This window comes from Marinobacter sp., assembly GCF_040882185.1.
GTDB lineage: Bacteria > Pseudomonadota > Gammaproteobacteria > Pseudomonadales > Oleiphilaceae > Marinobacter.
On the sequence record NZ_JBBEBW010000002.1, the window covers coordinates 55,088 to 111,182 of the forward strand.

The 56,095-nt window shown below is 55.1% G+C and carries 57 protein-coding genes and 1 pseudogene; 26 read left to right on the forward strand and 32 right to left on the reverse strand.

Going from position 1 to position 56,095, the window contains the following annotated elements; translation table 11 throughout:
- Window positions 1-718 precede the first annotated feature (718 nt).
- Together WEB64_RS01235 and WEB64_RS01240 are read left to right on the forward strand one after the other, a co-directional pair.
- Complete coding sequence (locus WEB64_RS01235) at window positions 719-2,344, forward strand: FAD-binding oxidoreductase (RefSeq protein WP_368062199.1); 1,626 nt, start codon at window positions 719-721, stop codon at window positions 2,342-2,344.
- Between the two features lie 108 nt (window positions 2,345-2,452).
- Complete coding sequence (locus WEB64_RS01240) at window positions 2,453-3,295, forward strand: PEP-CTERM/exosortase system-associated acyltransferase (protein ID WP_368062198.1); 843 nt, start codon at window positions 2,453-2,455, stop codon at window positions 3,293-3,295.
- Window positions 3,296-3,399: 104 nt separating this feature from the next.
- Here the strand turns inward: WEB64_RS01240 and WEB64_RS01245 are convergent, their stop codons facing one another.
- Window positions 3,400-4,212, reverse strand: coding sequence for a THxN family PEP-CTERM protein (locus WEB64_RS01245; RefSeq protein WP_368062197.1), 813 nt, complete (start codon window positions 4,210-4,212; stop codon window positions 3,400-3,402).
- 813 nt (window positions 4,213-5,025) lie between these two features.
- Here WEB64_RS01245 and WEB64_RS01250 point away from each other — a divergent pair.
- Window positions 5,026-5,154, forward strand: a pseudogene (locus WEB64_RS01250) (hypothetical protein); the annotation flags it as partial.
- Between the two features lie 102 nt (window positions 5,155-5,256).
- On the opposite strand, the gene WEB64_RS01255 reads toward WEB64_RS01250, so the two are convergent.
- The 4 genes from WEB64_RS01255 to WEB64_RS01270 all read right to left on the reverse strand — a co-directional run bounded on the left by WEB64_RS01255 (window position 5,257) and on the right by WEB64_RS01270 (window position 9,469).
- A complete protein-coding gene (locus WEB64_RS01255) occupies window positions 5,257-6,633 on the reverse strand; it encodes an ATP-binding protein (RefSeq protein WP_368062196.1) in 1,377 nt (458 codons plus the stop codon).
- Window positions 6,634-6,640: 7 nt separating this feature from the next.
- Complete coding sequence (locus WEB64_RS01260) at window positions 6,641-7,309, reverse strand: response regulator (protein ID WP_368062195.1); 669 nt, start codon at window positions 7,307-7,309, stop codon at window positions 6,641-6,643.
- 67 nt (window positions 7,310-7,376) lie between these two features.
- A complete protein-coding gene (locus WEB64_RS01265; RefSeq protein ID WP_368062194.1) occupies window positions 7,377-7,568 on the reverse strand; it encodes a hypothetical protein in 192 nt (63 codons plus the stop codon).
- Between the two features lie 95 nt (window positions 7,569-7,663).
- The gene (locus WEB64_RS01270) at window positions 7,664-9,469 is read right to left on the reverse strand and encodes a response regulator (RefSeq protein WP_368062268.1); all 1,806 of its coding nucleotides are present in this window, start codon (window positions 9,467-9,469) and stop codon (window positions 7,664-7,666) included.
- A gap of 78 nt (window positions 9,470-9,547) precedes the next feature.
- Between WEB64_RS01270 and WEB64_RS01275 the strand changes: the two genes are divergently transcribed.
- From WEB64_RS01275 to WEB64_RS01310, 8 genes are all read left to right on the forward strand, one after another.
- The gene (locus WEB64_RS01275) at window positions 9,548-10,192 is read left to right on the forward strand and encodes a Bug family tripartite tricarboxylate transporter substrate binding protein (protein ID WP_368062193.1); all 645 of its coding nucleotides are present in this window, start codon (window positions 9,548-9,550) and stop codon (window positions 10,190-10,192) included.
- Window positions 10,189-10,440, forward strand: a complete 252-nt coding sequence (locus tag WEB64_RS01280; RefSeq protein ID WP_368062192.1) for a hypothetical protein — start codon at window positions 10,189-10,191, stop codon at window positions 10,438-10,440. The genes WEB64_RS01275 and WEB64_RS01280 overlap by 4 nt, the downstream gene beginning before the upstream one ends.
- Window positions 10,440-10,931, forward strand: a complete 492-nt coding sequence (locus WEB64_RS01285) for a tripartite tricarboxylate transporter permease (protein WP_368062191.1) — start codon at window positions 10,440-10,442, stop codon at window positions 10,929-10,931. The genes WEB64_RS01280 and WEB64_RS01285 overlap by 1 nt, the downstream gene beginning before the upstream one ends.
- The gene (locus tag WEB64_RS01290; protein ID WP_368065507.1) at window positions 10,895-11,578 is read left to right on the forward strand and encodes a tripartite tricarboxylate transporter permease; all 684 of its coding nucleotides are present in this window, start codon (window positions 10,895-10,897) and stop codon (window positions 11,576-11,578) included. The genes WEB64_RS01285 and WEB64_RS01290 overlap by 37 nt, the downstream gene beginning before the upstream one ends.
- Window positions 11,579-11,792: 214 nt before the next feature.
- Window positions 11,793-12,500, forward strand: a complete 708-nt coding sequence (locus WEB64_RS01295; protein ID WP_368062189.1) for a hypothetical protein — start codon at window positions 11,793-11,795, stop codon at window positions 12,498-12,500.
- Between the two features lie 274 nt (window positions 12,501-12,774).
- Window positions 12,775-12,975 (forward strand): DUF1656 domain-containing protein, encoded by a 201-nt coding sequence (locus WEB64_RS01300; RefSeq protein WP_368062188.1) that lies wholly within the window; start codon window positions 12,775-12,777, stop codon window positions 12,973-12,975.
- 9 nt (window positions 12,976-12,984) lie between these two features.
- Window positions 12,985-13,845, forward strand: a complete 861-nt coding sequence (locus tag WEB64_RS01305; RefSeq protein WP_368062187.1) for an efflux RND transporter periplasmic adaptor subunit — start codon at window positions 12,985-12,987, stop codon at window positions 13,843-13,845.
- Between the two features lie 13 nt (window positions 13,846-13,858).
- A complete protein-coding gene (locus WEB64_RS01310) occupies window positions 13,859-15,952 on the forward strand; it encodes an FUSC family protein (RefSeq protein ID WP_368062186.1) in 2,094 nt (697 codons plus the stop codon).
- A gap of 50 nt (window positions 15,953-16,002) precedes the next feature.
- Here the strand turns inward: WEB64_RS01310 and WEB64_RS01315 are convergent, their stop codons facing one another.
- Window positions 16,003-16,194, reverse strand: a complete 192-nt coding sequence (locus tag WEB64_RS01315; protein WP_368062185.1) for a CsbD family protein — start codon at window positions 16,192-16,194, stop codon at window positions 16,003-16,005.
- A 257-nt stretch (window positions 16,195-16,451) separates the two neighbouring features.
- A complete protein-coding gene (locus WEB64_RS01320; RefSeq protein WP_368062184.1) occupies window positions 16,452-16,820 on the reverse strand; it encodes a hypothetical protein in 369 nt (122 codons plus the stop codon).
- Between the two features lie 120 nt (window positions 16,821-16,940).
- Here WEB64_RS01320 and WEB64_RS01325 point away from each other — a divergent pair, with 120 nt between their 5' ends.
- Window positions 16,941-17,828 carry a LysR family transcriptional regulator gene (locus tag WEB64_RS01325; RefSeq protein WP_368062183.1) on the forward strand — a complete coding sequence of 296 codons (888 nt, stop codon included), beginning with the start codon at window positions 16,941-16,943 and terminating at the stop codon, window positions 17,826-17,828.
- A 41-nt stretch (window positions 17,829-17,869) separates the two neighbouring features.
- Here WEB64_RS01325 and WEB64_RS01330 read toward each other — a convergent pair whose 3' ends face one another.
- Together WEB64_RS01330 and WEB64_RS01335 are read right to left on the reverse strand one after the other, a co-directional pair.
- Window positions 17,870-18,553, reverse strand: coding sequence for a type 1 glutamine amidotransferase domain-containing protein (locus WEB64_RS01330; protein WP_368062182.1), 684 nt, complete (start codon window positions 18,551-18,553; stop codon window positions 17,870-17,872).
- A 114-nt stretch (window positions 18,554-18,667) separates the two neighbouring features.
- Window positions 18,668-19,294, reverse strand: coding sequence for a TetR/AcrR family transcriptional regulator (locus WEB64_RS01335; RefSeq protein WP_368062181.1), 627 nt, complete (start codon window positions 19,292-19,294; stop codon window positions 18,668-18,670).
- A gap of 232 nt (window positions 19,295-19,526) precedes the next feature.
- Here WEB64_RS01335 and WEB64_RS01340 point away from each other — a divergent pair, with 232 nt between their 5' ends.
- The 3 genes from WEB64_RS01340 (at window position 19,527) to WEB64_RS01350 (ending at window position 22,125) form a co-directional block, all read left to right on the forward strand.
- Complete coding sequence (locus tag WEB64_RS01340) at window positions 19,527-21,407, forward strand: monovalent cation:proton antiporter-2 (CPA2) family protein (RefSeq protein ID WP_368062180.1); 1,881 nt, start codon at window positions 19,527-19,529, stop codon at window positions 21,405-21,407.
- Window positions 21,389-21,553, forward strand: a complete 165-nt coding sequence (locus WEB64_RS01345; RefSeq protein WP_368062179.1) for a hypothetical protein — start codon at window positions 21,389-21,391, stop codon at window positions 21,551-21,553. Before WEB64_RS01340 ends, WEB64_RS01345 begins: the two co-directional genes overlap by 19 nt.
- A gap of 83 nt (window positions 21,554-21,636) precedes the next feature.
- Window positions 21,637-22,125 (forward strand): hypothetical protein, encoded by a 489-nt coding sequence (locus tag WEB64_RS01350; RefSeq protein WP_368062178.1) that lies wholly within the window; start codon window positions 21,637-21,639, stop codon window positions 22,123-22,125.
- A gap of 74 nt (window positions 22,126-22,199) precedes the next feature.
- Here the strand turns inward: WEB64_RS01350 and WEB64_RS01355 are convergent, their stop codons facing one another.
- Entirely contained in the window at window positions 22,200-22,829 is a 630-nt protein-coding gene (locus tag WEB64_RS01355) for a DNA-3-methyladenine glycosylase (RefSeq protein WP_368062177.1), read from the reverse strand.
- Window positions 22,830-23,039: 210 nt separating this feature from the next.
- On the opposite strand from WEB64_RS01355, the gene WEB64_RS01360 reads away from it, so the two are divergent.
- A complete protein-coding gene (locus WEB64_RS01360; protein WP_368062176.1) occupies window positions 23,040-23,426 on the forward strand; it encodes a hypothetical protein in 387 nt (128 codons plus the stop codon).
- A 426-nt stretch (window positions 23,427-23,852) separates the two neighbouring features.
- Here WEB64_RS01360 and WEB64_RS01365 read toward each other — a convergent pair whose 3' ends face one another.
- Window positions 23,853-24,092 (reverse strand): hypothetical protein, encoded by a 240-nt coding sequence (locus WEB64_RS01365; protein WP_368062175.1) that lies wholly within the window; start codon window positions 24,090-24,092, stop codon window positions 23,853-23,855.
- 163 nt (window positions 24,093-24,255) lie between these two features.
- Between WEB64_RS01365 and WEB64_RS01370 the strand changes: the two genes are divergently transcribed.
- Both WEB64_RS01370 and WEB64_RS01375 read left to right on the forward strand, forming a co-directional pair.
- Window positions 24,256-25,170, forward strand: a complete 915-nt coding sequence (locus WEB64_RS01370) for a LysR family transcriptional regulator (RefSeq protein ID WP_368065519.1) — start codon at window positions 24,256-24,258, stop codon at window positions 25,168-25,170.
- Window positions 25,171-25,260: 90 nt separating this feature from the next.
- Complete coding sequence (locus WEB64_RS01375; RefSeq protein ID WP_368062173.1) at window positions 25,261-25,692, forward strand: DUF3010 family protein; 432 nt, start codon at window positions 25,261-25,263, stop codon at window positions 25,690-25,692.
- Between the two features lie 140 nt (window positions 25,693-25,832).
- On the opposite strand, the gene WEB64_RS01380 is transcribed toward WEB64_RS01375, so the two are convergent.
- Together WEB64_RS01380 and WEB64_RS01385 are read right to left on the reverse strand one after the other, a co-directional pair.
- Window positions 25,833-26,435: a LysE family translocator gene (locus WEB64_RS01380; RefSeq protein ID WP_368062172.1), complete on the reverse strand. Its 603-nt coding sequence runs from the start codon at window positions 26,433-26,435 to the stop codon at window positions 25,833-25,835.
- A gap of 15 nt (window positions 26,436-26,450) precedes the next feature.
- Entirely contained in the window at window positions 26,451-27,281 is an 831-nt protein-coding gene (locus WEB64_RS01385) for an AraC family transcriptional regulator (protein WP_368062171.1), read from the reverse strand.
- Between the two features lie 302 nt (window positions 27,282-27,583).
- On the opposite strand from WEB64_RS01385, the gene WEB64_RS01390 reads away from it, so the two are divergent.
- Window positions 27,584-29,035, forward strand: coding sequence for a hypothetical protein (locus WEB64_RS01390; protein ID WP_368062170.1), 1,452 nt, complete (start codon window positions 27,584-27,586; stop codon window positions 29,033-29,035).
- Window positions 29,036-29,111: 76 nt separating this feature from the next.
- Here WEB64_RS01390 and WEB64_RS01395 read toward each other — a convergent pair whose 3' ends face one another.
- From WEB64_RS01395 to WEB64_RS01470, 16 genes are all read right to left on the reverse strand, one after another.
- Window positions 29,112-29,531 (reverse strand): hypothetical protein, encoded by a 420-nt coding sequence (locus WEB64_RS01395; RefSeq protein ID WP_368062169.1) that lies wholly within the window; start codon window positions 29,529-29,531, stop codon window positions 29,112-29,114.
- 120 nt (window positions 29,532-29,651) lie between these two features.
- A complete protein-coding gene (locus WEB64_RS01400) occupies window positions 29,652-30,395 on the reverse strand; it encodes an anti-sigma factor (protein ID WP_368062168.1) in 744 nt (247 codons plus the stop codon).
- Entirely contained in the window at window positions 30,392-30,991 is a 600-nt protein-coding gene (locus tag WEB64_RS01405; protein WP_368062167.1) for a sigma-70 family RNA polymerase sigma factor, read from the reverse strand. Before WEB64_RS01405 ends, WEB64_RS01400 begins: the two co-directional genes overlap by 4 nt.
- Window positions 30,992-31,210: 219 nt before the next feature.
- Window positions 31,211-32,149: a biotin-dependent carboxyltransferase family protein gene (locus WEB64_RS01410; RefSeq protein WP_368062166.1), complete on the reverse strand. Its 939-nt coding sequence runs from the start codon at window positions 32,147-32,149 to the stop codon at window positions 31,211-31,213.
- Window positions 32,146-32,859, reverse strand: coding sequence for a 5-oxoprolinase subunit PxpB (gene pxpB / locus WEB64_RS01415; RefSeq protein ID WP_368062267.1), 714 nt, complete (start codon window positions 32,857-32,859; stop codon window positions 32,146-32,148). The genes WEB64_RS01410 and pxpB overlap by 4 nt, the downstream gene beginning before the upstream one ends.
- Window positions 32,860-32,867: 8 nt before the next feature.
- On the reverse strand, window positions 32,868-33,623 hold the full coding sequence (locus WEB64_RS01420) for a 5-oxoprolinase subunit PxpA (RefSeq protein ID WP_368062165.1): 756 nt from the start codon (window positions 33,621-33,623) through the stop codon (window positions 32,868-32,870).
- A gap of 42 nt (window positions 33,624-33,665) precedes the next feature.
- A complete protein-coding gene (locus WEB64_RS01425; RefSeq protein ID WP_368062266.1) occupies window positions 33,666-34,733 on the reverse strand; it encodes an NADH:flavin oxidoreductase/NADH oxidase in 1,068 nt (355 codons plus the stop codon).
- 85 nt (window positions 34,734-34,818) lie between these two features.
- On the reverse strand, window positions 34,819-35,661 hold the full coding sequence (locus tag WEB64_RS01430) for a hypothetical protein (protein WP_368062164.1): 843 nt from the start codon (window positions 35,659-35,661) through the stop codon (window positions 34,819-34,821).
- A 5-nt stretch (window positions 35,662-35,666) separates the two neighbouring features.
- Window positions 35,667-37,037: an amidase gene (locus WEB64_RS01435; RefSeq protein WP_368062163.1), complete on the reverse strand. Its 1,371-nt coding sequence runs from the start codon at window positions 37,035-37,037 to the stop codon at window positions 35,667-35,669.
- Window positions 37,034-37,711 (reverse strand): DUF2848 domain-containing protein, encoded by a 678-nt coding sequence (locus WEB64_RS01440; RefSeq protein WP_368062162.1) that lies wholly within the window; start codon window positions 37,709-37,711, stop codon window positions 37,034-37,036. The genes WEB64_RS01435 and WEB64_RS01440 overlap by 4 nt, the downstream gene beginning before the upstream one ends.
- 62 nt (window positions 37,712-37,773) lie before the next feature.
- Window positions 37,774-39,057, reverse strand: a complete 1,284-nt coding sequence (locus WEB64_RS01445) for a TRAP transporter large permease (protein WP_368062161.1) — start codon at window positions 39,055-39,057, stop codon at window positions 37,774-37,776.
- Window positions 39,054-39,650 carry a TRAP transporter small permease subunit gene (locus tag WEB64_RS01450; protein WP_368062160.1) on the reverse strand — a complete coding sequence of 199 codons (597 nt, stop codon included), beginning with the start codon at window positions 39,648-39,650 and terminating at the stop codon, window positions 39,054-39,056. Before WEB64_RS01450 ends, WEB64_RS01445 begins: the two co-directional genes overlap by 4 nt.
- Before the next feature lie 65 nt (window positions 39,651-39,715).
- Window positions 39,716-40,780 (reverse strand): TRAP transporter substrate-binding protein, encoded by a 1,065-nt coding sequence (locus tag WEB64_RS01455; RefSeq protein ID WP_368062159.1) that lies wholly within the window; start codon window positions 40,778-40,780, stop codon window positions 39,716-39,718.
- 38 nt (window positions 40,781-40,818) lie between these two features.
- Window positions 40,819-41,622, reverse strand: coding sequence for a putative hydro-lyase (locus tag WEB64_RS01460; RefSeq protein ID WP_368062158.1), 804 nt, complete (start codon window positions 41,620-41,622; stop codon window positions 40,819-40,821).
- 118 nt (window positions 41,623-41,740) lie between these two features.
- Window positions 41,741-42,640: a LysR family transcriptional regulator gene (locus WEB64_RS01465; protein WP_368062157.1), complete on the reverse strand. Its 900-nt coding sequence runs from the start codon at window positions 42,638-42,640 to the stop codon at window positions 41,741-41,743.
- Complete coding sequence (locus WEB64_RS01470; RefSeq protein ID WP_368062156.1) at window positions 42,637-43,101, reverse strand: Lrp/AsnC ligand binding domain-containing protein; 465 nt, start codon at window positions 43,099-43,101, stop codon at window positions 42,637-42,639. Before WEB64_RS01470 ends, WEB64_RS01465 begins: the two co-directional genes overlap by 4 nt.
- 452 nt (window positions 43,102-43,553) lie before the next feature.
- On the opposite strand from WEB64_RS01470, the gene putA reads away from it, so the two are divergent.
- Window positions 43,554-47,183, forward strand: coding sequence for a bifunctional proline dehydrogenase/L-glutamate gamma-semialdehyde dehydrogenase PutA (putA, locus tag WEB64_RS01475; RefSeq protein WP_368062155.1), 3,630 nt, complete (start codon window positions 43,554-43,556; stop codon window positions 47,181-47,183).
- A gap of 111 nt (window positions 47,184-47,294) precedes the next feature.
- On the opposite strand, the gene WEB64_RS01480 is transcribed toward putA, so the two are convergent.
- A complete protein-coding gene (locus tag WEB64_RS01480; protein ID WP_368062154.1) occupies window positions 47,295-48,035 on the reverse strand; it encodes a tellurite resistance TerB family protein in 741 nt (246 codons plus the stop codon).
- Window positions 48,036-48,302: 267 nt separating this feature from the next.
- Complete coding sequence (locus WEB64_RS01485) at window positions 48,303-50,075, reverse strand: PHB depolymerase family esterase (protein WP_368062153.1); 1,773 nt, start codon at window positions 50,073-50,075, stop codon at window positions 48,303-48,305.
- 255 nt (window positions 50,076-50,330) lie between these two features.
- Here WEB64_RS01485 and WEB64_RS01490 point away from each other — a divergent pair, with 255 nt between their 5' ends.
- Window positions 50,331-51,224 (forward strand): AEC family transporter, encoded by an 894-nt coding sequence (locus WEB64_RS01490; protein WP_368062152.1) that lies wholly within the window; start codon window positions 50,331-50,333, stop codon window positions 51,222-51,224.
- Between the two features lie 98 nt (window positions 51,225-51,322).
- On the forward strand, window positions 51,323-52,237 hold the full coding sequence (rarD, locus tag WEB64_RS01495; RefSeq protein WP_368062151.1) for an EamA family transporter RarD: 915 nt from the start codon (window positions 51,323-51,325) through the stop codon (window positions 52,235-52,237).
- A 41-nt stretch (window positions 52,238-52,278) separates the two neighbouring features.
- Here rarD and WEB64_RS01500 read toward each other — a convergent pair whose 3' ends face one another.
- Window positions 52,279-52,929, reverse strand: coding sequence for a DsbA family oxidoreductase (locus WEB64_RS01500; protein WP_368062150.1), 651 nt, complete (start codon window positions 52,927-52,929; stop codon window positions 52,279-52,281).
- A gap of 129 nt (window positions 52,930-53,058) precedes the next feature.
- Here WEB64_RS01500 and WEB64_RS01505 point away from each other — a divergent pair, with 129 nt between their 5' ends.
- The 4 genes from WEB64_RS01505 (at window position 53,059) to WEB64_RS01520 (ending at window position 56,083) form a co-directional block, all read left to right on the forward strand.
- The gene (locus WEB64_RS01505; RefSeq protein WP_368062149.1) at window positions 53,059-53,940 is read left to right on the forward strand and encodes a putative RNA methyltransferase; all 882 of its coding nucleotides are present in this window, start codon (window positions 53,059-53,061) and stop codon (window positions 53,938-53,940) included.
- Between the two features lie 246 nt (window positions 53,941-54,186).
- Window positions 54,187-54,330, forward strand: a complete 144-nt coding sequence (locus WEB64_RS01510; RefSeq protein ID WP_368062148.1) for a DUF3096 domain-containing protein — start codon at window positions 54,187-54,189, stop codon at window positions 54,328-54,330.
- A gap of 11 nt (window positions 54,331-54,341) precedes the next feature.
- Window positions 54,342-54,830 (forward strand): hypothetical protein, encoded by a 489-nt coding sequence (locus WEB64_RS01515; protein WP_368062147.1) that lies wholly within the window; start codon window positions 54,342-54,344, stop codon window positions 54,828-54,830.
- Window positions 54,831-54,868: 38 nt separating this feature from the next.
- Entirely contained in the window at window positions 54,869-56,083 is a 1,215-nt protein-coding gene (locus WEB64_RS01520; protein WP_368062146.1) for a serine hydrolase domain-containing protein, read from the forward strand.
- Window positions 56,084-56,095: the final 12 nt, after the last annotated feature.

Below are 56,095 nucleotides of genomic sequence, written 5' to 3' on the forward strand. Positions count from 1 at the left end.
CGATGCCTCCGGATTACGCTGCCTACAATTACCACGCTAACCGCTCTATTTATATTGAGAAGGTTCTGTCGCTACAGCGAAGGCGAGATGGCAAGAGGTAGCTCGCAGCTAGTGTCCCGTCTGGTTAATTCGTTGACCTACTGCGTGACGCTGGGGTTTCTGGCCAAGGCGCCTGTCCGAAGGTATGGTGGTTCCATATCAAGGGCAGGCAACACCGGCCAGAAACCCCAGCGTCGCGCCCTTCGGGAGCCACTGAGGGCATTGAAAGCCGCGTTGCAGCGTCTCGATTTGGAACCACCAAACCTTCGCCACTGCGCCTAGCTTTCAATGCCCTCAGTGGCTCAGTAGGTTAACGAATTAACCAGACGGGACACTAGTACCTGGATATGTGGAGCGATGAATTTCAAAAGCGCTATTTTTCAGCTATTTATGTGTCAGTAGCCCCAACCAAGCCTCTAATTACACTTTGTTAATATTCTGTTTCTTAACATAGGTTAAGTTGTTTTAATAAATAAATTGTCAGTATTTTGTTACAGTTTCACTGTAGATAATTGTAATTAAAGTAAAAATACTGGGATCCTCATTTTCAAAGCCGTAATGCTTTAATGTGTCGCACACGTTTTATCTCGCCTATAATCACCATGCCATTTATGAACAACCCGTCAGATAAAGTTAACGAAGCATTCATAAAAGTCATCGATATGCCGTGGATATGCCAATGAACAGTACCTCTACCGAATCTGCCATAGCCGAATGGACCACTATTCTGGGTGAGTCCGGAGTGGTTGTGGCTCGTGTAGCGGATTTTGGCGTCTCCACAACAGGAGCTAAACGCTCTATTCCAGCTGTGCTCCGTCCCCAGGCTCGAGAGCAAGTTGCAGCGGTTTTACAAGTCGCACAGCGGTGGCAAGTCGCCATCTATCCAGTGAGCACGGGCAACAACTGGGGATATGGCAGTGCCAACCCGGTTGAAGACGACTGCGCCATTCTTGATTTGAGTGGGCTTGATCGTATTTCCAATTTTGATCCCGAAATGGGCGTTGTCACTGTGGAGCCTGGCGTAACCCAAGGGGCTCTGAGGGAGTTCCTTGATCGGCATGAGGGCAATTACCTCGTTCCGGTGACGGGCGCTGGGCCCACCTGCAGTATTCTTGGTAACGCACTTGACCGGGGTTACGGCATCACGCCGGTTACGGACCATTTTGCTGCAGTGACAAAGTTAGAGGCGATCTTGCCAGACGGTAGCCTTTACCAGACGCCACTCAGTGAGCTTGGTGGCGGGGAAGTAGACGGACTTTTCAAATGGGGCGTTGGTCCTTATCTCGACGGCCTGTTCAGCCAAGGTAATTTCGGTGTGGTTGTGAATATGACCATCGTCCTTGCACCAACTCCTGATACCGTGACTGCATTTTTCTTTTCCACAAAAGACGACGCCAAGCTGGAAGCACTGATCCCCACTGTAAGGGCTGTGCTACGAGCGCTTGGTGGTTCGGTTGTCGCGATTAACCTGCTTAACAGCCAACGTATGCTCTCGATGATGACGCCTTTTCCTGAGGACAAGGCCGTCAACGGCATTCTGCCAGCTCACGAGGTTGAGAGCCTTGCCAATAGCCATGGCGTTCCGGCGTGGAGTGGCGTTGGCGCGATTTATGCTTCAAAAGAGGTGGCCCGGGCGGCCCGAGGTACGCTACGGCGGCTTCTCGGTCCAGTGACCGACCGCCTGGTGTTTATCAATAGGCGAAAAGTTGACGCGGTTCGAAGTATAGCCCGCTTAATGCCTGGTAGGCTAGCTATGCGGGTTAAAGGTATGGCGGATACGCTTTCAGGCGCTCTGGAAATTATGCATGGCACCCCCAACGATGTGGCGTTGGCGCTGGCATATTGGCGCTCGGGTGATCTGCCTGGGCCCGGGCAAGCGAAAAACCCCGCGCGGGATGGCTGTGGGCTGATTTGGTTCGCGCCGCTGGTTCCCATAAGGGGGGCAGACGTTCGCCGCTATATCGATATGATTGAAAGGATTTGTCCGCAGTATGGCGTCAACCCACTTATTACATTGACGACGGTAAATGATCGCTGCTTCGACTCTACCGTGCCGCTGCTGTTCGATCGCAGTGACGCCGATGCGACAGCACGGGCCAATGACTGTTATCGCGCCCTGTTCGAGGCGGGACAAAAAGAAGGCTTCCTGCCTTACCGCCTCAACATTGATGCGATGGGCATTCTGAACTCCGGTGGCTCTGCTTTCTTGAGGCTGGCTAGTCAATTGAAAGCTGCAGTCGACCCTAATTCCATCCTGGCGCCCGGACGTTATGTGCCCAGGATCAAGCGTTCCGAGGTCTTATGAGCTGTTACCTCGATGTACCCGTAGTACGCCGTCAGTTGAAGTTTCGTCGGTGCTTTTCACCCTATCGAATTAACAGCTCTCTGAGCGGGAAAGAATGAGGACATAGAAATGCACACAGGGTTTGCTCTTCAGCAAGAATCAGAAAATACAAATAGCCAACAATCTGAGGAAGAAGACGTCAGCACGATTTTTAATTCGGTCTTCAATGTCCAGCTAGCAACGTCCAAAGAAGCGATCAACGAAGTCTTCGAGGTTCGCTATCAGGTTTATTGCATCGATAGGCCATTCGAGGATCCCGATTGCTTTGTTGATAAACGTGAGCACGATGCCTACGACCCACGATCGGCCCACGCTCTGATCCGGCACCGAATAACGGGAGACAGTGTCGCGGCAGTTCGTCTCGTTATGTCGGGGAATGAAGCGGGGCAGGCCGATTTTCCCATGGAAGCTCATTGTGTCCACCAGATGAGCAGAGATGCTAAAAGCGCGATTGCAGGAACGCCCCGAAACAAGATCGCAGAAATATCCCGAATGGCGGTCAGCCGAGAATTCCGTCGGCGTCTCAATGAAGATGAAACACCCTCCGGTATCAGTGATTTCGTGAGTTACAGCGATTCGGAAAATGGCAAGCGCGCCATGCCCTATATTAGCCTGGGGCTTTTCGCCGCTATTCTTCAGATGTCCGTAAAGCACGGGATAACCCACTGGATGGCGGTCATGGAGCCAGCACTGCTGCGTAGGTTAAAACAATTTGGCGTTGAATTTGACCACGTTGGACCCGTGGTGGAATATCATGGCCGTCGCCGTCCTGCATTCACCGAAGCCGCGTCGCTGCTTGAAGGAATAAGGAAGCGTCGTCCCGATGTATGGTCTTTGATTACTGACGCTGGACGATACCTGCCAGCGCAACCGGATACTGATTTTATCGCAAAACGGAAAGAAGTTGCCTGAACGATTTGCGATAGGCTTAGTTTTTTTGGTTTGGCGCAAACCGCACACAAAAAAGCCCCCGCTATTTGGCGGGGGCTTTTTCGTACAGCGTTGTCATCTAAACATTATGACTTCGCTGCTTTCCTGCGACGTGACAGACCAAGTCCGGCAAGGCCCATGCCCAGAAGTGCAAGGGTGCCTGGCTCAGGAACCTGAGCGGTTGTGATGCGGAACCGGGTGTCAAAGCCAGTAGTCGTGCCTTCTTCAGTAATAAGGCCTACACAGCCAGCTGACGCTCCTGCTTCTGAACAGGCGGCATCTGAAAGGGTTCCCAGACCAAGCAGCTCTAGATACACGGTATAAGTGTAGTCTTCCAGAGTGAATTGTGAAGCGAACTCGAAGCCTGACTCAGTCGCTACGCCACCCAGCTCGTCAACATTGTCAAGAGTGAAAATGTCATCGCAAACGGAGACTGAGCCTGCGAAGCAAGGTGCACTGTTCGCGGTTTCATTAAAGAAGCCTTCGAATGTGAGCGATTGCGGCGTCAGAGGGTCGCCCGCCGGAGTAGACGGAGTCAAGGTCAGCGTGGATGACAGGTCGAAGCTTGTCAGCGCTGTGCCTCTTACAGGTAGCGGGTTGTTAGTGTGGGTGAATGTTCCACCGTCTACGGATGGTCCGTTAGTGATAAGACCACTATCTTCGCTTACTTCAGTAATCGAGATAGACGATTGTGGTACATCGCCAACGCCCCATGACAGGGTGCCGTCGTCGTTAGAAGCGGTAATTTCGCCGTCTCCACCGGTATCGTTAAAGTTCTCGAATTTGTTATCGACATCGTAACCCCAGTCAGTGATCAGCGCCGCGCTAGCAGACTGCGCGCCCAGAGCAAAGGGCAGGACAAGAGAGGATAAAAGAGTTCTTTTAAAGGCACTGTTCATAATTGTTTCTCCTTGGTTGTAGACGCTGGAAGCTTAAAGCTGATCAGCGGTGTATTGTTATAAGCACCATCCATGCCAGGCAAAAAAAATGTATAAAATACAAATCCTTAAATTATGTCGGTAGTCGATATATATGGGGAGGTGTAAGCATCTTCGACACCCCAGCGAGCAAAATGAATCGCCTTAATGGCTATGTATATTATAGCGGCGTATATAATCAGGGAGGAGCAGTGCAAAAGCGTTTTAAGAAGGCGTTTTTAATCATACCGGAAGTATAAAGGTGCCAAGAGGCAGGCTGATCTCAAGGGTGTGTAAATTATGCTGACAATGGGTAAACAGTATCGGTTATGTAACGCACTATGGGACTCCCTCCGTATATTTTTGCTTTTGATTGTTTGATCACCCTGATACTGATTGGGCACGACTCCAACGCGAGTCACTTGAATTTTGCGACATCTGCGACCCACTCAAGGCGTGCAGGCCATTGGCCGATATTGGTATTAAAAAGGTAGCACAGGAAACCGTACTACCCTGGATTGGCGCGACCATCGGGCGTTTTTTACACCCGATTACGTCCATACGTACCCATAATCTGTGCTATCAGATATCCCAGAAACCGGAATCCCACTCGTCTTCTTCCAGGATGTCGTTGTCGTCGGTATCGGCCAGATCAAACAGACCATTATCAAACTCGTCCTCGCTCAGATTGCTGTCGCTATTGAAATCGTAGGTATCGTAAGCGTATAGGTCGAGGTCATTATCTGAGACGTAAGTGTTGTATTCGTCTTCGGTGACCCAGTTGTCGCTGTCAGCGTCGATAACATCGAAGTAGCCGGACTCGAATTCCTGCAACACCAGCTCACCGCTGTTATCGGCGTCCAGTTGTTTCCAATCCGCTTTCCACTCCCATTCCGCAGCGGTCGCCGTTCCGGTAAAACCTAGTGAAATCAAGCTGATTGCAAATAGAGTCTTACGATTCATAGTCATTCTCCTTTCATTGATCGTCGCCAGAATTGGCGTTGATCAGGAGTCACCCTATGCCGGTTACCTTACGGCAGTCTGAACGGAATCCGGCCCAGCTTTCGGCAACCAGATTCGGATACAGGCTCCCTGGTGGTGGCCATCCACGATCCCCACCGAGCCGCCATGGGCCAGTGTAATGGCACGGACAATACCCAAACCCAGGCCGCTACCGGTCTTTCTCTGATCCGGGTCGCGATAGAAATTTTCGAACACCTCAGCCCGTTGTTCTTCAGGTACACCGGGGCCTTGGTCGGATACCAGTAACTCAAGGCCATCACTGACGGGCGCAATCTGAATGATTATCAAACCTTTTATAGGGGAGTAACGAATGGCGTTATCCAGAAGATTTCCGATCAAAGAGCCAATAAGCGTCGTATTGCCCTGCATTCGAAGGCTTCCCCCGGTGATGTTGAGCTCTGGGGTAATTGCTTTGGTCTGAAGCGCACCTTCCAGTTCGCCGAGCTTTTTCTCGACGAGCGCCGGGAGGTCAATCTCCGCCGTTTTAAGTTGAGGATGCACCGGGTCCACCCGCGCGAGAATCAACAAATGGTCAACGATGCGTTCCATTCCAACAATTGCGCCCGCCAGCTTTTTCAACGCCCGGTCCTTGTCCGCCTGCTGATCGGAGCGCAGTGCGACCTGCACCTGGGTCTTGAAACCCGCCAATGGGGTTCTCAGTTCGTGTCCCATGGCTGAGGTAAAGGCGCGGTGAGAGGTCATGGCGTCCCGAACCCGCCGGATCAAATGATTGATGGCTAACACTGGCGTTCGCATTTCCTGCGGTATCCGCCTCACATCAATTGCCAACGGGTTCAGTCTGTCGATTTCGGTTTCTGACAGCTTCTGGCTTATTTGTCGGAGCGGGCGCAGGCCTTGCCAGATTCCGAGGCAAACCAGAACTCCCAACACCGGCAAGGCCAGCAATAACGGCGTCACAAACACTGATGTCAGTTCTGATCCCCGTTTTACCACTGTATCGAGAGGCACGGCCACACGGGCGTATCGTCGATTAGCCGAGTCCCGTACCGTGAGCACCCGCCACTGGACACCATTAATCGTGTCTTGGGAAAAGCCTGCGTTCAGGGCCTGGGGCTGAGTGCTCGACATGGGAAAACGGCGACTTCTTAGCAATACTTCGCCTGTCTCCGATCGAAGTTCAAACTCTGGTAGTTGGCCAGGCTCCCGGTTAAAGGCCGCTTCACTGCCGCCGCCGGGAGTTCGTTCATCGCTCCAACTCATAAGAAGGCTGAACGCCGTATCATTGAGTTTGCGATCCACATCCTTTGCTGCTGTATCAACGGCACTGGAGGTAAGATAAAGCCAGAGCACCAGCCAGCCAGCACACAGCACCAACAATACCAATACCAGGAGACGCAAATGAATTCTTGGTGCAATCATGGTTGCCTCAACACGAGCCGGGTTGGGCGAATCGATAACCCAAGCCCCGAACTGTCTCTATCAGGCCGTCGCCGAGTTTGCCTCGCAGTCGGTGTACGTGGACTTCCAGACTGTTACTTTCAGGGCCGTCAGACCAGCCGTATAGTCGCGTCTCAAGATGGTCCCGGCTGACCGCGTGGCCTGGTCGCTCCAGCAACGCCTCAAGAATGGCGAACTCATGCCGGGATACTCGTAGAGGTTCACCATTAACCGACACACACCGGGCGGTGAAATCCAGCGCGACCGGTCCACATTCAACCAGATTGTTTCCCCGCCCGGATGCTCTTCGCGCCAGAGCTCGAAGGCGGGCAACCAGTTCGCCCATGTCGACGGGCTTGACGAGATAATCGTCGGCGCCAAAATCCAAACCCTGGATTTTCTCATCCACGCTGTCGAGCGCTGTCAGAATGAGGATAGGCACGGTGATGCCCTGATTTCGCCAGTTAACCAGAACATCAGTTCCCGACTGAAGGGGGAGCATCAGGTCAAGCACAACTACGTCAAAATGATCCGAATCCATGGCCAGTGCCGCTGACTGGCCATCTTTCAGCCAGTCCACTGCATAACCTTCCTGCATAAGCCCTTGGCAAAGTCCATCACCTAACAACTCATCGTCTTCTACCAAAAGCACTCGCATACAATTTTCCTGGTTCCCCAATCTATCGACAAAATACAGGATAACGAAACTCCGGTGGTCTGCGAAGTCAGCGGAGCTGAGTATATCGCCGTTCCGGGCGGCCGACACTGCCATAGGTAACCTCTGCCAGGAGCTCTCCGACTCCGACCAGATATTCCAGGTAGCGGCGGGCGGTGGTACGCGAGGCACCGATGGCGCTGCCAACTTCTTCGGCACTGTGGTGACCGCTCTGGGTCATCACCTCACGGATTTTATCCAATGTTAGCGTATCAATGCCTTTGGGGAGGCGTCCGTCGCCCGAGCGTGTGTCGTCTCCCGTGCTGCGGGGCAGCAGTGCGTCTACCTCCTTCTGGGCTACCGATGCAGCCCGGATAGACGGGCGAGGTGTTCCCGGTAGCGTGTGACAGCTTCCTGCAGTCGCTCGAACACCAGCGGTTTGAGGATATAGTCAAAAACACCCCCTAGCAGGGCGCTACGGAGGGTTTCAATCTCTTTGGCGGCAGTGATCAGGATAACGTCGATGCCGCTGTCTTCGGCTCGCAGTTCTCGCAGTAGTTCCAGTCCACTGCCGTCAGGAAAGTAGACATCCAGCAGGATCAGGTCCGTCGCCAATACGTCGATCTGGTCCCGGGCATCAGCCAAAGTGTGGGCGATGCCACAGAGTTCGACCTGGTCCAGACGTTCCACGAACCGGCGCTGGATCTCCGCTATTTTGCGGTCATCTTCGATGATCAGCAGTAGAATGGAAGTCAACGTGGCGGCCTCGGGTATCCCCGGTCCCTGATCTTCCACCTCGAAGATCAGTTCCTGTCCAAGATCAGTCATGGAAAGTTGGACACGGCCGCCTTCACCGGCGTGCGACCAAGTCGCTTCCAGGGCGTTGTCTATGAGGTTGCCAAGAATGCTGACCAGTTGATCGCGCGGCAGTCGTTCGGGAATGTCAGCCATCTGGCTGTCGGGATCAATGTCCAGATGCAGGCCCATTTCCCGTGCCCGGTTGTATTTTCCCAGCAGGCATCCGGCCACGACCGGGTCCGGCACTGCGTCCAGCAGCAGGTGCAACAACGCCTGATGATCGCTGACCTCACTGCCGATCAGAGTCAGAGCCTCGTTGGTGGCGCCAATCTGGATCAGGCCGGCAATGGTGTGCAGCTTATTGGAATATTCGTGGCTCTGACTGCGCAAGGTATCGGCGTATTGCTGGATACGGGTCAGCTGACGGCTGACTTGGTCCACTTCGTCACGCAACCGAAAGCTGGCTACCACGCCGATGATGTCGCTACCCTCTCGCACCGGTAGCCGGTTTACAATCATTTGTCGGCCCCGCAGCCACACTTCACGGTCGAAGTCCGGAGTACCGGATTCCAGTACGGAAAGAAGATCACTTTCCGGCAAAATCGACAGTACGGGTTGGCCGGTCAGAGGCGTCTCCGGATCCAGTCCCAGAGTGTCCAGGGCGGTCCGGTTGACGGTGGTGATCAGACCCTCCCGGTTAATGGCGATGATGCCCTCGCGAACTGACTGCAGAGTGGCGTCCCGTTCCCGGAACATCCGGGCGATTTCCTCCGGCTCCAGGCTGAAGATCGCGCGCTTGAACCGGCTCGCAATCACGATGGCCGCGACGACGCTGATCATCAGCATTACGCCGACGACGCCATAGAGCACAAAATTATATCGCTCAATGGTGTTTTCCACTTGCTCCAGACTGTAGCCCACCGACACGATTCCGATGATCTCTCCGGTGTTCGTAGAAACCACCGGAGCCTTGCCACGCACGGATTCACCCAGGCTGCCCATGGCTCTGGCCACATAAGCCTGGCCTTGCACCAGCGCCTGACGGCCATAGTCGCCGTCATCGTCGGCCATAGAGTGGCCCAGATGGGATGGATCGGGATGAGCCAGGCGGACGGCATCGTGATCGCCGATCACGATAAAGAGGGCTTCGTTGGTTTGTGCCAGTCGGGCCGCGAGATGATTCAGTCGAGGTACCTCCCGATTCTGAATGCTGGAGATAACCGCAGGCGTGGCTGCCACGGTCTTGGCCACCATCAATGCCCGCTGGCCGATTTCATCGTACAGGGATTCGCTCAGGTAATAGCCCGCGAATACGCCAATCAGGCTCGTCTGCAAGGCGCTGATGAGCCCGAGGGTGATAATCATCCAGGTTTTGAGTTTGGTTTTTCGGAACACGATAAGGATTACGGGTCTTGTTGTCGTTTTCCTGGCATGAACGCCGACATGGTGACATGGGTGGGCGCGCTGGGTGCCGACTACGGCATCATCGCCGTCGGCAAGGATTCTGAATACCAGAATCTGAATGACCTGATGGCAGCGGTCAGCGAGGATCCCAGATCCGTCAAGTTTGCCGGTGGCAGTGCCCGGGGTGGCTGGGACCACCTGAAAGTGCTGATTGCCGCCAAAGCTTCAGGAGCAGGCAACCTGCCACGTATTCCGTACCTCTCCTACAGCAATGGCGGTGAGGCCATGACCCAGGTCATCGGTGGCCATGTCGACGCCTTTACCGGTGATATATCAGAAGCGACTGGCTTCATGGAATCCGGCGACCTGCGCGTTCTGGCTGTGCTGGCTGATGAGCGCCTGCCCGGAAAGTTCAGTGATATTCCCACCGCAAAAGAGCAGGGCATTGAGGCCGTTGGTCCGAACTGGCGTGGCTTCTATATGCCTAAAGGCGCCGATGAGGCGGCCAAGGAATACTGGATCAATGCGATGGATAACCTGTACGCCAGCGAAGAATGGAAAAAAGTCATGGAGAGCAATGGCCTGATTCCGTTCCATCCGCCTGCGGCCAAGTTCGATGAATTTGTCCGTAACCAGGTTAAGGACATCGAGACACTGTCCCGTGAAATCGGATTACTGAAATGACCAGTCTCGGTGATCGTATACTCGGCCTGGGCCTGCTGGTTCTCGCCGTTGCCTATGGCTGGGCTGCCCAGCAGTGGCCCGAGCCATTCGGTGGCGCTGAGGGTGTTGGTCCTGAAACTTTGCCGACCATCGGTGGGGCACCTCTGCGGGCATTTTTGACCGGCCTGATCAGTGCTGTGATGGTGTTTGTCCTGTTTAACTACGGTTTGTCCCTGAGCTTGCCCGGCGGCCTGCTGGAGGTGAACTGATGGAAACCCTGAGCTTTCTTATGGATGGGTTTGCGGTTGCGCTGACACCGTACAACCTGATGTTCGCGCTATTCGGCGCCTTCGTGGGAACCCTCATCGGCTGTTTGCCAGGGCTGGGCCCTGCCAACGGTGTTGCCATCCTGATTCCGCTGGCCTTCACCCTCGGGTTGCCCCCAGAAACCGCCATGATCCTGCTGACCTCGGTTTATGCTGGCGCCATGTACGGTGGGCGGATTTCCTCGATCCTGCTGAATATCCCGGGCGATGAACCTGCCATGATGACTTGTCTGGACGGCTATCCCATGGTGCAGAGCGGCCGTGCAGCAGACGCCCTGGCCATTTCCGCGGTGGCGTCGTTCACCGGGGGGCTGATCGGAACCATTGGTCTGATCATGCTGGCACCGATCCTCGCAAAGAACTGGTCAGCACCATTCCGACCCAGTTGCGAGGTGGGTTGCTGGGGTTTATTGCCGGTGTTTTGCCTGGGGTAGGGGCCTCTTTGGGGAGCTTTATCAGTTATACCCTGGAAAAAAGGTGTTGGGCAGAAAGGGCACGTTTGGTGAAAGGGGATATCCGGGGCGTGGCCGCTCCGGAGGCTGGCAACAACGGCGCATCCTCGGGCGCCCTGGTGCCGATGCTGATTTCCCTGAATATCACCCCGGGCCCGCTGATGTTCACCCAACATGCCGACATTGTCTGGGGTGTGATCGCGGCGCTGCTGATTGGCAACGTGCTATCGCTGGTGCTGAATATTCCGATGGTCGGCTTCTTCGTGAAACTGCTCTCAGTACCCCCCATGTACCTGTTGCCCATCGTCGCCATGGAGGCCTTCGTGGGGGTTTATTCCATCAGTCACAGTACCTTCGATCTGTATTTTATGGTGGCCTTCGGCGTCGCTGGATACTTCCTGCGTAAGCTGGATATTCCCCTGGTGCCAATTATTCTGGGTTTACTGTTAGGTCCCGAGATGGAGAAGAACCTGGGGCACGCTCTGGTGTTGTCGGACGGAGACTGGACCACACTTTGGTCAAGCTCGCTGTCAATGGGGCTCTGGCTGGCGGCTGGTCTCGGTCTGGTATTGCCGGTGCTTTTTTGTCAGTCTGGCAGGTCCGTGACAGTATCGACGACTGCGGTATAGAGGTCACGGGTTGAAGCCGGTTGCCGACGGACACGCTGTCTACTAGGATTGCGTTTCCGCCTATGCGCAACGGTATTCTGGGCATCCCTTGAAATTTTATGACACCAAGATCATCCATAACTATCTTTTGTGCACTGCGTTCGCATTCTTTGCCGCCTGCGCGGTGCCCGTATCAGCAGTAGCTGGACAGCACCTGACGCTCAGGCTTGGCAGCATGAACGATTTTGACTATCTGTCGGACCTGCTCACGCAGGTGCTGGAAACAGAAGGGTATGATGTTGAGATAGTGAAAGTGTCGGACATCCCGACCACCCGCCTTGAACGAATGCTGGAGGAGGGCGAGCTCAGTGCCATGATGCTGGGTGAAACTCCGTCCCGCAGCAGACGCTTCTTGTCGGTAAGGGTGGCCATGACCGATAACCTCATGAATCGACGTATTCTTTTTATCCCTGAAGGCCAGCAACACGTCTACGACAAGGTGAAGACGCTTGAAGATTTCCGATCCCTGGGTTTGAGGGCAGGCATGGGAACGTCATGGCTTGATTACCAGATCTGGCTGGCCAACGATCTGCCCGTGCTCGGCATCCCCGGTGAATGGCGCCGGCTTTACGACATGGTGGCTATCGGTAATCGGGGCGTCGATTACCTTCCAAGGGGCGCCCTCGAGATGGCGAACGAATGGCGACAACATCCAAATTTGGACATGGAGCAGAATCTGGTCCTGGTGTACAACGCGGACCATGTTTTGTACGTATCTCCCGAGCATGTCGAACTTTACCGAATACTGAACAGGTTGATGCAAAAAGCCAGTCATTCCGGCCTCATTCGAATTCTGGTTGAAAAACACTACGCTGCTGTCTTTGAGCCACCGGTCAATCTCGAAAAACGCCGCGTGATTCCGCTACGCAGAGTGGTTAACTGAGGCCCGACAGGGCTTTTGTGATATTTGCCTCAGTCATCAGATCACTGAAACCGTTCTGATATCTTTTCCACCACTTGTGGCCTCAGTAGCAGCCGTTAATGCCTGTTGACGATGATTCAGGTCTCAGGCCTGAAATTTCCTTGTTTTTCGGGTAAGTGGACATCGCTTGATGGCCAGCTTTTACGATATTTCGTTTATCAGTTGGGTTAGGGTAATCTTTCGGAGCCAGGTTGGATCATGATGGTCAGGCGATCCACACAACGATAAGCGATGCATGCTTCACGAACTGGGTTTTGGTGGAATGCTGTTCAGTCCATTGGTGATGCTGGTTCCGGTGGCGTTTATTTTGAGCGCTTTCACCCGGCTGGCGTTGCATCGTTTGGACCTGCGCCGCTACATCTGGAAAGAAGCCTGGTTCGATGTGGCCTCGTTCGTATGCTATCTGGCAATAATTGTTTATCTATTTGGAGGCTAGGCAGGACTGATGGCAAAGCTACTGCGTGTTGGTATTACGTTGCTGGTGATTGCAATTGCCGTTGTCGCCGGTAGCTGGCTCTGGAACCATTACCTGTATTCACCCTGGACCCGTGACGGACGGATACGCGCCGATGTCATCACAATTGCGCCAGACGTATCCGGCTGGGTCACGCAGATGTACATAAAAAACAACCAGGCTGTAAACCAGGGCGATCCGCTTTTCACCATTGATGATACCCGCTACCAGGCTGCGCTTGCAGAAGCCAAGGCTAAGGTTGCTGAAAAGCATAGTGCTCTGGAGCTGTCCCGGCACAAGTACCAGAGCCACCACCCGCTATCAGACAGCGAGGTATTAAGTGAGGAAGACCGGGAAATCGACCGCATTAACATGGGGTCCGCTAAAGCCAGTTATGAGCTCGCCGAGGCAGAGCTGGCAACTGCGCTTATTGATCTGACCCGTACGCAGGTGGCGGCCCCGGAGGACGGTACCATCAATAATCTTTATCTGCGCCAAGGCAATTATGTCGCCGGGGGAAAGGCCGTGTTGTCGCTGATAAAAGACGATTCGTTTTACGTTACCGGTTACTTTGAAGAAACCAAACTGCAGATGGTGCGGGTGGGGCAGTCGGCCAGGATGACCCTGATGGGCGGGGACCGGAAGTTGACGGGGACTGTCGTCAGCATTGCCCGGGGGATAGCCAATAGTAATACCAGCAGTGACGACCAGATGCTTCCCCAGGTGCAACAGGCATTCAACTGGGTGCGCCTGGCTCAGCGAATCCCGGTGGACATTGCGCTGGATACGGTACCGGAAGATATTCATCTGAGTGCCGGGATGACGGTCTCAATCCATCTGGACTCCGAGTAACGGCACGGCGCGTATGTCTCTCCATCCGCTAGTGGCACAACTTCTGACACCTGACCGATACGCTGTGATCTTTGCCATCAAGGGTGTGGTGGCCATGGCGTTGGCGTTGTTCGTGTCGATGGCCCTGCAACTGGATCGTCCATACTGGGCACTGGTTGCGGCTGTGTTTCTGCAGATTCGCCCGGAGAGTGGACTGGTAATCGAGAAGGCGCTTTGCCTCATCGTGGGTTCGGCGGTGGGCGGCAGTTTCGGCATACTGGTTCTTGCGTTCCTCACGCCTTACCCCCTTCTGGCACTGGGCTGCTTAACCCTGTGGATTGGCTTGAACTCGGCGGCCTCCTCTATGGTGCACAATACCAACTATATCTACGCGTTCGCGATGGCCGGAATGACGGCCGGGCTGGTCGTTATCCTGGTGATGGCGGATGCTGGCATCGCAAACAGTCAGACTGTTTTTGCCATCGCCCAGGCCCGGATCAGCGAGATCGCCACCGGCGCAGTCTGCGCCATGCTGGTCAGCCAGTTGTTATGGCCGGTGACGGTAAAAGATGGACTGCGTGTGAATGCCCGCAAGGTGATCAACAAAACCCTGACATATCTCACGCTGGAATTGGAACCCGGAAGCTCCCACGAGCAGCGCCATCAGCACGCGGACGAGATTCTCGAAACCCTGGTGATGCTCAACGACGATTCCAGTGCTGTTACCTACGAAGGCCCGGAAGGCGCTGGCCGGAGCAGGGCGGCCAATCTGTTGTGCAACAAGGTAATGTCCCTGCTGGCGGTTACTCAGATTATGGGGCGTTTCCATCGCAATCATGGTGATCTGGTGTCACCCGCATTCAGTGAAGTGTTCAGGCAAATGCGCCGCTACTTCAAGGAAATCGCGGAGGCCGATAACTACGAGGAAGGCTACCGCCTTGCCCACGTCCTGCGTCGTTCCTTACTGGAACACCGCAGCAGCTACAGGAATGAATCCGCTATTGTGACGCGTCTGACCAAGACGGCATTAGAACTGGTTGGTGATCTGGTGGTGGTATTGCGAGCCTATAACGCGCTGGAAAGCCGTGACCAGACGCTGCTCAAGGCGCCCATGCTGGAAACCCACCGGGATCCACTGGTCGGACTGATAAACGGGTTTCGTACCGCCATGATATTTTCAATTGGGGCGGTGATCTGGATCCAGACGGCAAGCTCGGCGGCTTTGATGATGATGATCATGCCCGTGGTGTTTTCTGTGATGTTCGCCCGTTTTTCGCTGGCTGCGCTGAACCCAATTCTGCGTCGGGTGCTAGCGGGAGCAACGGTGGCTATTCCTCTCGCCCTGATCTTCGGCCTCGGCTTGTTATCCCGGGCCAGCGGCAATTTCGAGCTCCTGGTCCTGGTTTTGGCCGGGCCCTATTTCCTCGGCCTGCTGGCCCTTGCCAATCGGGCTACGCTGCCTTACGGGTTGGGCTTCTGTGTTTCCTTCACCATCATCACGCAGCCCAGCAACAGTATGACATTCGATGCTGGAAGTGCGGTGAATATTGCGCTGGGTCTGTTTGTGGGCATCAGTATTCTCTACTGGGTGTTCAAACTCATTACCCCACCGGACAGCCGGTTCATGCAGCGCCGCCTGCTGAGATCAACCGCCCGGGATCTGACGGCGATTGACGATCACGAAAATCCGGAAAACTGGTTCAATGGTCGTATGGGGGAACGCCTGCTGCGGCTGGCCAATTATGACCAGAGCTCCGAAAGCAGTGATCGCTACATGACGGACCTAGGGTTCACCGGGCTTAATCTCGGGCATGTGTCCATTCGTCTGCGAAAGCTGATTCAGGATCATCGCAGTCCTAAGGTTGAGGCGCTTTTGAAAGAGTGGCAACAGACCCTGGCGGATACCTATCTCATCAGCGCCAAGGGTGCCGTGAACCCGGCGTTCCGGGAAGTGAGCGCCAAGCTGCTCCGGGCGATTCATGCATATCGGGAGCCGGATCAGAAAACGATTATTATCGAAGGGATGTTTGAGCGACTGGCTCTGACGTTTGAGCGAACGGCCAAAACGGTGGCTGAGGCGACTGGTCAGCCAAAATCATCGTCCGTGGAGCATGAAGGGCTGGCCTGAAGAAAGCAGAACGGATTCTGTATTCCCAGGCCAGGAGGCTCAGATGAGGATTACTTAGTGAGTTTATCCCACTCTTTTTCTGCCTCGTCTCGCTTCATACCGTACTTTTCCTGGACCTTGCCAATAAAATTCTCTCTGCGACCGCCGATTTCATCGACTTCGTCATCGGTCAGCTTGCCCCAGTTCTCTCTCACTTTGCCTTTTAGCTGCTTCCAGTTACCTTCAAGAATGTCGTTATTCATTTCGATAGTCCTTTTTCGGAGGGGATGGGTAAAAATCTTCCCCAAATTGAGTAAATAAATCGGTGTTGGGCATGCCCGTTAGATTGGGACCAACTGAATTTCGCAATAACGCCAATCCGTTTCGTTACTGCTATGTCCAAGTTGACACACAACACCAATATCCGACATTAACATGGGTTTACATTAGCCGTTATAAGTCTAGTAGCTGATCCATATAGTATTGAAATATATTGATTTATACGTTTGATGATAAAAATTTAAGAATTCGGTGCGAGGAGAGCACCAGATTTGGGTCCATTGTCAGATTCCGCGGTAAACCGGTGTCCGCGTTCCTTTCGACACGCTTCTAAAGCCTTCAAAGCATCTATTTTTAATGGCAGGTTCAACGCCCAGTTTATATCCGTCCTACAGTATCCGATGTCGCTCAATGTGTGGTCGGTTTCTTGAGTTAGAGCCTCAAACAGTTTCTTGAAGTGGCGACGACGAAAGTAGATGTGTAGCCAGAACTCCAGCACGGCTAACAGTTTGAGTGGTGGCATAGCGGGCATCAGCAATTCTGGTTGTGGCGGCAGCTTAGGGGCATCGGGCCGGACGGTCGGGCGGTGAAATTCGTTAGCATTTCCCATGGTAGATCCTCTTTCTGTTTATGCGGTGAAGCTTTACCTGTGAGAATGCAGTGGAAGTCTTGATAAGAAAAACTAAAAAAATTAACCTAAAGGTTAAGTAAATATTAACGGAAAGCCCCTATGGAAAGTTCAGTTTCACAGTTCAGAACGATGAGCCTTCCGCTTCTGGATGCCGAAGTGCTCCGCACATTCGTCGTTATTGCGGAGTGCGGAAGTTTTACCCGTGCAGCGAAGCAAATTCATCGCACGCCTGCTGCGCTGAGCATGCAAATCAAACGACTGGAAGAGAACATTGGGCGGGCTGTATTTTTGCGTGAACCCAGGCATGTCCGTCTGACGGGCGAGGGCGAGATCCTGCTGAGTTACGGCCGCCGTCTTTTGAAGCTCAATGAGGAGGCGCTCCAGCAATTTATTGCGCCAGCGATTGCAGGGAGTATCAGTTTTGGCACCTCGGACGATATTGGCACCCGTATTCTGCCTGGCGTGCTTGCGCAATTCGCACGGTCTTTTCCTGCAGTGCAGGTTGACGTGGTGCTGACCTCAAGTCGGGAAAGCCTGGCCCGAGTGGACTCAGGCGAATTGGATATGGCTCTCATCACCGTGGGCAACGAAGGGCAGGAAATGCGAGGAGAGGTCGTCCATACAGAGCCACTGGTTTGGGCCGGACGCGAGGGCGGCATTGCGGTGCAACGGTCTCCTCTTCCGCTGGCCCTGGCAAATCAGGGGTGCGTCTGGAGGCGTACAGCGCTTGATGCCCTGGATGTGGCCGGAATACCTTTTCGAATTGCCTATACCTGCGAACATTGTGCGGCTCAGGAAGCGGCATTACTTGCGGATTTGGCTGTCGCTCCGTTTCCTCTCAGTCTGGTGCGCCCCCCCTTAAAGAAACTCGATAAGGAGGGGCTGCCAGAGCTTGCCAAGTATCAGATCTCTCTAGTGCGAAGCGCTTCAAACCCGGTAACTAATGCCCTGGCAGGTCATATCAAAGAGGCCTTTATTGGTTTATGAGGTCACGCGCGTGGCCAGCGCTGGGCCCGATTCGGTCGGTTTTAACCTTCTTGAAGTGCCTGAACTACAGCCTTGGCGGCACCTTCCGAGGAAGCAGGGTTCTGACCGGTGATCAGCTTGCCGTCCACCACAATGTGGGGACTCCAATCGTCACCTTTAGAGTAGGTGGCGGTATTTTCCTTCAGCATGTCTTCCAGCAAGAACGGCACGATGCCGCTCAGTCCTACCGCATCTTCTTCGCTGTTGCTGAAGCCTGTCACTTTGCGACCGCCCACGATATTCTGTCCGGGCTTCACTTCCACATTCTTGAACACCGCCGGTGCATGGCAAACCGCGCCGATGACCTTGTCCTGCTCGTAGGCAGCCTTGATCAAGGCGATGCTTTTATCATTGTTGACCAGATCCCACAGCGGGCCGTGGCCTCCGGGGTAGAAAACGGCATCGTATTCGTTCATGTCCACGTCGCTCAGTTTCTTGGTGCTGGCGAGGGATTCCTTGGCGTGGGCATCCTGTTGAAATCGCTTGGTAGTTTCCGTTAGGGCATCCTCGGTTTCACTGTTTGGGTCTACCGGCGGCTGCCCACCTTTTGGCGAGGCGATGGTGAGATCGGCCGCGGCATCACGGAACACGTAGTACGGTGCGGTGAATTCTTCCAGCCAGAAACCGGTTTTGTGCCCGGTGTCGCCCATCTGGTCGTGGGAGGTAAGAACCATAAGTATCTTCATAAGATATGTCCTTTCTATCCATCATGGATTTGGAATAACTGCCCTTTACTTCTGTGTTGCGGTGATCGATCGGGAAATCAACCGCAACAGGTGTAAAATCAGCGCTGCCAGAATTTATTTGCGTCTAGGGTTGGTCGCTAATGACCGCCAGGCTGCCTCAGCAAACACTGTGGCATGATCATTTGGTGAGGTTGGTACACGGCCCGATAGCCAGGCCCGGCAGTAATTCTCCGCCTGCCCCACCAGAAGTGAAGCATAGGTTTCCTTTGGTAGCGGGCGGATCTGGCCCAGCTTTACCCCCTTAGCAAGCCATGTTTGCAAGAAGGCGTACTGTTCCCGATTTCTCAACATGAGTGTTACACCGTGAGGCCCCGCTGCCACACTGGCTCTGGCGAGAAACATAAAGCGTGCCAGTTCGGGTTCCTGAGTGACCCAGCCTATATAGCTTTTCACCAGTTGTTCTATTGCGGTTCTGGGAGTAGTTGCCTTCTCTAACTCTGGCCACATCAGGGCTTTGTGGTCATCCAGTGCCGCAAAGAACAGCGCTGCGACCAGGCCTTCCTTTTTACCGAAGTGGTGATAGATAGTGCCGACGCTAACGCCTGCCCGATGGCGAATGATTTCGATCGTTGTCGATTCAAGGCCATGCTCAAGAAAACACTCAAGTGCGCAGCGAAGAATATGGCGTTTGTTAGTTTTACGGGCGCCTGGCAGCACGCGTTCGAAGGCATCTTGCGACATGTTGATTCTCAATCAATCTCTTTAGAATATGATTCTACAATTCTCTTCGAAATAATATTCTAGAATAATATTTGGTTGTATGTGCGGTCTTGGCTATTGCACCGAACCTATCGGGTTCGTGTGTTACAGAGCTGGGCCGCTGCCATGCTTCCGCGACGCAGGTGCTTATTGAATATCCGGCTTCGCATGGTGCGAAGATCAACGGGAACCGAGGTCTTTAGGAGACGGCAAAATGACCGCCTACTTTATTCAGGCATTTATTTACCTGGTGGCTGCAGTAATCGCGGTTCCACTGGCAAAGCGCTTTGGCCTGGGTTCGGTGCTGGGTTATCTGGTCGCCGGTGTAGTCATCGGGCCTGTTACCGGTTTAGTCGGGCAGGAAGCCACCACGATTCAGCATTTCGCCGAATTTGGGGTGGTCATGATGTTGTTCCTGGTCGGCATGGAGCTCGACCCGAAAGCGCTCTGGGCCATGAGAGTGCGGCTGGTTGGGCTGGGTGGCCTCCAGGTATCACTGACAGTGGCCACCGGCACGACGATAGCCTGGTGGCTTGGGCTGCAGTGGCAGACAGCGCTGGCGGTTGGCCTGATTTTCGCACTTTCTTCCACCGCTATTGTGCTGCAAACACTGAATGAGAAAGGCCTGGCGAAAACGGAAGGCGGTCGTAGCGCCTTTTCCGTGTTGCTGTTTCAGGATATCGCTGTCATTCCGATGCTCGCCTTGATTCCTTTACTGGCTATACCGGAATTAATGGGTGATCCCGTCTCCCAGACAAGTCATGACAGCGGTATTAGTTTGGTTGCCAACCTGCCGGGGTGGGCTCATGCCCTTGTCGTTATCGGTGCGGTTGGTGCGGTTATCGTTGGCGGCTATTACCTTAGTCGTCCGCTGTTCCGCTATGTGGTGCAGTCCGGACTGCGTGAGGTTTTTACTGCCACGGCGCTAATGCTGGTTATCGGTATTGCTGCGCTGATGAGCCTGGTGAATCTTTCGCCGGCTCTCGGTGCCTTCCTGGCCGGTGTGGTTTTGGCCAACAGCGAATTTCGTCACGAGCTGGAAGCCAACATTGAACCTTTCAAGGGGCTGTTGCTGGGTCTGTTTTTTATTACCGTGGGTGCCGGGATCGATTTCGGGGTACTGGTAGCCAACTGGGGCACTATCGTGTCTTTGGGCGCCGCGGTTATTGCGGTCAAGGCGCTGATTCTCCTTTTTCTTGCACTTTTGTTCCGGGTTCGCGGCAGCAACGGCTGGTTGTTTACCCTGGGCCTCGCGCAGGCGGGAGAATTCGGTTTTGTGCTGCTTACCTACAGTGTCCAGAGCCAGGTTATTTCAACGGAGTTATCCCAGCTCCTCTCGCTGGTTGTTGCCTTGTCGATGTTTCTTACGCCGGTCCTGTTTATCGTCTACGACCGCATTGTGCTGCCCCGGTATCGACGCTCGAAGAATGATGAGCGAGAAGCAGATGTCATTGATGAGCAGGCGCCGGTTATCGTAGCCGGTGTTGGCCGGTTTGGGCAGATTGTGTGTCGCTTGTTGCGAGCCAACAATATTCCAATTGTGGTGCTTGATCATGAGATTGAGCAGATTGAAAACGTTCGGCAGATTCACATCAAGAGCTTCTTTGGTGATGCAAGCCGGCCTGACCTGCTGGAAATGGCGGGTATCGAACAGGCTCGCTTGCTGGTTGTAGCGATTGATGACCGGGACCGCGCTGTGCAGATGGTGGAACATTTGAAAAAGTTCTACCCAGGCGTCTGGGTGCTGGCCCGGGCGTTTGATCGGGGCCATAGCTACCGGCTTCGGGAAGCGGGAGCGGACGATGTGGTAAGCGAAACCTATCACTCTGCTCTGGAGCTTGGCGGACACGCCCTTACCGCAATGGGTGTGCACCCGATGAGAGCACGGCAAATGACCTGGGCGTTCGTTGAGAATGAGCGGGCCCACGAAGATGAGTTGTTCGACGCCTGGAAGGAAATCGATGAGGGCATCAGCTTCAGTCCCCGTTACAGCGAGCTATTCATGAAGTTGGAGGAAGCGCTCAGCAGCGCCATGCAGCGTGGCTGGGACGAGCCGCAGCGAGAGGATGTGCCAGTTTGGACACCGCCCGACTGACCGCCTTACAGGAGGTGATTACTGTCGTCGGTCTGCCAATGTTCATTCTGGTGTTTGCAATGATGTTTGCGTTGTATCGGGGTTTGTCAAAAGAGGATCTCAGCGAAGTGACCGTAGGGCGGCCGCCCCGGGTTGAAGAGTTGTAGGGTGCTTTTTTTGATCTAAACTTACGTTGCTGGTTGTTGTTCGTTTTAGCCACCTATATAAACCGACCAAAGGGAAGGCCAGCATGATTCAGACCCCCGAATTAACAGATATGCAGTCGCTTCTTCAAAAAGCTCAAAACGATTTCCCGGACCATTCACCGAGTATCGACGAACTGACGGTATGGGTCGATACAAATGCACGCGAGCTTGACTTGTCCGGCCAGGCCGATTCAGGCCAAACAACTACCCCGGCGTCCGAGCATCGCGCGTTTATTGATCCAGTGATTGGTAGCGCCCTCGTACTTGGCCTCGGTTATTTACTGCAGGTTTTACAGAAGGAGCGCCATCATCGCGAAATGCTTCACAATGGGCCGCCCAAAGACCCACCGAATCCAAATGATCACGACGAAATAGAGCAGAGCGAACAGTGTCGCTTCCGGTATGGTGACGGCAGTACCTGTGGTCGGGAGGTAATTGAGGTGAGAACTGTGAGGAGGAAAGGGGAAGCACCGAAAATATACAAAATCTGTGCATTAAATCCCCGGCCCCATAAGGTCTTAAGCAATTTTTGAGCAGGGTAAAAGCGTCATGTCCTGCTTTTCCCAGAATGGGAATACCTCCACTTCAGTGGGCTTTTTACCGTGGCTCAAACCTGCCCCCGGGCATCCAGGTAATGTGCCCAAAGCATTCGGGCGGCTACTGCACGCCATGGAGACCAGGCCTCAGCAAACTGCTGCTGTTCCGTGCGCGTAGCGGGAGCGTTTAAGTCTTTCACATCCTGGAGGGCCGCGGCCAGTGCGAGATCACCCTGGGGCCAGACATCCGGCCTGCGAAGAGCCATCAGGTAGTAGACGTCGACACTCCAGGGACCGAGGCCGGGTAATGCCAGTAAGGCGGCCCGTCCCTCATCATCGGAGAGCGACCCAAGATGTTCGAGCGGTAACTGGCCATTCGTCACACGCTCGGCGAGGCCGTAGCAGTAGCGCGCTTTTTGTCGAGTCAGTCCCAATGATCTCAGTCCTGCTTCTCCGGAATCCATTACGGACTGCGGCGACATCTCACCAAGATTCGCACTAAGTCGCTGAAACATCGTGCGAGCAGCTTTCAGGGAAACCTGTTGTTCAAGGATGATCTGGACCAAGGTTGTAAAGCCCGGCTCACGGGCCCACAAGGGCGGGGTGCCCAGGCGCCGATACAGACGTTCAAGATCGGGGTCCATTGCTGCCAGTTGTTCTGCACCGTGGCAAAGACTTTCCTGAGTCAGTGATCGGTACATATCAGTCTCCAGCTTTGTAAATGTTAATCAGAGGCTCCTTAGTCTTACCGCAGGTTTTGTGCAACCTCATCGGGGGATATCCGGACCGGCGCTGCTGTCCTGCGGACCAACGATAGCCAGATTGGGGCCTATGCACTGGCAGAACGCATGATACTCCGATTGCTACTACACTATACTGTGAGCTCTGTACCTCACAAAGGAGGACACGTTATGCGTATCGCGAAAGAAGATATTCCTGTTCAGATCAATGTGCCCGGAGCAATTGCCCGGCAGCAGAAGGATTTTGGCGATGTGACGGGATTTGGGAAGATGGGCGCTGAGTATTTCTCGTTTGGCGCCGGTACGGATATCACCGAGTTGTTGCATGGCCTGGAAGGCGATAGTTGTCAGAGTCCGCACTGGGGTTACGTCGTAAAAGGTGCGATAACAGCTCTATATTCTGATCACACCGAAGAAACCTCCAGTTCAGGAGACATGTTTTACTGGCCCCCGGGACACAGTGTACGGGCAGAAGAAGAGACCGACATTGTGATGTTCAGCCCTCAGCATGAACACGGGGTGGTCATAGATCACATCAAGCAAAAAATCAGTAGTTAATATACCCTCACGTTTACGGGGCCTGGTTGATTAAATCAGGCCCTGAAACTTCAGTTGCTGAAACCAGTAACGGATGGATCGCAGGTTTTATATTGCCGAGTTCGGCGAGGGTGTCCCTATGCTGGGAAAACACGTTACTGGACGGTGATCAAAGCCGGGCGTTAAATTTCAGGAATGTCGACAGTACTACTAAGGAGCCTCTGATTAACTCCTGAATCGTCTCTGCGCGCCCTTCGGGGCTTTCAGAGCGATTCACACTCCGCGTTGCGACTTCTTGTAACGTCCAGACATGACTGCAAAGTCGCGCCTTGATTGTGAATCGCTCTGAAAGCCAGAGACGATCCAGGAGTTAATCAGAGGCTCCCTAACTACTAAAAGTCCAGAGCTTCTACGAATCATAACGAGCGCCCTCGCTCTGTGTGCTTCTCAGCGCTGGCGCCGCAGCTGTTTCAGGTGTCTTATCATCGACCGGATAAACTGTCGCTGAGCTTGGCGTTGATCACGCCGCACCTGTTCTATATTAATGCCCCCCCGACCATCACGGTATTTATGCGGGATGGTTTCCTTGAGTGATTCGTCGACGCACCCCTTGTCCATGTCATCGTCATCCCGGCAAATTAACGGGCCGCCGCAGTGAGAGTACTGCACCTCTTCTGAAACCATCATGCCTCTGACCTCCGTAACGTCGCCCATGGTAGCTGGACGCTTTGGTTATCCCGTTGCTTTAAAGACATGCTAATATTGTTCTATTCTGCAAGCTATTCCATAAAATTGAGTACAGACTTTGCAAAAACGGACAGTGAAGAAGAGTAAACGGCCCTCTATCACAGTGCAGAAAACCCGGAGTTATCTGGCGTGGAATGACTTTGAAATGATCCTTGTCATCGCGACCGCAGGCTCTCTTTCTGGCGCTTCACGTGCCCTTGGCGTCAGTCATGCCACTGTTTTCCGGCGGCTGGGTGATATCGAGCAGCGTCTGGGCGTTACTCTCTTTGAAAGGAGCCGTACCGGTTACCGGCCAACTCTTGCAGGGGAAGAGCTCGCCGATACGGCTAGGATTATGGATGAGGCAGCGCTGACCGCCGAACGTAAAGTCGCCGGTCGCGATCTGGAGCCCAGTGGAGAAATCTGGGCCACTACAACAGATTCCCTGCTGATGGGGCTGCTGGCACCTCTGTTCACGCAATTCCGGCATAAATATCCAGGCATCGTGCTGGACGTTGCTGTCTCCAACCAGCTGTTCAACTTGACGCGCAGGGAAGCGGATGTTGCTATCCGCCCGTCCAACCGCCCCCCCGAGAATCTGATCGGTCGGCCGCTGACCACCATTGGCCAGGCCGTCTACGGACACTGCAGCCTCGGCCTGAACCCGGGGGAATCCATCGAGACTCTTGTTAGCCAACCCTGGATTGGTACCGGGGCACGCCTACAGGATTCAGCGCTGGACCAGTGGATGGACAATAACGAGCTGAAGGCGTCCTGTGTCTACCGTGTTGATACCCTGGTAAGCATACTCAGTGCTGTTCGCTCTGGCATGGGTCTGGCGGTCCTGCCGTGTTATTTGGCGCACGAATATCCGGACATCATCCAGCTCACTGACCCCATCGCCGAGCTCGAATACGGCTTGTGGTTTCTGATGCACCCGGACCTGCGAGGCGTAGTGAGGATTCATGCCCTGATGGACTTCATGACTGACGCCATCCGGACACAGAAACAGCGTGTGGCCGGGCCTTTTTTGCGCTAGCTGTAGTCGAGGGCGAGGTCAATCTCGAGGCCCCGTCCAAAAATTGAGCCAATAACCGGTTAGCTTTGAGTGACCGGTTAAGGAATTTATATGATTATTTGCGGTGTCGAACTCACCAGTAGTGATGCGGTTGTTTGTCTATTGAGACTGGATCTGGGCCAGTTCACCCTACCGGAATGCAAGGTTCGTAAGCTGACATTGAAGAAGAACCACAAACGGGAAGACCTGCTGCAGTTTCAGGCTTCGTTTGCGGAGCTGATGGCCGAGTATGGCGTTGAACAGGTCGTCATCAAGGAACGTATGCCCAAAGGCAAGTTTGCGGGTGGTGCTGTCAGTTTCAAGCTTGAAGCGGCTATTCAACTGATCTCAGGAATGGATCTCAAGGTGACTCTGCTTTCGCCCACGCTTATCAAATCGACGCTTGCAGCGAACCCGTTGCCTGTTCCTTTTGCAGAGACGGGTTTAAAGATATTTCAGGAAACAGCCTTCGTCGTGGCTTATGCGGGGCACATGGCGGAGTAATATGGCTAGCGATGCTTGAGTCGTTTACCGCGCCACTGCTCGTGGCCCGCCCAGCTCCCGCCCCAGTGTTACCGCATCAGCGCTCAAGGTTAGCCCGACCTGGTTGCGGGCCATAAGCGCCTTCTGAGTAGCATGTCGACTCAGCTTAAAGGCTGATAAACAAACTCATACCCAATCGACCCCGCAACATATAGCAGCAGCGTAGCCATCGCGCAGTTAAACCATTTAAAAAAGCGCGGATCACGAATCCGTTTGCCTGCCATATCACCCATCAACGAATAGCTTCCTGGCGCACCTCCCGCCAATATAGCGAGCACAAGGGACCAGGCAACCAGCGAAACGCCATGAATGCCTGCGCCCGGAAACTGAATAGTGGCAATTGGCAAGGTTGCGACGATGCCTTTTGGGTTCATTAGCTGCATTGTAAGACCGTCGCGAAAGCGAAGGGCAGGCATCGATTCCTTTCTGTGGTCAACTGTCACGCTGGCGCGAATAATCCGAACGGCCAGGTAGGCGATGTAGAGGCAGCCGAGGGCGCTGATGACGATCAGGCCGCGGTCGCCAATAAGTGCGGCCCCTGCCCATCCAAACAGCAGGAACAATATCAGCATGGCCGAACCAACTCCGATAAAAAAACCGAGGGAGGCGCGGAAATGGCCATTTAATCCTGAATTAAGCCCGAGTAGATTTACAGGCCCAGGCGTGTACATAACGCCTATGGCATAAGCGAAGATCTCAATCATGGAAGACGCTCTGAATTAACGGCGGATGCTTTGCTGATATTGCTTCGGTGTCATTCCGTAAATGCGTTTGAACCTTCGGTTGAAATGACTGAGATCAGCGAAACCATAGCGAAATGTGACGTCATCAAGAGGTGTGCCGTCATCCAGGTCAGCGCGGGCGGCATTTATCCGGCAACTCATCACATACTGGTGCGGCGTGATTCCGAATTGGCGACGGAACAGACGCAGAAAGTGATACTTCGACAGATTGGCGGCCTTGCTAATGTCTTCCAGTGCGAGATCATTGTCGGCGTGACTGTGTATGTAATCCCTTGCTCGCCGCAATAATATATCGGCCCTCCGGGACACAGTATTCTGCTCGAACTGGGTGGCCCGTTGTGAAATTCGGGCTGCGATCTGGTAGAGGGAAAATTCCTGTTCGATCCGGCTGCCCACCTGATCGGTGATCAGTCGTGCGAGCTCCTGGATATGGTGTCGCAGAACTGAGTCATGAATCAGGGTTTCACCAACCCGAAAGTCCCTCGCCCGGAGAGCACCAACTGCGTTGGCAATGAGAGGTTCAAGGTGTTCGGGATGGATATACACCATCACGTAATTAAGCGGCTCTTCGCCCCCAGAACAACCGTCATGCACTTCACCGGGATTGAACTGGATAACATGGCCTGGCGGGCTACGGTGGAATTCTCCGCCGCTGAAAAAATCCTGCCGACCGCGCAGCGTAACGCCAAAGGAGTGCTCGTCGTGAGCGTGACGGTCGTAACTGAAGCTATCCATTGCTGCTTCCAGCACGGTCAGGTCAGGCAGATACCTGCTTTTGCTAAAGCTGAATTGGCTGTCCTGTCCCACGGGGTCTTCCTCTTACGTGTTAGCTGACTTGCCGTCACTTTAGCGCTGTGAGGCATGGATATCTTGGATAATATTGCTCAGCTTCGTGTCGTCAGAGGTAGTGTACCGCTTGCATTAAAAGAAGGCAGCCGGTCCATGTTTAGCTGTAGAACGTCGTGTGTGGCAATAAATAAACTGAACATTTCACTATGAGTGTCATTTAAATGACGAATTTGCAGAGATAAACAGGGAGCCATGCCGCATTAAGCGGTAAAGCGCCGCGGTATCATTTCTCCAGACTGTCAATAATCTGGTGAAAAATTATGTCATATCGCGGCAATAAATCGTTAAAGCAAGGACTGCTGATTCTACCCTTGGTAGCTTTGTTTTCCGGCTGCGGTCTGGACGTAAAGAGCGGTAACAGTCAAGTCGATGCGCAAGCTCAGGGCGAGAGTGAGCCCACTGTGCAGGTTGCAGGCACGGCTATGAAGGGTGTCATTCAGCAGGGTATTGTGACGGCGCAACGCATCACGGCAAATGAAGCTGGCCACTACAGCGCCGATCAGTTGGCCGCCAAGCCGGTGCGAACTGCGGAGGATGGCAGTTACGAATTACGCTTACAGGGCAAAGCTGAGGGCTGGGCACTTGTAGAGCTCCGGGCTGATCAGGCGACTCGCATGGTTTGTGACGTCGTTCCCAGCTGTGCTCAGACCGGAGCAGAGCCGGTGGCCTTCGGTAATACCCTGAGCCTGGACAGCGATTTTGTGCTGCGCGGCGCCGGTGATTTGACCGCCGAAACCGTGTACTTGACGCCGCTTACGCACCTGGCGGTGACGTTGGCAGAGCATAGTATCGAGGGTGGGCTTTCCCCAGCGGCGCTGGCGGATGCTTTTGAAGACGTTGAGGGCTGGTTCGGCCTGAGCGCCGGCTCTTTGCGTCTGGCACCGCCGGACCTTACACGGCTTGATGAACTGGATAATGTGTCTGCCGATGGTCTTCAGGTGGCCATTGCCAATGCTGCGTTTCTGGCACTGGTCAACGATCACCCCCAGTGGCAGAGCATCGCTGATGTGCTTAACGACATGACGGCGCAGGTAACAGCTAATGGCGTGATTGATATTCTGGGTGATGGCGAAAACCTGGCACTGACGGATATTGTTGGCGCTGCGAGCTTGCAGGCATCGGAACTTCAGTTGATGACGAGTTCAAGTATTGTCAGCCAGAGATTGGCCATCGTTGCCTCCCGCAACGTGCATCGGTTCAAGACCATCGCGGATGTCTATGAAGAATCCGATAACAGTCTTGCAGACGGCGGCAACCACGTAACCCCTGGGGAAGAGAATCATGCGCCTTCGGACGCAGTGGCTGATAACTCCGATGATCAGTCGACCGACGGCTCCGAGACTCCGGTAGCGGGTCACTCAGGTGGCCACGCCGGGGATACTGGCAACGATGTCGCGGACGGTGGTAACGACCAACCCGCTGAAGGCAACGCGCAAGATGGATTTCCGACGAATGCTGCCATGTTAACCTGGACAGCCCCACTGACTCGGGTTAATGGTGAAAGTCTCAGCATGGGTGAAATTGCTGGCTTCGAGGTGGTTTATGGCACCAGCGCGGACACTCTGGATCAGGCCCTTGCCATTGGCGATGCGTCGATTGACGAGCTGTTGGTAGATCAACTGGAGTCGGGTACCTGGTACTTTGCTGTTCGCACCCTGGATACCGATGGTAACCGCAGCCAGCTGTCTGAAGTGGTTAACAAGCAGATCTGATAAGCCGTGCCATTGCTCCGGTTCAGGTTTACCTGGGCAATCCTGGCAGGGCCGCATGGCAACCCTGCCAGTACTATCACTCTGCGGTAATGGTCTGCATGACCAGCTTGCCGTCTTTCTTGATCGGGCCGTCTTCCTTGGCGCCTAGGGTGTATTCAAAAATACCGGTTTTCATGCCTCCTTCTTCGCTGTGAAGCATCAACATCAGCATGTCACCTGATTCGACATCTTCGGTCAAAATGGCGGCTACGTCGGTATTCTCGCCTTCACGAAGCGGTGCATGGGCGACCACCGGGCCGGGTTTTCCACCTTCGTCAGTGCGGTGCACTACAAGCCAGCCGTTGCTTTCTGCAACTACCTTTTTGGCGGTAACGGTACCGTCAGCCACAGACTGATCGTCACCCCAAACCCCGGCTTTCTTGTCGTCCATGGCCAGGGTGGTACCGGAAGCCAGAGTGGTCGCCAGGAATGCACTTATCATCAGTTGTTTTTTCATCATTCTCTCCGTAGGTGTTGGTTAATACCCCATCAACATCGATGTTTGTCTCGATGTGCGTAATCGTAGCTACGGGTGAATCTGCCGAAGGTTTCAGTCTGGTAAAAATATTTCTGGGTTCTATTGCCCGGAGGTTCCACTGACGGGGTAAAGAAAACCGTGGATCGCGGGGCTTGTGGGCAGGCCGGTGGGGGAGCCGCCTGCCGGTTCAATGCTGATACCGAAGGTTGCCTGCTTGAGTAACTCGGGGTCGAAGTTCTGTAAGGCAGCAGCCCGGTCCAGTTCAAAGTTGTCATTCAGTACGCCCAGGGAGCGGGGGTCGGGGCCCAGCGGATCCGCTTTGATCCAGAGTTGATAGGACTTCTCCTGCAGCGGCTCGGCCGTCACGGGGCGGATACTCAACTGGCGGGTGTTCAGATCAACTGACAACATGAATGCCGGTTGTTGGTCATTTTGCTGGAACACCGCCACAAATGATTGCGGTGCTGATTCCGGGCGCGGTTGCAAAACCAGCACTGCGATCAGCAGCAAGGCCGCCGCCGAGGCAACGCCTGTGCTCCATTGCCAGCGCCTTAGACGGGTGCGCAAAGCAATAACAGTGGAGTTCGCGGGCGAGGGTTGTTCAGTTGGGGTGTGCTGTTCGGCATCTATCTGGCGCTCAATTCTCGCGAACAGTTCCGGGTCTGGAGTTACAGGTTGAATGCTGTCTGCCAGCGGTGCCAGGCGCACTTCCCATTCCTCGACGAGGGCATTCAGTTCAGGTTCAGCCACCAGGCGTCGCGTTACCGACGCCCGCTCGTCCGCGTCCAGCGTGCCCAGCACGAATTCCGCAGCAAGCATGTCGAGATCGTCCCGATCGGTCATGGTGCAAGACACCTTTTGAGTTGTTTCAATGCGCGATGCAGGCCAGTCTTGATGGTGTTCACCGGTTGATCAAAATAAGTTGAGAGGTTTGCCCGCGACCAGCCTTTCAGGTAAGCGAGCTGAACCATCTCCCGTCGTGCCTCGTCAAGTTCATCCAGGCAATGATGCAGTTGCCTCAAGGATTGCTCATTCTCCAACTGGAAAATTGCATTGGGCTCGACCGCTGCAACCTGATCAAGTTCCTCCTGAGACGCCTTCTGACCGGTCGGCTGTTTGCGTAGCGCATCAATGGCACTGTTGCGAGCAATGGTCACCATCCAGGTGATCGGGGATGCTTTCGCTGCATCAAACTGCACGGCTTTCTGCCAGATTTTAACGTACGCATCCTGAACCACATCTTCTGCCCAGCTCTTCTGATTCAAGATACGCAGAACGGTACCGAAAAGTTTCGGTGCCGTTGATTTATAAAGCTCGGCAAAAGCGGCGCGATCCTTTTCGGCCACTTTATGGAGTAGATCAGCGATATGAGCTGCAGACGCTGGCGACCCCGGATCGGGGAGGCGTTGGGCCACGGAAGGGCTGGGGACTTCAGTCATGCATTATAAGCCAGCGGTCTGTTCTGGAAGACGGAATTTTAATCTGCAGGATGCAATGATCTGAGCAATCAGGTCAAGAAGGAACTCGGCGCCACAACTGCAGGACCTGGCCCTTAAGTTCAAGAGTGGAGAATGAGCGCGATGGTATGGGGCAAACCAATTTGAGCAGTACCTTGGGGGTGTTCGATGGAGGCCATCTGAGGGTTGTTCAAAGGCCCCTTAATCAAATATCGCCCGGAAACCCCGGTATTCGGTTAAAGCGTTATCGATGCCGCTCGCTCTGAACTTCACTACCTGGCCCGGTTGGCATTGCGCGAGTCTTGAGGCTGCTAACGGTGTCAGGTTGCCAAGTCTGGGGTAACCGCCAATAGTTTGCCGGTCGTTCAATAGGGCAATGGGTTGTCCGTCTGGCGGTACCTGAATGGCACCGAGGGAAATGCCCTCCGATACCAGAGACTCTACATTGCATTGCAACTTTGGCCCGGTGAGGCGAACCCCCATGCGATCCGCCCGGTTGTCTACCCGCCACTCGGCGTTGAAAGCGTCGAATATGCTCTTTCCGGTGAAGGCCGCTATTTGGGCGCCGGTCAGCAAGTCCAGAGTCGCAGCTGAGGAATAATCGGGCCGGGTGTGGTCGGGAGCTTGCCGTTCGCAGGGTTTTGATGCGGTGTTGGTGACGGTCAATTGGTCGCCGTCCTTCAGACGATTGCCTTGCCCGTCAAAACCGCCGAGCTTCTCACGTACAACGCAGGATACACTTGCCAGTACCGCCTCTGCTGCAAAGCCACCCGCTACGGCCAGATAAGCGCGCAACCCATTGGCGGGCGTGCCGAATGTCAGTTGGTCACCCTTTGTGAGGGTGACCGTTCGCCACAAGGGCAGGGGCTTGTCATTGAATTTTGCCGTCAGATCAGCCCCGGCAATGGCAACCGTCAAGTCCTGCTCGGCAATCAGTTTAAGCCCACCAAAGGTGATTTCCAGGGCGGGTGCTCCCCAGTGATTGCCTGCCAAATAGTTGGCCCATGCCCAGCCATGAAGGTCAGCGGGGCCGCCCTGGGTGACGCCCAGGTGACGAACGCCAAAGCGTCCCGCATCCTGTAACAGTGCCAGCGGCCCGGCCCGTTCCACGCGAAATCCGATGGAGGTATTGGCACTCATGAGGATGCCTCATCTTTTACCGGTGTCACATCCCCGCCTTGCTCCTCAAAGCCAGCACGACTTACCCCGACAAACCTTACGCGGTCACCCACCTTGAGCAGGCTGAACCCTGTCCGGTTGCGATCGAATAACCGGGCGTTGGTGCGGCCGATCAGATTCCAGCCGCCGGGTGTTGCCGCCGGATAGGCTGCGGTCTGGCGGCCTGCAATGGCGACACTGCCTGCGGGAACCTTACTGCGAGGGGTGTCCAGGCGCGGGCACTTGAGGGCCTCATCAAGCAGACCCATAAAGGCGAAACCAGGTGAAAAACCCAGTGCAAAAACCCGGTATTCCTGACAGGAATGGGCTTCAATTACGGCCTTGGTTGTCATGCCGGAGAGCTCGGCGACGCGTTCCAGATCCGGGCCAACGGAGGCATCATACCAGGTCGGTAGTTCGTGAAGTTCACCCTCGGCGCTGGTTTCGGCCGGTTTGAGTTTTACCAGTATTTTCCCCAGTTGTTGGCGTACCTCACAGGGCGTCAATTGAAGCGGATCGAAGACCACGAGCAAGGTGGTGTAGGACGGTACTAAATCAACAAGCGCGCCTCCGAAAGCCACCTCACACTCATGGCTTAAGGCTGTCAGCCACAGCAGATTTTGCTCTTCAATGGTATCGAAGAGCCTGACCATCCAGCCATCAAGGCCCGCGCGTTCCAGAGCTGGTCTCATCACGGTATTCATGACGCTCTTTGAAGTGCGTTCAGCATTTGACGGATGGAGCGTACGGCAGCGATGGACTCTTCGTTGTCGCCATGAACGCAGAGGGTATCTGCCGACAGCACCAGATCGCTACCATCATTGGCGGTCAATGGTTGGCCCCTGGCAATTCGTTCGGCCTGGTTGATAATGGTTTCGGGGTCGTGATGAACGGCGCCCGGTGTGGCTCTGGACACGAGTCGGCCTTCGTTGTCGTAGGCGCGGTCGGCGAACGCTTCGAACCAGAGTGTGATGCCTTGCTCGTCCGCGAGTGCCCGAATACTGGTGGTATCGCGGGTGGCCAGGGTCATCAGTGGTAATGCCCGATCGAACGCCTGTATGGCCCGGGCGACAGCGTTGAAGATATCAGCATTCTTTACCATGTCGTTATAGAGAGCACCGTGGGGCTTTACGTAACTCACCTGCGTGCCCTCTGCCCGACAAATCCCCGCCAGGGCGCCGAGTTGGTAGAGCACCAGATTCTCAATTTCGCCCGGAGAACACGCCATGGAGCGCCGCCCGAAACCCACCAGGTCGGGGTAGGCCGGATGGGCGCCAATGTCGACCGAATGCTGCTTTGCCATTCGCACGGTACGACGCATGACATCCGGGTCGGAGGCATGAAATCCGCAGGCGATATTGGCCAGATCCACATAGGGCATTACCTCGTGGTCGAGCCCCATCACCCAGGGTCCAAAGCTTTCGCCCATGTCAGCATTCAGCTTTAAAGAATTCATGTTGCCCCCTCATTTTAATAGTTCTGGATAGTGCAGCCCTACTCAGAAAATGTTCGAACGCTCGTACTGTTTAGGCCACTCGGCGTTCTCTGCCCTGAGACTCGCGGCTGCCCTCAGGGGCCAGGCCGGGTCAGAGAGCAATGCCCTGCCGAGCACCACCAGATCGGCTTGCCCGTTGGCAATAACCGACTCTGCCAGATCCGGACTGTGAATCAGGCCGACCGCTCCGGTGGCGATGTCGGCCTTGCCACGAACTTCCTGTGACAGGGGGATCTGATAGCCGGGGTGGATCGGAATCTGCTGCCGCGGATCGTTGCCACCGGATGAGCAGTCAATCAGGTCCACATCGCCTTGTGATTTTAATATAACCGCCAGCCGCACGGTGTCTTCGAGACTCCAGCCGCCTTCGACCCAATCGGTGCACGAGAGCCGCAGGAACAACGGCAGGTCGTTCGGCCATTCTTCCCGGACCACCGCAATGGACTCAAGCAAAAAACGAATCCTGTTCTCAAATGTACCACCGTACGCGTCTTCGCGCAGATTGCTCAGCGGTGAAAGAAACTGGTGGATCAGGTAGCCGTGGGCACCGTGTAATTCCAGGGCCTTGAACCCCGCTTGCCGGGCCCTGCAGGTGCTGGCTTTCAGGGCCGCCAGGGATTCGGCAATCTGGTCTTCCGACATGGCTTCTGGTACGTGCCATTGGCTGGCGTAAGGCAGTGCGGAAGCAGATACCAGCTTGTCCCAACCGCCCTCGCTGAGATGCAGCGGGCGCGAACCCTCCCAAGGGCGACCTACCGAGGCTTTGCGCCCGGCGTGGCCAAGCTGGATGCCCGGCACAGCACCTTGCGCAGCCACGAATCCGGCAATACGGGCAAGCCGGTCACGTTGTTCGTCATTCCACAGCCCGAGGCAGTGAGGTGTAATGCGGCCTTTGGGTTCAATATGAACCGCTTCGGTAAAAACCCAGCCAGCGCCACCAGCAGCTCTGGCGCCCAGATGGACGAAGTGCCAGTCATTGGAAAGACCGTCCTGCCCCGAATACTGACACATCGGGGAAAGCATGATCCTGTTCCGAGCCTCTACGGAGCGGAATTTGATCGGGCGAAACATGTGAGGATTCGGATCACGCCGGAGAATGCGACGGGCATTCTCGCCACCGGAGCGGGAGTCGGTAACCGACTGTTTTGAGTTGTCGTCACTTACGGTCATGAGAGGGGGTTCCTTTGTTGTTTGAATCGGGATTCAGAAGATGGCTATAAGCGCGCCGAACGCGCCATTGACTGAGCAAGAGCAGCGAGCCGCTCACGCTCATGGAGGCGAGCAGCGCGAACAGAAATGTCAGCATGGGGGCAATCACACCCACCAGAATGGCAGTGACCACCGTGAAAGCTACAAGGCTCAGCATGCCCATTTGCGCGGCGCTGACGGTCGCTCGCGCGACATCGGCGCCGTAGCGATCATGGAGCGTCCACCCGATGGTGAACAGCGCCACCGGGAAACCGACCAGCATGCCGGACAGCGTTGGTCCGGAATTGACGGCGAGAGTCGTTGCCACACTCACCAGAATGCCCGCCATCACACCCCGCAATAGCAAATCGGACCAGCCGGAGACTGAGACAACCGTCGGCTGTTTGAGATCAAGAGCCCGTCTTATCCACTCTGCCAGCAGCAATACAATGCCGTAGACGGTCACCGCGATACCGAGTCCCCCCGGGAGACGGGAGAACAGCAACGCGGCTGGTATCCACAGGAGTGTGGCCACTGCCAGACTGGCCAGGGCGCTCAACCGCTTTGCGGTCACCACAAAACTGACCACGAACAAAAGCGTTGCGATCAGCGCATGCAGTGAGGAGAGTGCCGCCGCCCGGATGAATTCGGGCGGCCATTCCTGCAGCATGAAAAAGTAACCGGGACCGAGAATAACCGGCGTGCCCGCCAGAATGCCGCCAAGCCTCGGGCCAAGCTTGCCGACGGTGATGGAGACACCGATGACAACCACCGCCGTGGCGACAAGCTTTGTGATCAGTACGGTTAGCATGTCCGTCACAACACCGCTTCGATGGCCTGTGCCTGGTGCAGCAATGCGGTATCTGATCCGTTTCGGCCCACCAGCATAAGCCCGCTGGGCAGTTCCCCCGCCTGATAGTTCGGCAGGGTGATAGAGCAAAGGTCCAGGAGGTTCGCTACCATAGGATTGCGCAGGATCAGCAGATTGAGACGTGCGTAGTCATCATCTTCCACGACCTCATCCATGCGCGGCGGAACCACCGGAACAGTGGGTGCTAAAAGCCCGTCGTAAGCCTGCAACCATTCATCTGCCTGGCGTTTTTTCTCCTCCCGACGTCGGCACAGTTCAAGGTAGTCAGCGGCGCTCAAGGCAGCGCCCTTTTCAATACGGGTGCGCACGCGGGGATCATAGTGCTCGCCGTGTGAAGCTAACCACTGGCAGTGAATGAAGTAGCTTTCTGCTGCGGTAAAACCGCCGCCTTCCATAAGCTCGGGCAAGCTGGCCAGGACAGGTGCTGGCGCCTCAATGATGGCGGCGCCGGCTTGCTCCAACAGTCTTAAGCTGCGTGTGAATGCCTCGTTTATTGCGCTGTCCATGCCGTCGAGCATGTAATCACCGGGCACCACGAACCGCTGGCCACGTAGGTCCAGCGGGGTCATACGTGGTCTCGGCTGGGCTGATAATACGGCGTCCAGCCGGGCACAGCAGTCGACGCTACGTGCAATCGGGCCTATGGAATCCAGGCTGTCTGAAAGCGGGAAGGCGCCCTCACGTGGCACACGAAATTGCGAGGGTTTGAAACCCACCAGGCCGCAAAAAGCGGCGGGTATGCGAACCGAGCCACCGGTATCGGTGCCAATCGCCGCAGCCGCCATGCCCTGGGCGACCGCAACCGCGGCCCCCGACGAAGACCCCCCGGGAATTCGACCGGGCGCCAGCGGGTTATCGGGCGTGCCATAATGGGGGTTCAGGCCCAGGCCGGAGTAGGCAAATTCGGTCATGTTGGTGTGCCCGGTGATGACGGCACCCTCACGCCGTAAACGGGTTACGATGGTCGCATCCCGCTCTGCCGGCTGCTGCCAGCCGATCGAACCGGAATGGGTGACTTCGCCTTCGACATCGAAGAGTGCTTTCAAGGCAATAGGCAAACCCGCCAGTTTCCCCACCGGCACACGGTGATCACGCAGCTGGTCTACCGCGGCGGCTTCAGCCCGGGCGGTGTTCTCGAATCGCCTGGTATATACCTGGGCGCTGACGTTGTCTTTGGACTGGGTGTTCGAATCACAGGCCTGCAGAAGGTCTGACGAATGCCATTTACCCTCCGCCATGCCGGTGAGCAGTGCAGCGAGTGTTGAGGTTCCACACGCGTCGTTGCCTGAGAGTTCGGGGTTGATAATTTTGCTCATGCAATCACCGGCATCGTCTCAATGTGGTAACGGTGCTCCAGTTCGCGCCCGGTCATGGGATCTTTCAACACCATGCGGAATGCCTGGGCCGGACGCACGCCGCCGATAACCGGCAAGGTGCCGCAAAGCATCGCCTGACCGGGGGGCAGTTGCGGTTCGCTCAAGCCAAAGCGCCGTAGCAGCTCCGCAGGATGAAGCAGGCCGGTTACCGCGCCTTCCTGATAGAGCACTTCGTTGCCGTCGATGGTGGCGTAGGAGGCCATCTGCAGCTCATCCCAATGCTCGATGATGCTGTCCAGTTGCCAGACCATTTTACTGAGCGGTTTGGCGCACACCTGCTTGGAATGGGCGACCGACCAGGCCTCGGCTTCGCGATCAGTATGGTCAGAGCCGATGGCCACGAGAGTGCCCTGTTCGGAGCCGATCAATACAACTTCCACTTCACCACTGGATGCGTCGCCGAGTACCTGGATATGCGGCGCGGTGGTCAGTTGGTTAGCGGCTACCCGATAGAACAGAGGCGTGTCCGAAGGCGGCTTGACACCGATCTCCTTAAGCTCTTCGATATGTTCATCGATAGCGGCTTGTTCACGCCCGGCCCAACCGGCAATGATCAGCTCCTGAACGTCAACGTCCAGAGTTTCAACGGAATCTGCTAGTTGGAAGGTAGTCATAAAATATCTCCAGTCTATAGTGAGTGGGTGCCAGGTAGTGGCTGACAGATAGTGGTTGACGGTCAGTTCAGCAGATTCGGCAGATACATCGCGACAGAGGGAAAAATCACCAGCACGATGGCCATCACCAGCATGATGCCTACGTACGGCAGAGCGCCCATCATCACGTCGCTGAAAGGCCCACCTTGGCGGACGCCCTGGACAACGTACAGGTTCAGACCCACTGGCGGCGTGATCAACGCCATCTCAATCAGCAGTATCAAAAGAATGCCAAACCACACCGGATCGAAGCCCATGCCGATAATGACGGGAGCAACGATGGGAATGGTGATCACCATGAGAGAGAGGGTCTCGATGAAGAACCCCAGGACGATGTAAATCAGAATCGCCAGCATCAGGGTGGAATAAGGGCCCATGCCCGCGGATTCCAGAAAGCCTGTGAGTTCCCGCGTAACGCCCGTGGACGCCAGCACGAAATTAAGAAAATAGGAGGCCATGATGATTAGCATGATCATGCCGGTGGTTTTCATCGTGCCGTCCAGTGCCTGAACGATAACATCCACTGACAACTTGCCCATAGAGAAAGCGATCAGCAGCGCCCCCAGCACACCAAGCGAGGCGGCCTCGGTCGGTGTGGCCAGACCGGTATAAATGGACCCCACCACAACCCCGAACAGAACCAGTACCGGCACCAGGTGGCGCAAACCGGAAATCCGGTCGCCCCAGGTGTGTTTGACGCTGGGGCCGCCCAGGCTGGGCCGCCACATACAGATCAGGGCCGTGCCCAGCATGAACATGGCCGCCAGCAGTAAGCCGGGAATCAGGCCCGCGGCAAACAGCTGTGGTATGGACGTCTCGGTCAGGAAGCCATAGACAATCAGGTTGATGGAGGGCGGAATCATGATGCCCAGAGTGCCGCCAGCCGCAATCGAGCCAGTGAACAGCTTGGGGTCATAGTTCATTTCCTTGCCCTGGGGAATCGCAACAGTACCAATGGTGGCAGCCGTGGCAACGCTTGATCCAGAGGTCGCTGAGAACAGGGTCGCGGTACCGATGTTGGCGTGTAGCAGTCCGCCCGGCAGCCAGGACAGCCAACTTTCGAGCGACCGGTAGGTGCCTTTGGCAATACCGGTGCGCACCAGGATCTCACCCAGCAGGATAAAAAGCGGAATGGCAATCAGCAGGAAACTGTCGGAGGCTGTCCAGAGCACATCGCCCATTGCATTAATCAGCGGGAAGGGTGAAAACAGTTCTGCAAGTAACAGCGCTAGGGCCACCAGCGTTGCCGCCACAGGAATACTCAGCACCAGCAGGATCAACAGTATAATCAGTGCGGTTAGAATCATCGCGCCGCTTCCTTATTGCCATCGTCTATTTGCTCATCCAGCGTGGGGCTGCCGGCTCGTTTCTGGATGCCTTCGGTATCTCCGCTTAACACCCCGAAAAGTACGCGGAGGGATAACAGGCAAACCGCAAAGCTGAACCATGTCAGGCCAATCAGCCAGAGTACCTGGGGTATCCATAACGGCGTGCCCAAGGGCGTGTTAGCGGTTGAGCCTCCAGAGAAGGAGTGCAGCGTGACGTCGAAGACCGCGCCGACAACCAGCACGCAGAATAGTGCCATAGCCAGGAGGGCCAGGAGGTCGAGGACGCCTCGGACCTTCATGGGGAAGTTCAGGTAAAGCGCATCGATGCGGATGTGTGCTTTGCACATCAGGGTATAGGCAAACGACCAGCTTGCACTGATCGCCATGATGTACCCGGTTATTTCGGTGGCATGAACCGCGGAACGACCCACAAAGTGTCGGGACAGCACTTCAAAGGTGACCAACACCACGGTCAGAAGGATCAGCACACCGCCCGCGCGAGCCAGCCAGAGCGAGCCGATCTGGACGCCATCCAGCACCCGGTCCAATACGGAGTTCACCCGGTGAAACATGTCACTCTCCTGGGCGGTGTCGGGCTGGCATGCAGCCCGGTCGCCATTGTCGGATTAAAGGGAACTTACTTGGCAGCTTTCAGGCCGGTGACGGAACCGATGGTTTCATTCCAGCGGTCCACCCACTCCTGATCTACCCGGTTAGCCCAGTTGGGAAGCAGAGTTTCTTCCAAGTGGCGAGACGCCTCAGAAAAGTCTTCATCGGTCGCTTCCACCAGCACCATGTCGCCAGCTTCACCGCGGGTGCATTCACCCTCGCCAGTCAGGCAGGCGATACCTTCTTTGGTTTCCTCGACGGCAGCTTCCCAGACCGGATCTTCATAGTTCTCCCTGACTTCGGCCATCAGCCACTCCTGGGTCTCGGAGGACAACGAGCTCCACTTCTTGCCGTTCATCGCCGTGACAACGTGGTCCCAACCGCCAACGGGCAAGGGGTAAAGGTGAGTGGAAACTTCGTTCCAACCGGAGCTGTAGCCAGACAGCGAGCCGGTCACGGCACAGTCGATAACGCCGCGCTGCAAGGCGCCTGGGACTTCGCTGAAGTTCAGGGTGATGCCCTCGGCACCAATCGCCTGGAGGAATTCGGCAGTGGTGCGGCCGCTGGCGCGTACTTTTTTGCCCTTCAGGTCAGAAAGGCCCGAGATTTCGGTATTACAGAACACCATCTGCGAAGGATAAGGCACGATAGCCAGCAACTGCGCCTTGTCGAAGCGCTCTGAAAACGCATCCGCGAGGACCGGGCGATAGGCTTCTGCCACCTTGCGTGCGGTTTCGACGTCAGGGGCAATCATCGGCATGTCGAGGCCTTCCAGCTCTGGCGCGTCTTCGACTGCGTAGTCAGCGACCGTGGAGGTGACCTCAATGACATTCCGCCCCATGAGACGATAGACTTCACCGCCGCCCAGGCCCATTTGGTCAAAGGTGGTCACTTCCGTCGAAATCTGGCCGTCAGACGCTTCGGGAATATGGTCTTGCCAGAATGGGCGTTCAAAGTTCTTGTAAAGGGAGAGGCTGCTCCAACTGCCGACGTAGTTAATGCTGGTTTTGTCGATGTCCTGGGCAAACGCCTGGGAGCCTGTGATGACCATACCCGCTGCGATGGCGGAGACGAGGTACTTTTTTATTAACATGGTTGATTCCTCTTTTTCAGTTTCAGGGCTGGTTTTGCTTAGAAAAGGGCCAGAGTGCTGTCCGGAATATCCGTGACCAGCATATGACCCGGGCTGTGGGTGATGGCGAATTCGACGCGGGCATCAATGAGAACCTGCTGGGGTGTCACGCCGCAGGCCCAGAACACGGGAACTTCGTGTTCCTTTATTGACACTGAATCTCCGTAATCCGGAGATTGCAGATCTGAAATTCCAATCAGAGAAGGGCTGCCAAAATGTACGGGTGATCCGTGGACCTGGGGGTAGCGGGTTGTTATCTGGATTGCCCGAATCGCGTCGGCTGCTGAAAACGGGCGCATGGAAACCACCAGATTGCCACCAAAGCCACCGGCGCTGGTTAGCGGCACCGAGGTTTTGAACATTGGCACATTTCTCGCTTCGTCAATATGCCGCACCCGCAAGCCAGCCTGGATCAGGGCGTGCTCAAAAGTGAAGGAGCAACCAATCGCAAAGGTAACCAGATCGTCCCGCCAGATATCGGCAACATCGGGTACGGTTTCACTCATTTTGCCGTTGCGATAAATACGATAGGCGGGGACGTCTTTGGCAATGTCGAGGTCTGAGGCGAGAGCGTCACAATGGCGTGCCCCTGGCTCACTGACACCGAGCAGAGGACAGGGCTTGGGGTTGGCCTGGCAGAAACGTAAAAATCCACTGGCCTGTGACTCCGGCAGAATAACCAGGTTTACCTGAACGTAGCCGTTGGCCAGGCCCGAGGTCGGCCCGCTCATGACACCCTGGCGTGCAGCCTGACGGACGTTTTGCGGTGTTGATTGCGCAGTGAGTTGGTTGGTGAAAGACATAAGCCTGCCTCGAAATGAACTTTCTTACATTTAAGGCAGAACAGCTGATTTATACAATTCGAAATTTAGTATCGGTTCTGATCCAAAAAGCTGATCAGTCGATATTGTGTAATGTTCCTCAGAACTTAGGAGTTGCACCTATTCGGTTTGCGACAGTAATGAAAGCTAACTCGGCAATTGCATGTACCACATTGCCACCGGGCGCCGCCCGATAAGCTGCGCTGAACCCCAGATCGGGGACGGAAGCATCGACGCTAAACTCACGAAGTAGGCCCGAATTGAGTTCGTGCTGCAGAATTTCTCGCGGCAAGGCGCTGACTCCGAGCCCATCGACAGTCATGCGGATGATCGTGGAAAGCGAAGAACTGGAATGGATTCGCGTGGAGTGATTCATGGGGTCGACGAGCGAGCGAATGGCCAGGTAAGGTTCACTCTTTCGCGGGTAGGTAACAATCGGCCAGGTCGCCAGCTCAGACAGTGACATCACGCTATCGGGTATGTCGAGCTTTGGACTTGCCACCCAGATCAGGGAATAACGACAGAGGTCCCTGTTGATAATGCCGGGCTGAGTAACGTTGCCCATCAGAAAAGCGATATCGATTTCATGATTTTTTAGTTTTTCGGCCAGGTTGACGGATATGTCGACATCCAGTTCGAGATTTATCGCCGGGTATGCCTCGCTGACTCTTTCAATGAGTTGAGGCAACCAGGTGTGAGCAATGGTTTCCGAGACGGCGAGACGAATGGTTCCCTGTATTGATTCTGGTTTGGCGACGGTTTGCAGCATCTCCCCGTGCAGACTTAACATTTTCTCCGCGTAGATGAGAAATTCCCTACCTTTGGCCGTCAGCGCTATTTTCTTCCCACTACGATTAAAAAGCTCCACCCCAAGCTGGTCTTCCAGCCCGGCTATTCGCGCGGAGACCGAGGGCTGCGACGCATAAACCCTGCTGGCTGCAGCTCTGAAACTCCCTAGCCGGGCTATCCAGACAAAGGTTTCAAGTGTTCGAATGTTCATGGGGCCGCCGAGAGCCCGGTATCTCTGACGCTCTCCATGACCACAAAGGTGCTGGTCTGCAGTACGTGTGGCAGCGCTGAAATCTGCTCGCCAAGCACTTGTCGATATTCTGCCATGTCCCGGGTTCGCACTTTGAGCAAATAGTCGAAATTGCCGGCAATCATGTGGCATTGCTCTACCGCTGAAACCTTTTGCACCGCGGTATTGAAAGCGGTCAAGGCAGCGCTGCTGGTATCGGTGAGGGTGACCTGCGCGAAAGCAATATGGCTTTGCCCCAACCTGCTCTGGTTGACCTGGGCCGTGTAGCCGGTGATGTACCCCTGCTCCTCAAGGCGTCGCATGCGGACCTGACATGGGGTCTTGGATAGCCCGACGCGAGAGGCGAGTTCCGTCACCGTCATGCGGGCGTTGCCTTGAAGTTCGCGAATAATGGAGTGATCGATTCTATCCAGTTCCGCCATGGTTACAGTTTCCTGCTGAACTTAATGACTGATTAAAGGACAGAATACAATTAAATGACCTTTTTATTAAACAATTTCAGTAACAATGACTCATTGCCGCAGACCTGATCTTCTACTGAAAGCGCGACGTAATCTTTTGAGTAAGTTGTGCAATAATCGAGCATTGTATTGCTTGGCCTGGGTTGTGAGAGGACTGGAGTCCTGATCCGGAGCGCTGCAAGTCAATGGCAGGGAAGCTATGCTGGGAAGAACTACCGATCGTTTTACAGCCGTTCGCTCGGGTAAGTACTGGTCGGAACAGTTTATTTGTCTTTTTTTTCGATCACTGTCAGATAAAAGCCAGGTTTAGTTTCTCAAAAAAGACGTTAAATAATGTTTAGACGGATTTAATGGCCGAATTGTCTTTTTGATTCTCGGTAGAATGTCGGGATAAACAACTAAGAGGTTCAACTATGCGACCACAGCAATCAGTAACTCCCGCACTTGTTGATAGCAGACAGGCCATTCGTGACAATTACCTGGCTGAGGAATACACGGTGATTCGCGAGATGATTGCCGGTGCTCAGTTGTCCCACACCGAGCGTGAGGCAATCTCCGCCCGGGCAGCTGATCTGGTGCGTGATGTCCGCAAAAACGCAAAGTCCACCATTATGGAAAAGTTTCTGGCCGAATATGGCCTGACGACCAAAGAGGGTGTGGCCCTGATGTGTCTGGCCGAGGCGTTGCTGCGCGTGCCGGACAACACCACTATTCATGAACTGATCGAAGACAAGATCACCTCCGGTGCCTGGGGCACCCATATCGGCAAGGCGTCCTCGCCGCTGATCAATACCGCCACCATAGCGTTAATGATGACCAGCAACCTGCTCAAGGATTCCGATCGGCACAGTGTGGGCGACACGCTTCGAAAGCTGATGAAACGTTTTGGCGAGCCGGTGATTCGCACCGTGGCTGGTCAGGCTATGCGTGAGATGGGCCGTCAGTTCGTGCTTGGGCGTGACATTGATGAGGCGCAGGACGAAGCCAAAGATTACATGGCGAAAGGCTACACCTATTCCTACGACATGCTGGGCGAGGCCGCGCGCACGGATAAAGATGCTGGGCGATATTTTGACTCCTACTCCGAAGCGATCGACAGCATTGCCAAGTCCTGCAAAGGCGATGTGCGCAAGAACCCGGGCATTTCGGTAAAGCTCTCCGCCCTGCTTGCGCGTTACGAATATGGCAATAAAGAACGGGTCATGAATGAACTCGTGCCCCGTGCCATGAAGCTGGTCAAAAAAGCGGCCGCGGCCAATATGGGCTTCAATATTGATGCCGAGGAACAGGACCGGCTGGACCTTTCGCTGGACGTTATTGAAGCGATCCTGTCTGATCCGGAACTGAAAGGCTGGGACGGGTTTGGCGTGGTCGTTCAGGCCTTTGGCAAGCGCTCCTCCGATACTCTGGACTGGCTCTATGGTTTGGCCGACAAACTGGATCGCCGCATCATGGTCCGCCTGGTGAAAGGCGCTTATTGGGACGCCGAAATCAAGCGCGCCCAGGTGATGGGCCTGGACGGTTTTCCCGTCTTTACGCGCAAGGCCTGTAGCGATGTGGCTTTTCTGTCCTGCACCACCCAATTATTGAACATGACAGATCGCATTTATCCGCAATTTGCCACCCACAATGCTCACTCCGTGTCTGCCGTGCTTGAATTGGCGAAGGCCAAAGGCGTGACTAACTACGAGTTCCAGCGCCTGCACGGCATGGGCGAGTCCCTGCATAACGAGGTGCTCGAGGTAAGCGGCGTGCCGTGCCGTATCTACGCACCGGTTGGCCCTCACCGTGACCTGCTGGCTTATCTGGTTCGCCGTCTGTTGGAGAACGGGGCGAACAGCTCTTTTGTTAACCAGATTGTGGATTCCCGAATCACCCCGGAAGAAATTGCCAGAGATCCTATTGATGCGGTCCAGGAGATGGGGTCAAACATCTCCAGCAAGGCGATAGTGCATCCGAGAAACCTGTTCGGCAAAGAGCGTCGCAACTCCAAGGGCTGGGATATTACGGACCCGGTGACGGTAGCCGAGATTGAGGAAGGACGGGGCGCTTTTCGCGATTATCGCTGGAAGGCCGGACCGATTATGGCAGCAGATTGCGTCGGCACCGAGGTTCAGGTGGTGCGCAATCCAGCCAACCCTGACGATCTGGTCGGCCACGTTACGCAAGCGTCCTCGGACGACGTAGAGGCAGCTGTTGCCGCCGGCCAGCAAGGCTTCCAGGAATGGTCCAGAATGCCAGCTGAAGCCCGCGCCCAGTGTATCCGCAAGGCGGGCGATCTGTTCGAAGAGCACGCTTATGAGTTATTTGCCCTGGCGACCCGGGAAGCAGGCAAGTCACTGTTGGACGGAGTGGCCGAGATTCGTGAAGCGGTGGACTTCTCGCAGTTCTACGCCAACGAAGGGCTGCGATACAAGGACAGTGGCGAGGCCCGGGGAGTTATGTGCTGCATCTCGCCGTGGAACTTCCCACTTGCCATTTTTGCCGGCCAGGTACTTGCCAATCTCGCGGCAGGCAATGCGGTCATCGCCAAGCCAGCTGAGCAGACCTCACTGATCGCCTATCGGGCGGTTGAGCTCATGCATGAGGCCGGTATTCCCAGGGCCGCCATTCAGTTGCTGCCAGGCACCGGTGCGACGGTCGGTAGTGCGTTGACGTCACACCCGGGTATTGCCGGGGTCTGTTTCACCGGTTCAACGCCGGTTGCCCGTAAGATTAATGAGGTCATGGCGGAAAATCTGACGCCGGATGCTCCCTTGGTGGCGGAAACCGGCGGCCTCAACGCCATGATTGTTGACTCAACGGCACTGCCCGAGCAGGTGGTGCGAGATGTACTGGCCTCGTCGTTCCAGAGCGCCGGCCAGCGCTGCTCGGCGTTGCGCATGCTGTACGTTCAGAAGGACATCGCCGAGGGGCTGCTTGAGATGCTGTATGGCGCGATGGAAGAGCTGGGCATTGGTGACCCGTGGTTGTTGTCTACCGATGTAGGCCCGGTTATCGATGAGACTGCCCGCAAGAAAATTATTGACCACTGCGACAAGTTCGAGAAAAAAGGACGACTGCTGAAAAAATTGCCGGTTCCCGAGCATGGCACGTTTGTCTCGCCTGCGGTGATCAGTGTCAGCGGGATCGAAGAGATGGAGGAGGAGATTTTCGGCCCGATACTCCATGTCGCCACATTTGCTGCCAAAGATATCGACAAGGTTGTTGACGATGTCAACGCCAGGGGCTATGGCCTTACGTTTGGTATCCATAGCCGCGTAGACAGCCGCGTAGATCGTATTGCAGCTCGCATCAAAGTGGGTAACACCTACGTGAACCGGAACCAGATTGGTGCCATTGTTGGCTCCCAGCCTTTCGGGGGCGAGGGACTGTCCGGTACCGGTCCCAAGGCGGGTGGCCCGCAGTATGTGCGCCGCTTCATACGCGGCGAGACAGTGGAGCGGGCGGTCGAGTCTGGCAGCAAAAAGATAGACGCTATCAAACTCGAGGGGCTGATTGGCAAGCTGTCTGATACAAAACTGCTTAAACCAGAACAGCGTGTCGAGGCCATGAAGCCGCTCTTCAGCCATGTGCCGTCGCCGCTGGATGCGCACCCGGAAGAAATGCCCGGGCCAACGGGTGAACTGAACCGTTTGACCAATCATCCCCGCGGTATTGTTTTGTGCCTTGGTCCGGACACAGAAACTGCTCTGGAGCAGGCTGCCACCGCATTGTCTCAGGGCAACAAGGTGGTGGTTATTGCACCGGGTATCGATGACGTGGTTGGTCGAGCTGCGAAAGCAGGACTTCCGATTGGTGGGATTGAAGGTCAACTGGAGCCAGAGGCGCTTGCAGTTGCCAATGGTTTTGATGCGGTAGTGAGCTGTGCAGAGCAGCCGATGCTGAAGCAATACCGCTTGAATCTGGCAAAACGTGAAGGTGCCTTACTGCCCCTGATTAACGAACATCGTCTGGACCAGCGTTTCGTTATTGAGCGTCATCTTTGCGTCGATACGACCGCTGCGGGTGGTAACGCCAGTCTGATCGCCGCTTCGGAGTAGGCTAGCCCCGACGAGCTGAACGACCAGGGATGGCGTTCAACTCTACCCATGCCCCAAAACGTCCTTCGGTTTTGGTGGGCTCCCTAAGCTAAAGCGGTTCGTTGGGGCTGGTCATTGAGCCGCCACTACCTGACGTTCAAGTTCGGAAGCGAGGCCTGCTTCCAGCTTGAGTGCCTGGGCAAGCTGATCAAGCCAGGCCCGCTCCATCGGATTCTGCTCATCAATCATGGCTGCACTGACGACGTAGATTTCCCGGCTTGCTTGGGGCGAGTCAGCTTTGCTGGCCAGGGCATTGGCATCCAGTGGCGCGTCGAACTGGCTCTGGATCCAGGTGTGGAGCTCATCGTCTGCGCCCAGTTTCTCAATTTCCTGGGTCAGCAGGGCGCGTTCGTTAGCATCTATGTGGCCATCTGCCCGGGCCGCCATGATCATCGCCTGGAGAATTTCCAGTCCGCGCTGTTCCTGCGCCTGGCCTTGTAATTGTTCAAGTGGCTGGCCTTGTTGGTCGGTCGCTTGCTGCCCGTCCTGGCTATTGGCCTGGTAATTCTGGTAGGCCTTCCAGGCTAAAACGCCCACGCCTGCCAAGGCGCCGTATTTAAGCGCCGAGCCGCCCATATTCCGGCCGCGCTTGGAACCCATCATCATCCCCAGTGCGCCGCCGCCGAGCAGGCTCTTTACATCAAAGCCACTTTGACTTCCGCCGCTTCCATGATTGCCTTGCGACGGCTTGCCCTGCAGCTGCGAAGCCAGCCCGCTTACCATTTTATTAACGTCAAAGCCGCCACTGCCGCCTTTCGTCTGGCCCCCAGAGGCCTGCTTCATCAACCCGTTCAGAATGGTCATTGCGTTCATGGTCGGTGTCCTTGCTGTGGAAATTTGGTAAAGCGGTTGCCAAAAGAACATTCAATAGGTCATTGGTAAACCATACAAGCATTCTAAACAGATTGATCTTTTCTGTGCATTAAGCCGGTGTCATGCCTGAGGGGGTATTGGTAGCACTATTCGGTCATGCCGTTCAAAAACGGGACGTAGGAGAGCGAAGACAAAGCTAAAATTTTATGAAGCCGTAGGGCCGGGAATCAGGGCCATACGGCTTTTTGAGATTATTTTCTGGGAATATCAGTCACACTGACCGGCTTCGTAGAAACCGGCATCGGTTTCCCTTACCCACGCTGTGGTGCCTGAAACCGGGCCCAGATAGTCAGCGCCGCCGGTGGTGTAATAACCCATAGCATAATAAGCGCGACCAGCTGACTGGTGGGCCAGGTTCGTGGCGTTCCAATCAGTACAGTTCACGTCTTCACCACCCTCGTCACCACCGCCACTCCCCGGCCCGCCACAGGCTGCCGGTTGTTGGGCGTACCAGTTGCCTACATCACCTTCATGAAGCACCACGCTGCTCCAGGTATCAAAGGAGGCCCCGATGTCCACATCGTCTCCGTTGGCAAGCGCACGCAGGGTGTAGTTGCCCCCGGCATAGGCCCGGCCCGAGGTGATGTGGGCATTGGGCGAGCTGGTTGCGATTTCGCAGATCTCAGAAGGTTGGTTGGGGTCGAATACATTGACTGCGCGGAGAACGTTGCTGGAATTATTGTCGCTGTCGGTGGCTGCATAGTCGCAGCTATAGCTTCCTACCTGGGAGGTATCGACATCGCTGCAATCCGCGGCGACGGTGAGTGACCCGTCTTCCTGATCCGTCGCCGTGGCGCCGGGGTCGGTGAAGGGCGCGCTCAGTGCGACAGTCATGGGATTGTCGCCAATCAACTGGATGACCGGATGGCCTTCAGGCTGTGTTCCGTCGCGGCTGTGACGGTTGAAAAACTCCCAGATTATGTCCGGGTAGCTGGGACCAACCTTGATCGCCCACTTGCCATTGTTGCCCTCTGCACCGCTTATCCAGTAGTGACCGTGATCGGTATCCTGAAAGTTGGGCGTGTTCAGGGGACCGTCGAGGAAAATGGTTTCCACAACGGAGCGGCTGCCAATGGTACCGTCCTGCGTGTATTTGATATGGCGACAGCCGTAATTGTTCTGATTGAAGGGCGAACACGGAGTTTCGGAGGCTTTGGTCTCAGCAGTCGTGTCGAACGCGGGGGCACCAAATGCTTGCAGGTGGGCATCGCGGGTGTTCAATGCCGCTTGATGCAGCACGGTACAATCGTTCTCGTTCTGCAACACCATCAGAGGTATTGGATAAACATCGTTGATTTCAGCCGTCATATCGGAGACCACACGGCTGACACTGTGGAAGGTTGCGCTTCCGGGACATTGGCCAGACAGCGATACTGACCCGGCATCTTCGCCGTAAGGTAGCCCTGACGCTGGCGCGGCTGCCGCCCAATACTCGTTATGCGTTGCCGCAGCTACGGTGGTCATGGCACCGCCAGATGAGAGCCCGGTGATAAAACGACGGGCAGGGTCAATGTTGTAGTTCGCCTCAACCTGTAAGCCAATCTGGTGCAGGTCCTCCACCTCGCCTGCGCCTTCGTGCCGATGGTGGTCAAACCAGAAACCCCAGCAATTTTCATTGCGCAGGCCATCGTAGCTGGTGATAAATGGCGCCACCAGAATAAACCCATAGCGGTCGGCGGCCTCCTTCATACCCCAGTCATTCAACACATCGTCATTGGTCTGTTTGCATCCATGCAGCGCCATAACCATTGGGGCAGGTGAACTGACATTGTCTGGCACGTAGACCTTGTATTGGCGGGCGCGAGACTGGGAATAAGACTGTTGGGTCAGCGTGTAGGAATCGGTCTGCCCAGCAAAGACAGGTGTGATCGGTATCAGCATCGCTGCGAGACAAAGCGTTGAGATGCCTGACCGACAACGCAATAGAATGTTGAAGACAGGACTCATCAGTGTTTCCGAGTGAAGAATGTCGCATGACATAGAGTTGCTCCTTATTGAATTTATTGTTTAGCAAACGTAGTAGTGAAAGTTCTGTGCCAGGTTTTTACTGCGTTGTTTTAAAAGGGATGGGGTGGCGATTGCGGCGGAGTTAGTAGAAGATATCCGGGGAATTGGACAGTTTAGCGGCGGCACCACGAGTTTGAGTATTTTTTGTACAGGTTTCCGGACGGGAGTGTCCATAATTCCGGATTTTCGTTAGCTGATTTATCTCCCACTATCTCGAGGTAACCGGGTTTGTTTTCTACCTACCTTAATGCACTGTTCCCCGTTGTTTTCTGCGCGGCTTTAGGGCTCGGGCTGGCACTGAGGACCACGCTGCTGGATGCTCCGGCGTTATCGAAACTGGTCACGCTCGTTGGTCTGCCCTCACTTATCCTGAGTGCACTGCTTGGCATGCAGACGCCGATATGGGCAGTGTCGGATACGTTGTTCGCTATAGTTTCAGTGCTTGTTCTCTCGGCAGTTCTTGGGGCTGTGGGACTCAAGTTGGCGGGGCTGGAGGTGCGCGGCTATCTTTCCATGCTGGTGAATCCCAACACCGGAAATCTGGGCATTCCGTTGGTGTTCGCGTTGCTGGGGCAGGACGCTCTGATCCACGCCGTAGTGATTTCCACAGTGGTGCAGATCAGTCATTTTACGCTGGGTGTCTGGCTGTTATCGGGTCAGTTTTCAGCGAAAGCCATATTCTCCAATGCGTCAATTATTGCGCTTATCGCTGGTATCGTCTGGGTTGTGACCGGCTGGCATACACCGGAAGCGGTTTCCAACACGGTAGATTTGCTGGCAGGCATGACTATACCGGTGATGCTGCTATTGCTTGGCAAATCGTTGTCGACCATTGATCTGCGGGAGTTGGGCAGGCTTGGAACGATCGTGGGCTTGTCAGCCGGGCGCGTTTTGCTGGGCCTGGGCTCTGCACTGGCGGTTGTGGCCGTGCTGCCACTGGAGCCCGTGGTAGCTAAAACTCTGCTGATTCAGGCCACCATGCCGGTAGCGGTTATCAGCTACATTCTTGCCAGTCATTACCATGGGCCGAAGGATGATATTGCTGCGGTAATTCTGGTGAGCATGCCGTTGTCACTGATTGTGGTGTTCGGGGTGCTGCAGGTTTTTCCGATGCTTGGGTAGCACGAACACAGCCATCTGTACCGGTCTTTGCATCGCCAACTGTCCCGGTCCGTTGGCGCTGGCTGTGCTAGATTAGGTGTTTTGCCTGCGAGAATCTGATGAGTGCACCAACCCCGGAAGCCACCAAAGGCGTTTTTTATGGCGTGGGCGCCTATACCGTCTGGGGCTGTTTTCCGCTTTTCTTTGCGTTGTTTGAGGGTGTGCCGGCTTTTGAAGTACTGGCCCATCGAATTATCTGGTCGAGTGTTTTTCTCGCCGTTGTCATCTCCATACTTCGCCGTTGGCCCGCGGTTAAAATGGCTCTGGCTTACCCCCGAAAACTGTGGCGGGTACTCGGGTGCGCGGTGCTCATCGCGACGAACTGGGGTGTCTATATTTACGCTGTCGAAACCCATCACGTACTTCAGGCAAGCTTGGGCTATTTTCTGACACCACTGGTTAACGTAGCGCTCGGAATGCTGGTGCTGCGTGAAACGATGGCACGCTTGCAAGGTGTTGCCGTGGTGATCGCAGGCGCGGGCATTTTGCTGCAGCTGTTTTTGCTCGGTACTGTTCCCTGGATAAGCCTGGTGCTGGCCGTCAGCTTTGGGACTTATGGGTTGTTGCGCAAACAGGTGATGCTTGACGGACTCTCCGGACTCTTTGTGGAAACACTGCTATTGCTACCGTTGGCGTTGCTGGCCGTGGGCTGGACTATCTCCACCGGCGGGTCGCATTTTGTGGTCGATACAAACGCCTCGTTGTTGTTGGTCGCCAGCGGTGTCATCACGGCGCTGCCTTTGCTGGCATTTGCTGGTGCAGCGCGTCGTTTACGGTTGGCGACGGTGGGCTTTCTGATGTACATCAACCCGACGCTGCAGTTTCTTATTGCCTTGTTTGTTTTCCATGAGCCGATGAGTCAGACCCAGCTTTTCAGCTTCGTCATGATCTGGACTGCGCTTGCGCTCTACTCATGGTCGGCTTGGCAATCGAGCCCCACGGCCATTACCCGCCGTAACCGCGTGCGGGTATGAGCGGGTTGTGCTTTTCGGTTGCTCGACACTTTCTTCCGCCTTTACTTTGCGCTTTCTTCCGCAATTTCCCTGAACGCCTGCACCAGGGTATCCGGCTCCTGGGCTCCCGAAATCATATACTGCTGATTGACAATGAATGCTGGCACCGCTGAAACACCGGCCTGCTGGTACGTTGCCTCGTCAGCTCGCACGACCTCGGCATAATCATCCGATGCCAGAATGCTTTGTGCTTCGGCGCCATCAAGACCGATGGCCTGAACCCACTCGATGAGCACTTCGGGATCCGAGATGTCGGCTGCGTGTCCGAAGTATGCCTCAAAAAAAGCCTGCTCAAGGTCGGTCTGGCGACCCTGTTCCGCCGCCCACTTCAACAGCCGGTGAGCGTCGAAGGTATTGCGCGTGTACCGCTCCTGCATTCGGGTAAAGTTCAGCCCCAGATCTTCAGCGATTCCCATCATGTCGGTTTGCGCGGCTTGCATTTCTGCGGTACTGCGTCCGTATTTACGACTCAGTGCCTGCAGTATGGGTTCGCCGTCTGCGGTCGCGTCCGGATTGAGCTCAAAAGCATGCCATTCGATAGTGAATGCCATCTCCTCTGCCAGCGTGGCCATGGCTTTTTCCAGCCGGGCGTAACCGATCGCGCACCAGGGGCAGGCGATGTCAGACACGATATCTATTTTCAAGGTCTTCATAGGGTATCCTCAAAACGGGTCGCTCGATTCAACAATAATCGGTTTGCGTTGTTCGATTCTGGACACCTCGCGAAACAAGTACAATCGTTCGTCTCCATAAATTATCGACCGCGCCAGGATGCCCATATTATGAACATCACTCCATTCCAGTCCCTGGCTTGCCCGCTGGACGGTGACCCAATGCGGCGAGAAGGCGCCTCCTGGCGTTGTGCTGCGGGCCACACATTTGATGTCGCCCGCCAGGGTTACACACACTTGTTGCCGGTACAGAAAAAGCGCTCCCTTGATCCTGGTGACAGTAAAGCGATGGTGTTGGCTCGTCAGCGCTTTCTTAACGGGGGCCACTACCAGCCGATTGCGGCGGCAGTAAACCGGCTGTCCCTGGCGGATTTACCTGATTCGAGCAGCTATAGCTGTCTGGATGCGGGCTGTGGTGAGGGTTACTACCTGCGACAGCTAGCCTTGCACGTGGGGAGTGAAGAGGCCGCATCTGAAAAATCGATGGCATTGGTGGGCCTGGATATCTCCAAAGCGGCAATACTTTCTGCTACCCGGCAGGCCGGTTCTGACAAAGCCCGGCAACCGAATTGGCTGGTTGGTAGCAATGCCAACCTCCCGATGTTGGCGGGTAGCCTTGACCGGGTGCTTTGTCTGTTCGGTTTTCCAGTCTACGCCGAGTTCGCTCGGGTGCTCAAACCAGGTGGCCGCGTGATACAGGTCGATGCTGGGCCTGACCATCTCAGGGAACTGCGGGAGATCATCTATCCCGAGCTCAAGCCCGAGCGTAAACAGGAAGCTGAAGCTCCGGATAACTTTGTCAGGGGGGCAACAGACACACTTCGGTATAACCTCGATCTCAATGCGGCCGAGCCGATAGCAGATCTGTTGGCGATGACACCGCACCTATACCGCGCCAATGCGAAAGGCCGGGATAGGGCAGCGGCCCTGAACAGTCTGGCGGTAACGGTAGATATTCGGCTAACGACGTTTGAGCGGATCGGTGCTCTTTAACTGACGTTCGTTAACCGGTGTTCTCTAATAAAGTCCGGTTAAGGTACGCTGGTATTTTTGTACTTAATGGCGATTTATACAGGGCAAGACAGCATGATAAATTCCCTTACCAAATTATTCTGGCCGATTCTTGGCTTCTTTGAAAAAAGCGATTCCCCGCAAGGTTACCGCTCATCTCTGTTATTGTGATCGCGGTGATCGCATCCGGTCAGAGTTTTTAAGTCTTCACAACGAGGTTATTGCTCTATGACACTCCATCTTGAACTTGCTCCCTTGATCAGTCTTGGTGCGGGCATTGCTATACTCGTATTTCCGCGGTTGCTGAACTATATCGTGGCGGGTTATCTGATCGTGGTGGGCGTTCTGGGAATTCTCGGCCACGGTATCTAAGGAGAATCACTATGCGCTTACTTCTATTGTCACAAATTCTGCCCCTTGCTCTGGTTGCGCTGCTGACGGCGAGCGTGGTCCCTGGGGCGGTCGCCGATGAAGATGAAACCACGGTGGAACAATTGCAGGAGGACACCCGGGAGCTGGGACGCACACTGAAGGAATTCAGTGCTGACCAGAAAGATCAGGCGATAGCGTCAATCAATAAGACTCTAGAGGTGCTGGACAAGCGTATAGACCAGCTCGAGAAGGAACTCGCGGAAAATTGGGACGACATGAGCGACCTGGCCCGCGACCGAAGCCAGGAAAGTATCGACTCGCTCCGCGAGCAACGTGGCACAGTGGCAGAGTGGTATGATCGCCTGAAAGAGAGTTCCGCGAGTGCCTGGGATCGCATGAAGAAGGGTTTCTCGGACGCTTATGACGAATTGTCAGAAAGTTGGGAGAACGCCGAGGAGGTTAACGAAGAAAACGCCGAACAGCGCAAGGAAAGCATCTGATAGCTTTGATTACTCTCCATCAATGAGGTACGACATTCATGGCTGAAACTGAACAGGTCGCTGGCCTCTCGCTGGCTCAACTCGAGCACATCAATACCCATCTGGAGCGCCGGTATATCCAGCCAGGCAAACTGCCCGGCGCGCTGACACTGGTGGCGCGACGAGGGGAGATTGCTTGTGTTAAAGCCCAGGGGCTGATGGACGTGGAACGGAAGAAACCGGTCAGTCGGGATACCATTTTCCGCATCTACTCGATGACCAAGCCCATCACTTCCATCGCGATGATGCAGTTGTACGAGCAGGGGCGTTTCCTGCTGGACGATCCGGTGCATAAATACATTCCGGCGTGGAAGAACCGACGGGTGTATAAAAGTGGTCTCTATCCTGGTTTTCTGACCGTCCCGGCTACCACCACCATGACCATTCGCGACCTGTTCACTCATATGTCGGGTCTGACCTACGGATTTATGAACCGCACTAATGTGGATGCAGCCTATCGGGAGTTAAAACTGGATGGTAGTTCCAGCCTGACGTTGGAATCTCTGGTGGACAGGCTCTCAGAACTGCCATTGGAATTTTCACCCGGAAGCGCCTGGAATTATTCTGTCAGTACGGATGTGCTGGGCTACCTTGTGCAGTTGCTCTCGGACCAACCCTTTGATGAATACCTGAAAGAGCATATTTTTGATCCTTTAGATATGCCAGATACAGGTTTCTTCGTGCGCGATGACCAGCTTGATCGCTTTGCTGCCTGTTATCTTTATGAGTCTGGCGAGCAGTTCAGATTGCAGGACGACCCGGAGACTTCCAATTACCGGCGGCAGGATCGCTTTCAATCCGGCGGCGGTGGGTTGGTATCCACCATTGATGACTACTTTCATTTTGCCCAGGCGCTGTGCCAGGGTGGAACTTTCCGAGGCCAGCGCATCATAGGCCGTAAGACTTTGGAATTTATGCGGCAGAATCATTTGCCGGGTAATCAGGATCTCCCGGGGCTATCCGTGGGCGCTTTCAGTGAGACACCTTATGCTGGCAGCGGTTTCGGGCTGGGGTTCTCCGTCAAGACCGATGTCGCCAGGTCACAGATCAACGGTTCAGTGGGGGAGTATGGTTGGGGCGGGTTGGCAAGCACCAATTTCTTTATTGATCCGGTGGAAGAGTTAGTGATGATTTTCATGACGCAGCTGATTCCGTCGTCGTCTTATCCCATCCGACAGGAATTGCGGGCCATAGTGAACGGGGCGTTGTGCTGAAACGGAAAATGG

Excerpts from the sequence above, each read along its gene's own strand:
- WEB64_RS01235 (WP_368062199.1), top strand. The coding sequence starts at position 719 with ATGAACAGTACCTCTACCGAATCTGCCATAGCCGAATGGACCACTATT.
- WEB64_RS01240 (WP_368062198.1), top strand. The coding sequence starts at position 2,453 with ATGCACACAGGGTTTGCTCTTCAGCAAGAATCAGAAAATACAAATAGC.
- WEB64_RS01245 (WP_368062197.1), bottom strand. The coding sequence starts at position 4,212 with ATGAACAGTGCCTTTAAAAGAACTCTTTTATCCTCTCTTGTCCTGCCC.
- WEB64_RS01255 (WP_368062196.1), bottom strand. The coding sequence starts at position 6,633 with ATGATTGCACCAAGAATTCATTTGCGTCTCCTGGTATTGGTATTGTTG.
- WEB64_RS01260 (WP_368062195.1), bottom strand. The coding sequence starts at position 7,309 with ATGCGAGTGCTTTTGGTAGAAGACGATGAGTTGTTAGGTGATGGACTT.
- WEB64_RS01270 (WP_368062268.1), bottom strand. The coding sequence starts at position 9,469 with ATGATTATCACCCTCGGGCTCATCAGCGCCTTGCAGACGAGCCTGATT.
- WEB64_RS01275 (WP_368062193.1), top strand. The coding sequence starts at position 9,548 with ATGGTGACATGGGTGGGCGCGCTGGGTGCCGACTACGGCATCATCGCC.
- WEB64_RS01280 (WP_368062192.1), top strand. The coding sequence starts at position 10,189 with ATGACCAGTCTCGGTGATCGTATACTCGGCCTGGGCCTGCTGGTTCTC.
- WEB64_RS01285 (WP_368062191.1), top strand. The coding sequence starts at position 10,440 with ATGGAAACCCTGAGCTTTCTTATGGATGGGTTTGCGGTTGCGCTGACA.
- WEB64_RS01295 (WP_368062189.1), top strand. The coding sequence starts at position 11,793 with ATGAACGATTTTGACTATCTGTCGGACCTGCTCACGCAGGTGCTGGAA.
- WEB64_RS01300 (WP_368062188.1), top strand. The coding sequence starts at position 12,775 with ATGCTTCACGAACTGGGTTTTGGTGGAATGCTGTTCAGTCCATTGGTG.
- WEB64_RS01305 (WP_368062187.1), top strand. The coding sequence starts at position 12,985 with ATGGCAAAGCTACTGCGTGTTGGTATTACGTTGCTGGTGATTGCAATT.
- WEB64_RS01310 (WP_368062186.1), top strand. The coding sequence starts at position 13,859 with ATGTCTCTCCATCCGCTAGTGGCACAACTTCTGACACCTGACCGATAC.
- WEB64_RS01315 (WP_368062185.1), bottom strand. The coding sequence starts at position 16,194 with ATGAATAACGACATTCTTGAAGGTAACTGGAAGCAGCTAAAAGGCAAA.
- WEB64_RS01320 (WP_368062184.1), bottom strand. The coding sequence starts at position 16,820 with ATGGGAAATGCTAACGAATTTCACCGCCCGACCGTCCGGCCCGATGCC.
- WEB64_RS01325 (WP_368062183.1), top strand. The coding sequence starts at position 16,941 with ATGGAAAGTTCAGTTTCACAGTTCAGAACGATGAGCCTTCCGCTTCTG.
- WEB64_RS01330 (WP_368062182.1), bottom strand. The coding sequence starts at position 18,553 with ATGAAGATACTTATGGTTCTTACCTCCCACGACCAGATGGGCGACACC.
- WEB64_RS01335 (WP_368062181.1), bottom strand. The coding sequence starts at position 19,294 with ATGTCGCAAGATGCCTTCGAACGCGTGCTGCCAGGCGCCCGTAAAACT.
- WEB64_RS01340 (WP_368062180.1), top strand. The coding sequence starts at position 19,527 with ATGACCGCCTACTTTATTCAGGCATTTATTTACCTGGTGGCTGCAGTA.
- WEB64_RS01350 (WP_368062178.1), top strand. The coding sequence starts at position 21,637 with ATGATTCAGACCCCCGAATTAACAGATATGCAGTCGCTTCTTCAAAAA.
- WEB64_RS01355 (WP_368062177.1), bottom strand. The coding sequence starts at position 22,829 with ATGTACCGATCACTGACTCAGGAAAGTCTTTGCCACGGTGCAGAACAA.
- WEB64_RS01360 (WP_368062176.1), top strand. The coding sequence starts at position 23,040 with ATGCGTATCGCGAAAGAAGATATTCCTGTTCAGATCAATGTGCCCGGA.
- WEB64_RS01365 (WP_368062175.1), bottom strand. The coding sequence starts at position 24,092 with ATGATGGTTTCAGAAGAGGTGCAGTACTCTCACTGCGGCGGCCCGTTA.
- WEB64_RS01375 (WP_368062173.1), top strand. The coding sequence starts at position 25,261 with ATGATTATTTGCGGTGTCGAACTCACCAGTAGTGATGCGGTTGTTTGT.
- WEB64_RS01380 (WP_368062172.1), bottom strand. The coding sequence starts at position 26,435 with ATGATTGAGATCTTCGCTTATGCCATAGGCGTTATGTACACGCCTGGG.
- WEB64_RS01390 (WP_368062170.1), top strand. The coding sequence starts at position 27,584 with ATGTCATATCGCGGCAATAAATCGTTAAAGCAAGGACTGCTGATTCTA.
- WEB64_RS01395 (WP_368062169.1), bottom strand. The coding sequence starts at position 29,531 with ATGAAAAAACAACTGATGATAAGTGCATTCCTGGCGACCACTCTGGCT.
- WEB64_RS01400 (WP_368062168.1), bottom strand. The coding sequence starts at position 30,395 with ATGACCGATCGGGACGATCTCGACATGCTTGCTGCGGAATTCGTGCTG.
- WEB64_RS01405 (WP_368062167.1), bottom strand. The coding sequence starts at position 30,991 with ATGACTGAAGTCCCCAGCCCTTCCGTGGCCCAACGCCTCCCCGATCCG.
- WEB64_RS01410 (WP_368062166.1), bottom strand. The coding sequence starts at position 32,149 with ATGAGTGCCAATACCTCCATCGGATTTCGCGTGGAACGGGCCGGGCCG.
- pxpB (WP_368062267.1), bottom strand. The coding sequence starts at position 32,859 with ATGAGACCAGCTCTGGAACGCGCGGGCCTTGATGGCTGGATGGTCAGG.
- WEB64_RS01420 (WP_368062165.1), bottom strand. The coding sequence starts at position 33,623 with ATGAATTCTTTAAAGCTGAATGCTGACATGGGCGAAAGCTTTGGACCC.
- WEB64_RS01425 (WP_368062266.1), bottom strand. The coding sequence starts at position 34,733 with ATGTTTCGCCCGATCAAATTCCGCTCCGTAGAGGCTCGGAACAGGATC.
- WEB64_RS01430 (WP_368062164.1), bottom strand. The coding sequence starts at position 35,661 with ATGCTAACCGTACTGATCACAAAGCTTGTCGCCACGGCGGTGGTTGTC.
- WEB64_RS01435 (WP_368062163.1), bottom strand. The coding sequence starts at position 37,037 with ATGAGCAAAATTATCAACCCCGAACTCTCAGGCAACGACGCGTGTGGA.
- WEB64_RS01440 (WP_368062162.1), bottom strand. The coding sequence starts at position 37,711 with ATGACTACCTTCCAACTAGCAGATTCCGTTGAAACTCTGGACGTTGAC.
- WEB64_RS01445 (WP_368062161.1), bottom strand. The coding sequence starts at position 39,057 with ATGATTCTAACCGCACTGATTATACTGTTGATCCTGCTGGTGCTGAGT.
- WEB64_RS01450 (WP_368062160.1), bottom strand. The coding sequence starts at position 39,650 with ATGTTTCACCGGGTGAACTCCGTATTGGACCGGGTGCTGGATGGCGTC.
- WEB64_RS01455 (WP_368062159.1), bottom strand. The coding sequence starts at position 40,780 with ATGTTAATAAAAAAGTACCTCGTCTCCGCCATCGCAGCGGGTATGGTC.
- WEB64_RS01460 (WP_368062158.1), bottom strand. The coding sequence starts at position 41,622 with ATGTCTTTCACCAACCAACTCACTGCGCAATCAACACCGCAAAACGTC.
- WEB64_RS01465 (WP_368062157.1), bottom strand. The coding sequence starts at position 42,640 with ATGAACATTCGAACACTTGAAACCTTTGTCTGGATAGCCCGGCTAGGG.
- WEB64_RS01470 (WP_368062156.1), bottom strand. The coding sequence starts at position 43,101 with ATGGCGGAACTGGATAGAATCGATCACTCCATTATTCGCGAACTTCAA.
- putA (WP_368062155.1), top strand. The coding sequence starts at position 43,554 with ATGCGACCACAGCAATCAGTAACTCCCGCACTTGTTGATAGCAGACAG.
- WEB64_RS01480 (WP_368062154.1), bottom strand. The coding sequence starts at position 48,035 with ATGAACGCAATGACCATTCTGAACGGGTTGATGAAGCAGGCCTCTGGG.
- WEB64_RS01485 (WP_368062153.1), bottom strand. The coding sequence starts at position 50,075 with ATGTCATGCGACATTCTTCACTCGGAAACACTGATGAGTCCTGTCTTC.
- rarD (WP_368062151.1), top strand. The coding sequence starts at position 51,323 with ATGAGTGCACCAACCCCGGAAGCCACCAAAGGCGTTTTTTATGGCGTG.
- WEB64_RS01500 (WP_368062150.1), bottom strand. The coding sequence starts at position 52,929 with ATGAAGACCTTGAAAATAGATATCGTGTCTGACATCGCCTGCCCCTGG.
- WEB64_RS01505 (WP_368062149.1), top strand. The coding sequence starts at position 53,059 with ATGAACATCACTCCATTCCAGTCCCTGGCTTGCCCGCTGGACGGTGAC.
- WEB64_RS01510 (WP_368062148.1), top strand. The coding sequence starts at position 54,187 with ATGACACTCCATCTTGAACTTGCTCCCTTGATCAGTCTTGGTGCGGGC.
- WEB64_RS01515 (WP_368062147.1), top strand. The coding sequence starts at position 54,342 with ATGCGCTTACTTCTATTGTCACAAATTCTGCCCCTTGCTCTGGTTGCG.
- WEB64_RS01520 (WP_368062146.1), top strand. The coding sequence starts at position 54,869 with ATGGCTGAAACTGAACAGGTCGCTGGCCTCTCGCTGGCTCAACTCGAG.